Annotated in this window: 47 protein-coding genes, 1 tRNA gene and 1 pseudogene (2 of these 49 cut by a window edge); 21 read left to right on the forward strand and 28 right to left on the reverse strand. The window is 73.2% G+C overall.

Annotated features, from left to right (window positions below):
• On the reverse strand, window positions 1-1,139 hold the 5' portion of the coding sequence (locus HCK00_RS00225) for a Fic family protein (protein WP_168099665.1). 304 nt of this gene lie to the left of the window's left edge; the window shows 1,139 of its 1,443 coding nt (coding positions 1-1,139); it begins with the start codon at window positions 1,137-1,139; its stop codon lies beyond the left edge, outside the window.
• 124 nt (window positions 1,140-1,263) lie between these two features.
• Complete coding sequence (locus HCK00_RS00230; RefSeq protein WP_168099666.1) at window positions 1,264-2,292, reverse strand: LacI family DNA-binding transcriptional regulator; 1,029 nt, start codon at window positions 2,290-2,292, stop codon at window positions 1,264-1,266.
• Window positions 2,293-2,511: 219 nt separating this feature from the next.
• On the opposite strand from HCK00_RS00230, the gene HCK00_RS00235 reads away from it, so the two are divergent.
• The 7 genes from HCK00_RS00235 to HCK00_RS00265 all read left to right on the forward strand — a co-directional run bounded on the left by HCK00_RS00235 (window position 2,512) and on the right by HCK00_RS00265 (window position 8,846).
• Complete coding sequence (locus HCK00_RS00235) at window positions 2,512-3,894, forward strand: ABC transporter substrate-binding protein (RefSeq protein WP_168099667.1); 1,383 nt, start codon at window positions 2,512-2,514, stop codon at window positions 3,892-3,894.
• Between the two features lie 79 nt (window positions 3,895-3,973).
• Window positions 3,974-4,900 (forward strand): carbohydrate ABC transporter permease, encoded by a 927-nt coding sequence (locus tag HCK00_RS00240; protein ID WP_311765084.1) that lies wholly within the window; start codon window positions 3,974-3,976, stop codon window positions 4,898-4,900.
• A complete protein-coding gene (locus HCK00_RS00245) occupies window positions 4,897-5,721 on the forward strand; it encodes a carbohydrate ABC transporter permease (RefSeq protein ID WP_168099668.1) in 825 nt (274 codons plus the stop codon). Before HCK00_RS00240 ends, HCK00_RS00245 begins: the two co-directional genes overlap by 4 nt.
• A 61-nt stretch (window positions 5,722-5,782) precedes the next feature.
• Entirely contained in the window at window positions 5,783-6,757 is a 975-nt protein-coding gene (locus HCK00_RS00250; protein ID WP_168099669.1) for a glycoside hydrolase family 68 protein, read from the forward strand.
• Window positions 6,754-8,049 (forward strand): serine hydrolase domain-containing protein, encoded by a 1,296-nt coding sequence (locus HCK00_RS00255; RefSeq protein ID WP_168099670.1) that lies wholly within the window; start codon window positions 6,754-6,756, stop codon window positions 8,047-8,049. Before HCK00_RS00250 ends, HCK00_RS00255 begins: the two co-directional genes overlap by 4 nt.
• A 146-nt stretch (window positions 8,050-8,195) precedes the next feature.
• The gene (locus HCK00_RS00260) at window positions 8,196-8,429 is read left to right on the forward strand and encodes a type II toxin-antitoxin system VapB family antitoxin (RefSeq protein ID WP_168099671.1); all 234 of its coding nucleotides are present in this window, start codon (window positions 8,196-8,198) and stop codon (window positions 8,427-8,429) included.
• A gap of 30 nt (window positions 8,430-8,459) precedes the next feature.
• Entirely contained in the window at window positions 8,460-8,846 is a 387-nt protein-coding gene (locus tag HCK00_RS00265) for a PIN domain-containing protein (protein WP_168099672.1), read from the forward strand.
• A gap of 129 nt (window positions 8,847-8,975) precedes the next feature.
• Here the strand turns inward: HCK00_RS00265 and HCK00_RS00270 are convergent, their stop codons facing one another.
• The 4 genes from HCK00_RS00270 to HCK00_RS00285 form a co-directional block, all read right to left on the reverse strand.
• The gene (locus tag HCK00_RS00270) at window positions 8,976-9,830 is read right to left on the reverse strand and encodes an alpha/beta fold hydrolase (protein ID WP_168099673.1); all 855 of its coding nucleotides are present in this window, start codon (window positions 9,828-9,830) and stop codon (window positions 8,976-8,978) included.
• Between the two features lie 391 nt (window positions 9,831-10,221).
• Window positions 10,222-10,662 carry a VOC family protein gene (locus HCK00_RS00275; RefSeq protein WP_168099674.1) on the reverse strand — a complete coding sequence of 147 codons (441 nt, stop codon included), beginning with the start codon at window positions 10,660-10,662 and terminating at the stop codon, window positions 10,222-10,224.
• A gap of 285 nt (window positions 10,663-10,947) precedes the next feature.
• A complete protein-coding gene (locus HCK00_RS00280; RefSeq protein ID WP_206319741.1) occupies window positions 10,948-11,340 on the reverse strand; it encodes a type II toxin-antitoxin system VapC family toxin in 393 nt (130 codons plus the stop codon).
• Between the two features lie 14 nt (window positions 11,341-11,354).
• Window positions 11,355-11,585 (reverse strand): type II TA system antitoxin, ParD family, encoded by a 231-nt coding sequence (locus tag HCK00_RS00285; protein ID WP_168099676.1) that lies wholly within the window; start codon window positions 11,583-11,585, stop codon window positions 11,355-11,357.
• A gap of 409 nt (window positions 11,586-11,994) precedes the next feature.
• Here HCK00_RS00285 and HCK00_RS00290 point away from each other — a divergent pair, with 409 nt between their 5' ends.
• Entirely contained in the window at window positions 11,995-13,338 is a 1,344-nt protein-coding gene (locus HCK00_RS00290) for an ApeA N-terminal domain 1-containing protein (RefSeq protein ID WP_168099677.1), read from the forward strand.
• Between the two features lie 58 nt (window positions 13,339-13,396).
• Window positions 13,397-13,897: pseudogene (locus tag HCK00_RS00295) on the forward strand (tyrosine-type recombinase/integrase); the annotation flags it as partial.
• Window positions 13,898-13,945: 48 nt separating this feature from the next.
• Here HCK00_RS00295 and HCK00_RS00300 read toward each other — a convergent pair.
• From HCK00_RS00300 to topA, 5 genes are all read right to left on the reverse strand, one after another.
• Window positions 13,946-14,019 (reverse strand) — tRNA-Thr (locus HCK00_RS00300).
• 226 nt (window positions 14,020-14,245) lie between these two features.
• A complete protein-coding gene (locus HCK00_RS00305) occupies window positions 14,246-15,826 on the reverse strand; it encodes an alpha/beta hydrolase (RefSeq protein WP_168099678.1) in 1,581 nt (526 codons plus the stop codon).
• Between the two features lie 526 nt (window positions 15,827-16,352).
• Window positions 16,353-17,666, reverse strand: coding sequence for a DNA polymerase III subunit delta' (locus HCK00_RS00310; RefSeq protein ID WP_168099679.1), 1,314 nt, complete (start codon window positions 17,664-17,666; stop codon window positions 16,353-16,355).
• 229 nt (window positions 17,667-17,895) lie between these two features.
• Window positions 17,896-21,495: a dTMP kinase gene (gene tmk / locus HCK00_RS00315; protein ID WP_168099680.1), complete on the reverse strand. Its 3,600-nt coding sequence runs from the start codon at window positions 21,493-21,495 to the stop codon at window positions 17,896-17,898.
• A 511-nt stretch (window positions 21,496-22,006) separates the two neighbouring features.
• Window positions 22,007-24,934 carry a type I DNA topoisomerase gene (gene topA, locus HCK00_RS00320; protein WP_168099681.1) on the reverse strand — a complete coding sequence of 976 codons (2,928 nt, stop codon included), beginning with the start codon at window positions 24,932-24,934 and terminating at the stop codon, window positions 22,007-22,009.
• 339 nt (window positions 24,935-25,273) lie between these two features.
• Here topA and HCK00_RS00325 point away from each other — a divergent pair, with 339 nt between their 5' ends.
• The 3 genes from HCK00_RS00325 (at window position 25,274) to HCK00_RS00335 (ending at window position 26,924) form a co-directional block, all read left to right on the forward strand.
• Window positions 25,274-25,726 (forward strand): TM2 domain-containing protein, encoded by a 453-nt coding sequence (locus HCK00_RS00325; protein WP_168099682.1) that lies wholly within the window; start codon window positions 25,274-25,276, stop codon window positions 25,724-25,726.
• 169 nt (window positions 25,727-25,895) lie between these two features.
• Complete coding sequence (locus HCK00_RS00330) at window positions 25,896-26,300, forward strand: DUF2752 domain-containing protein (RefSeq protein ID WP_168099683.1); 405 nt, start codon at window positions 25,896-25,898, stop codon at window positions 26,298-26,300.
• 366 nt (window positions 26,301-26,666) lie between these two features.
• Window positions 26,667-26,924, forward strand: coding sequence for a TM2 domain-containing protein (locus tag HCK00_RS00335; protein ID WP_168099684.1), 258 nt, complete (start codon window positions 26,667-26,669; stop codon window positions 26,922-26,924).
• A 161-nt stretch (window positions 26,925-27,085) separates the two neighbouring features.
• Here HCK00_RS00335 and HCK00_RS00340 read toward each other — a convergent pair whose 3' ends face one another.
• From HCK00_RS00340 to bldG, 6 genes are all read right to left on the reverse strand, one after another.
• The gene (locus HCK00_RS00340; protein ID WP_375781890.1) at window positions 27,086-27,250 is read right to left on the reverse strand and encodes a hypothetical protein; all 165 of its coding nucleotides are present in this window, start codon (window positions 27,248-27,250) and stop codon (window positions 27,086-27,088) included.
• Between the two features lie 509 nt (window positions 27,251-27,759).
• Window positions 27,760-29,304: a DUF7059 domain-containing protein gene (locus HCK00_RS00345; protein WP_168099685.1), complete on the reverse strand. Its 1,545-nt coding sequence runs from the start codon at window positions 29,302-29,304 to the stop codon at window positions 27,760-27,762.
• Between the two features lie 521 nt (window positions 29,305-29,825).
• Window positions 29,826-30,389, reverse strand: a complete 564-nt coding sequence (locus tag HCK00_RS00350) for a small secreted protein (protein WP_311765085.1) — start codon at window positions 30,387-30,389, stop codon at window positions 29,826-29,828.
• Window positions 30,390-30,625: 236 nt separating this feature from the next.
• Complete coding sequence (locus HCK00_RS00355; RefSeq protein ID WP_168099686.1) at window positions 30,626-33,034, reverse strand: sodium-translocating pyrophosphatase; 2,409 nt, start codon at window positions 33,032-33,034, stop codon at window positions 30,626-30,628.
• A gap of 584 nt (window positions 33,035-33,618) precedes the next feature.
• Window positions 33,619-34,065 carry an ATP-binding protein gene (locus HCK00_RS00360; RefSeq protein ID WP_168099687.1) on the reverse strand — a complete coding sequence of 149 codons (447 nt, stop codon included), beginning with the start codon at window positions 34,063-34,065 and terminating at the stop codon, window positions 33,619-33,621.
• Window positions 34,066-34,184: 119 nt separating this feature from the next.
• Entirely contained in the window at window positions 34,185-34,526 is a 342-nt protein-coding gene (gene bldG / locus HCK00_RS00365) for an anti-sigma factor antagonist BldG (RefSeq protein WP_098752640.1), read from the reverse strand.
• Between the two features lie 54 nt (window positions 34,527-34,580).
• Here bldG and HCK00_RS00370 point away from each other — a divergent pair, with 54 nt between their 5' ends.
• Window positions 34,581-37,022 (forward strand): DNA 3'-5' helicase SftH, encoded by a 2,442-nt coding sequence (locus HCK00_RS00370; protein ID WP_168099688.1) that lies wholly within the window; start codon window positions 34,581-34,583, stop codon window positions 37,020-37,022.
• A gap of 104 nt (window positions 37,023-37,126) precedes the next feature.
• Here HCK00_RS00370 and HCK00_RS00375 read toward each other — a convergent pair whose 3' ends face one another.
• The 7 genes from HCK00_RS00375 to ssd all read right to left on the reverse strand — a co-directional run bounded on the left by HCK00_RS00375 (window position 37,127) and on the right by ssd (window position 42,763).
• Window positions 37,127-37,627 (reverse strand): Rv3654c family TadE-like protein, encoded by a 501-nt coding sequence (locus HCK00_RS00375; RefSeq protein WP_168099689.1) that lies wholly within the window; start codon window positions 37,625-37,627, stop codon window positions 37,127-37,129.
• On the reverse strand, window positions 37,624-38,085 hold the full coding sequence (locus HCK00_RS00380; protein WP_240965134.1) for a TadE family type IV pilus minor pilin: 462 nt from the start codon (window positions 38,083-38,085) through the stop codon (window positions 37,624-37,626). Before HCK00_RS00380 ends, HCK00_RS00375 begins: the two co-directional genes overlap by 4 nt.
• Window positions 38,072-38,269: a DUF4244 domain-containing protein gene (locus tag HCK00_RS00385; RefSeq protein WP_168099690.1), complete on the reverse strand. Its 198-nt coding sequence runs from the start codon at window positions 38,267-38,269 to the stop codon at window positions 38,072-38,074. Before HCK00_RS00385 ends, HCK00_RS00380 begins: the two co-directional genes overlap by 14 nt.
• Window positions 38,270-38,497: 228 nt before the next feature.
• Complete coding sequence (locus HCK00_RS00390) at window positions 38,498-39,340, reverse strand: type II secretion system F family protein (protein ID WP_168099691.1); 843 nt, start codon at window positions 39,338-39,340, stop codon at window positions 38,498-38,500.
• A complete protein-coding gene (locus HCK00_RS00395) occupies window positions 39,337-40,155 on the reverse strand; it encodes a type II secretion system F family protein (protein ID WP_375781891.1) in 819 nt (272 codons plus the stop codon). The genes HCK00_RS00390 and HCK00_RS00395 overlap by 4 nt, the downstream gene beginning before the upstream one ends.
• Before the next feature lie 182 nt (window positions 40,156-40,337).
• Window positions 40,338-41,528: a TadA family conjugal transfer-associated ATPase gene (locus HCK00_RS00400; protein ID WP_206319777.1), complete on the reverse strand. Its 1,191-nt coding sequence runs from the start codon at window positions 41,526-41,528 to the stop codon at window positions 40,338-40,340.
• A 128-nt stretch (window positions 41,529-41,656) separates the two neighbouring features.
• The gene (gene ssd / locus HCK00_RS00405) at window positions 41,657-42,763 is read right to left on the reverse strand and encodes a septum site-determining protein Ssd (RefSeq protein ID WP_168099694.1); all 1,107 of its coding nucleotides are present in this window, start codon (window positions 42,761-42,763) and stop codon (window positions 41,657-41,659) included.
• Between the two features lie 503 nt (window positions 42,764-43,266).
• Here ssd and HCK00_RS00410 point away from each other — a divergent pair.
• On the forward strand, window positions 43,267-44,112 hold the full coding sequence (locus tag HCK00_RS00410; RefSeq protein WP_168099989.1) for an HAD family hydrolase: 846 nt from the start codon (window positions 43,267-43,269) through the stop codon (window positions 44,110-44,112).
• Window positions 44,113-44,630: 518 nt separating this feature from the next.
• On the opposite strand, the gene HCK00_RS00415 is transcribed toward HCK00_RS00410, so the two are convergent.
• On the reverse strand, window positions 44,631-45,452 hold the full coding sequence (locus HCK00_RS00415) for a Fic family protein (RefSeq protein WP_168099695.1): 822 nt from the start codon (window positions 45,450-45,452) through the stop codon (window positions 44,631-44,633).
• 101 nt (window positions 45,453-45,553) lie between these two features.
• Between HCK00_RS00415 and HCK00_RS00420 the strand changes: the two genes are divergently transcribed.
• Entirely contained in the window at window positions 45,554-46,540 is a 987-nt protein-coding gene (locus HCK00_RS00420; RefSeq protein WP_168099696.1) for an ATP-binding protein, read from the forward strand.
• 199 nt (window positions 46,541-46,739) lie between these two features.
• Here HCK00_RS00420 and HCK00_RS00425 read toward each other — a convergent pair whose 3' ends face one another.
• Window positions 46,740-47,975 (reverse strand): polysaccharide deacetylase family protein, encoded by a 1,236-nt coding sequence (locus tag HCK00_RS00425; protein ID WP_168099697.1) that lies wholly within the window; start codon window positions 47,973-47,975, stop codon window positions 46,740-46,742.
• 430 nt (window positions 47,976-48,405) lie between these two features.
• Here HCK00_RS00425 and HCK00_RS00430 point away from each other — a divergent pair, with 430 nt between their 5' ends.
• The 6 genes from HCK00_RS00430 to HCK00_RS27135 all read left to right on the forward strand — a co-directional run bounded on the left by HCK00_RS00430 (window position 48,406) and on the right by HCK00_RS27135 (window position 56,220).
• On the forward strand, window positions 48,406-50,598 hold the full coding sequence (locus tag HCK00_RS00430; protein WP_168099990.1) for a SulP family inorganic anion transporter: 2,193 nt from the start codon (window positions 48,406-48,408) through the stop codon (window positions 50,596-50,598).
• A 90-nt stretch (window positions 50,599-50,688) separates the two neighbouring features.
• Window positions 50,689-52,665, forward strand: a complete 1,977-nt coding sequence (gene acs, locus HCK00_RS00435; RefSeq protein WP_168099698.1) for an acetate--CoA ligase — start codon at window positions 50,689-50,691, stop codon at window positions 52,663-52,665.
• Window positions 52,666-52,917: 252 nt separating this feature from the next.
• Window positions 52,918-54,354 (forward strand): Na+/H+ antiporter NhaA, encoded by a 1,437-nt coding sequence (gene nhaA, locus HCK00_RS00440; protein ID WP_206319778.1) that lies wholly within the window; start codon window positions 52,918-52,920, stop codon window positions 54,352-54,354.
• Between the two features lie 66 nt (window positions 54,355-54,420).
• Window positions 54,421-54,861, forward strand: a complete 441-nt coding sequence (locus HCK00_RS00445; protein WP_168099700.1) for a phage holin family protein — start codon at window positions 54,421-54,423, stop codon at window positions 54,859-54,861.
• A 25-nt stretch (window positions 54,862-54,886) separates the two neighbouring features.
• Window positions 54,887-55,813, forward strand: coding sequence for an alpha/beta fold hydrolase (locus HCK00_RS00450; RefSeq protein ID WP_168099701.1), 927 nt, complete (start codon window positions 54,887-54,889; stop codon window positions 55,811-55,813).
• A gap of 191 nt (window positions 55,814-56,004) precedes the next feature.
• The gene (locus HCK00_RS27135; protein WP_168099702.1) at window positions 56,005-56,220 is read left to right on the forward strand and encodes a hypothetical protein; all 216 of its coding nucleotides are present in this window, start codon (window positions 56,005-56,007) and stop codon (window positions 56,218-56,220) included.
• 188 nt (window positions 56,221-56,408) lie between these two features.
• Here the strand turns inward: HCK00_RS27135 and HCK00_RS00460 are convergent, their stop codons facing one another.
• Complete coding sequence (locus HCK00_RS00460; protein ID WP_168099703.1) at window positions 56,409-57,608, reverse strand: MarP family serine protease; 1,200 nt, start codon at window positions 57,606-57,608, stop codon at window positions 56,409-56,411.
• 12 nt (window positions 57,609-57,620) lie between these two features.
• A protein-coding gene (locus tag HCK00_RS00465; RefSeq protein ID WP_168099991.1) for an NUDIX hydrolase crosses the window boundary here: on the reverse strand, window positions 57,621-57,671 show its final stretch. It continues 624 nt past the right edge of the window; the window shows 51 of its 675 coding nt (coding positions 625-675); its start codon lies off the right edge, out of view; the stop codon is at window positions 57,621-57,623.

The following is a 57,671-nucleotide window of genomic DNA, read 5'->3' on the forward strand; positions in this document are numbered from 1 at the left end:
GGCCGGCCGTACGGCTCGCGGTACAGGTCGGCGTGGACCTCCGCGTGCACCTCGCCACGGAGCCCGCGGACCACCGAACCCCCGATGTACCGCTGCGTCCGCGCATGGCCGACGGGCTCGACGAGCCCCAGCCCACGCAGCCTGCGGAGGTCGGCGAGGGCCTGATCCCGGGTGAGCGTCTCCTCGGCCTGGTAGGTGGTCCGCCGCAGGTGCCCCTGCGCGGCGGCGTACAGGGCGGAGACGGTGCGCTCGTCGAGACGGTGCTGCTCGGCGAGGCGCTCCAGGCGGAACCAGAGCCGGGCCGCAGCTTCGAAACGGCGCTGCACCTCCTGGGCCTGGAGGTGATGGGCGGTGAGGCAGAACCTGATCCAGGAGGCGGTGTCCCGCTCGGGCTGCCAGGAGGTACGGACCTCCCGCAGGGCGGCGTAGTACTCGCGGGTGTTGAACTCGTCCGCGCCGAGCCACTCCTCGATGCTGGAGAACTCCGGGGCGAGGACGCCGTCCCGGGCCAGGACGAGCGTGTGCACAGCGCGGGACATCCGGCCGTTGCCGTCACACCAGGGATGGATGGAGACGAGGTTGAAGTGCGCCATGGAGGCCCGTACGAGGGCGGGGGCGTCCAGGTCCCCCTCGGCGAGCCAGTGGATCAGCTCGCCCATGAGCGCGGGGACGTGCTCGGCGTCCGGTGCGGTGTAGACCGGCGGACGATTCGGCCCTCCGGAGATCCGGACGCCGCCGGTGCGGTACTCGCCGGGGCGCACCTCCTTGTCCGCGGCCCTGGTCATCATGAAATGCAGGGCCGAGAAGAGCGTGTGGTCCCAGGCGAAGATCGGGAAGTCCGCGGCGTGCTGGACGTAGGTGAGGGCGTCCCGATAGCCCGTGACCGCGTTGCGGGTGGCTTCGTCGGTCTCGGGCGAGATGTCGCCGCCCGCGATCAGGGTTTCCGCCTCGTCGGCGCTGATGGTGAAGCCCTCGATGTGCGTCGACCCCCGAACGGCGGCTGCGGTGAGCGATCGGCGGAGTTGCCCCTCCCAGCGGCAGGGCCGGGCGAGCCGGCGCCGGAGTTCGGCGCGGACGATCTCGACCTCCTCGATGACACGACGGTCATCCGAGGTCAGGGCGGGGGTGGCGAAGAGCATCTGCCAATGCTGCGGCACCAGTGGGTTCGGCGGGGCGAAATCTCCCCCGCGAGAGGGACCGGCTCCCCGTCACACGGAGCCCCGGACAGCCCTCCCTCCGGCGGGCTCGACACCATGGGCCCGCTCACCGCCCCCGGGGCGGGCCCACCGATTCGCGGGTGATCACCGGCATGGGCAGCAGCACCTCGGCCGGTTCGGCGCGGCCGAGGAGGAGTTCGACGGCACGGCGGCCCATCGCCTCGTGCGGCAGGGCGACGGTGGTGAGGCCGGGGCGGAGGTAGGCGGCGACCTCGTCGTTGTCGAAGGAGACGACGGAGACGTCCCCGGGGATGTCCAGCCGCAGTTCGGCGAGGGCCTGGTAGGCGCCGAAGGCGAGGCGGTCGTTGAGGCAGAGCAGCGCGCGGACGTCCGGGCGGCGGCGGAGCAGCGCGAGGGTGGTCCGGTAGCCGTGCTGCGGCTCCCAGTCCCAGATGGACTCCTCGGCCAGGAACTCCAGGCCGTGCCCGGCCATGGCGCGCCGGATGCCCTCGACCCGGCGGGCGACGGTGCTGGAGCGGAAGAGGCCCCGCTCGGCCTCGTCGCTCTGGCCGATCAGCGCGATGCCCTCCGCGTGGCCGGCCGCGACCAGGAGTTCGACGGCGGCGCGGCCCCCGGTGGCCTCGTCGGGGAGGACGGCCGTGGGGTGGCGGGCGTTGGTGGCGTTGAGCATGACGGCGTCCGTGCCCTCGGGCAGGTCCGGGACGTACAGCTCGCGGGCGCGCACGGTGGCGAAGATGATCCCGTCGACCTGCCGGTCGAGGAGCGCCGCTATCGCCTCGGTCTCGCGGCGGGTGTCGCCGCCGGTCTCCGTCACCAGGACGACGTGCCCTGCCTGCTGGGCGGCGTCCAGCGCGCCCTGGATGAGGCCGCCGGCGAAGCGGGTGGTGGCGACCGCGTCGGAGACGAAGCCTATGGTCAGCGTCTTGTCGGTGCGCAGGCCGCGGGCCGCGACGTTGGGGCGGTACCCCAGCTCGGCCGCCGCCGCGTGGACCCGCTCGTGGGCGTCCTCGGAGAGCCGGGTGTCGGGCCGGCCGTTGAGGATCATCGAAGCCGCGGTGGTGGACAGGCCCGCCCGGCGCGCCACGTCGGCGAGAGTGACCCGTTTCCGCGGCATCGCGCTCCTTCCCGTCCCCACTTCACCCTTTGAGGACGAATACGTCACGACCCTTGACAGGACGACTTGGCGCCGTGAGCCTAACACGCAAGCTAAAACCTTTTAGCAGTGGAGCGACGCAGACTGGAACGAACCGTTCCGCGGTGGGACGCCGCGGGGCGACCGTCTCCCGCCCCGCGCCGGACGACCGGTCCGCGGGCGCTCCCGGAAGGAGCCGACATGGCACACAGGGACGGACGGCAGCCCAGCCGTCGACGCGGCGCGCGGCGCGCCCCGGCAGCGATAGCGGCGGCCGTCACGGCGGGACTGGTCCTCGCGGCCTGCGCCCCGGGCACGGACGGAGGCGGCGGGTCGTCGGACACCCCCGACGCCTCGGACGTCTCCACCGAGCTGACCAAGAAGAAGGTCAAGCTCACCATCGCCGACGAGACGGGGTTCCCGCTCACGGACAAGCTGACCGAGGAGTACACGCGGCAGCACCCGAACGTCACCTTCACCGTCAACCGGGACACGTTCCAGAACCTCACGGCGAACGCCCCCCGGCTGCTGGCCAGCAACAACCCGCCGGACCTGATCCGCCTGCCCACCATGGGCGAGACCGTCAAGGACGGGCTGCTCGCCAACCTCGACCCGTACCACAAGGCCTACGGCTGGGACTCCTGGCCCGAGTCCCAGCTCGAACCGCTGCGGATGGACAAGGACGGCGTCCGCGGTTCCGGCGGCCTCTACCAGCTCGGCCTCGGCTACAGCGTCACCGGCATCTACATGAACACGAAGCTGGCCGAGGAGCTCGGGATCGACGGCCCGCCGGAGACCCTCGGCGAGCTGGAGGAGGACCTGGCGACGGCCAAGGCGAAGGGCGTTCTCCCCATCGTCGCCGGCGACAAGGACGGCGTGGTGAACTTCGTCGTCCAGGCGGCGATGAACCAGTACGCCGACAAGGAGGAGTTCCTCACCTGGATGTACAACAAGCCCGGCGCGAGCTACGACACCCCGGGCAACCGGAAGGGCGCCGAGCTGGTCCGCAAGTGGGCGGACGCGGGGTACTTCCCGAAGGACATCAACTCCCTCGACTACTTCGCCTTCGTCAGCCGCTTCAACGACGGCAAGGGCCTGTTCACCTTCAACGGCAACTGGGAGGCGGCGAACTACCAGAAGGGGCTCGGCGACGACGTGACCTTCTTCCTGGTGCCACCGGCGAAGAAGGGCGAGGGGCACGTGGCCATGGGCGCCGCCAACTCCTTCTCCGTCGCCGCGAAGTCCAAGAACAAGGACGAGATCGTCCACTTCCTCAACTGGGTGCACACCGACGCGAAGGCCCGCCAGATCGTCCTCGACGTCACCGGGGCCTCGGCCGGCGGCGACCCCTCGCTGCCCCAGCCCAAGGCGAAGGCCGGCTCACTCGCCGAGTCGGCGCTGGAGATGTCCACCCAGATCGCCAACGAGGGCGGCCAGGTCGACTTCATGGCCAACACCACCGCCGGTATCTACTCCGGCTCGATCATCCCGGAGTCCCAGCTCCTGGTGACGAGCAAGATCAGCGGCAAGGAGTTCGTCCAGCGCGTGCAGAAGTTCTACGAGAAGGAGGTCGGCAAGCGATGACCACGGGCATCGCGCGCCCCGCACCCCGCCCGGCCGCCGCGCGCGGGCGGGCGGGGCGCCCCCCGCGGGGAGGGCCGCAGTGACCGGCGTCCCCGCCCCCGTGCGCCGCACCGGCCGGGCCGCCCCCCGCAAGGGCCCCCGGCGCGGGGAGGCGCACGGGTGGCTGCTCCTCCTCCCCGCCCTCCTCGCCTACGTCGGGTTCGTGGTCTGGCCCCTGATCGTGGGCGTGCAGTACTCGTTCTACGACTGGAACGGTGTCGGCCTGGCCACCTGGGTCGGGTTCGAGAACTACGCGACCGTCTTCACGGACCCGGAGCTGCTCGGCGCCATCGGCAACGCGCTGACGCTGCTGGTGTTCTTCACCGTGATCCCCGTCGGGGCCGGGCTGGTGCTGGCGACCCTCATCCGGTCGCTGCGCTCCGGCGGCTTCGCGCGGGCGTCCCAGACGATCCTCTTCCTGCCGCAGGTCATCCCGCTGGCGGCGGCCGGTATCGCCTGGTCCTGGATGTACGCGCAGACGGGCGCCGTCAACGAGATCCTGGAGGCGGTGGGGCTGGGATGGCTCGCCCGCCCCTGGCTCGCGGACTACGGCACGGCCCTGCCCGCGGTGGGGCTGATCGGCTCCTGGGTGCTGACCGGCCTGTGCACGGTGCTGCTGCTCACCGGCATCGGGAAGATCGACCCCTCGCTGTACGAGGCCGCGCGCATCGACGGCGCGGGCTGGTGGCGGGAGTTCTTCACCATCACGCTGCCCGGACTGCGCCAGGAGATCGCCGTCCTCGTCACCCTCTCCATGATCGCCGCGCTGAGCAGCTTCGACATCATCTACACGTCGACCCAGGGCGGCCCCGGACGCGAGACGCTCGTCCCTGCCATCTCGATCTACCGGATCGGGTTCACGCAGAGCGACGTGGGGCTCGCCTCGGCCTTCGGAATCGTGCTCATGATCCTTGTGGTGGCGCTCGTGCTGCCGATCCAGCGTCTCGCCCGGGCGGGTGACCGATGAACTCCAGCCGTACCGAGGTCCTCACCGGGCGCGTCCTGCTCGTCCTCGCCCTGGTGCTCACCCTGCTGCCGCTGCTCAACATGGTCTCGGCGGCGCTCCAGCCGGCGGACGTCAACCCGACCGGGCTGGCCTGGCCCACCGATCCGCAGTGGGGCAACTTCGCCGCCGCGTTCGAAACCGGGCACGTCGGCACGCTCATGGGATCGAGCGTGCTGATCGTGGCCGGGGTGGTCCCCGCCGCCCTGCTGGCCGCCACCCTCGCCGGTTACGCCCTCGGCACGCTGCGCGTGCGGGGCGGCGGGGCGGTGCTGATCTTCCTCGTACTGGGGCTGACCATCCCCTTCGAGTCGCTGATCATCCCGCTCTACTACCAGGCGCAGACGCTGGGCACGCTCAACACCCGGTGGGCGGTCATCCTGCCGCTGATCGGCCTGTTCATGCCGTTCGGCGTGTTCTGGATGCGGGCGCATTTCATCAACGTCCCCCGGGAGCTGTCGGAGGCCGCCCGAGTCGACGGCGCGGGGCTGTGGCAGGAGTTCCGCCGGATCCAGCTCCCGCTGGCGATGCCCGCGATCTCCGCGCTGGCGATCCTCTACTTCCTGTGGACGTGGAACCAGTTCCTGCTGCCGGTGGTGCTGATCGACAACCCGCTCGAACGGACCGCGGCGGGAGCGCTGACCTTCTTCCAGGGCCAGTACTCCCTGAGCATCCCGCTGCTCAACGCCGGGGCGCTGATCGTCATCACGCCCGTGATCATCGTGTTCCTGATCTTCCAGCGCCAGTTCGTCAAGGCGCTGCTCTCCGGCGCCGTCAAGAGCTGACCCGTCTCCCGGGGCCCGCCCGCACGGCCCCCACCCCCCGCGAACCCCGAATCGAGCACACGTGACCTTCGCCCTCGACGACCACTGGGTCTGGGACTTCTGGCTCGCCGAATCCGGCGGCCGCCACCATCTCTACTACCTCCACGCGCCGCGCTCCCTCGGCGACCAGAACCTCCGCCACCGCAACGCGACCGTCGGCCACGCCGTCTCCACGGACCTGCGCCACTGGGAGGACCTCGGCCCGGTCCTCACCCCCGGCGGCCCCGGCGACCACGACGAGACGGCCACCTGGACCGGCTCCGTCGTGCCCGGCCCGGACGGCCGCTGGCGGATGTTCTACACCGGCGCCCGCTTCCCGGTCTCCGGCTCCGCGGCCAACATCGAGACCATCGGCGTGGCCGTCTCCACCGACCTCCACACCTGGACCAAGGAGCCCGCGACCGTCCTCGGCGCCGACCCGCGCCACTACGAGACCTACCCGGACGGGACCTGGCGCGAGGAGACCTGGCGCGACCCCTGGGTCTTCGCCGACCCCGCCGGGGACGGCTGGCACATGCTGATCACCGCCCGCGCCACGCACGGCGACCCGCTCGACCGCGGCGTCATCGGGCACGCCACGTCCCCGGACCTGGTGACCTGGACCGTGCGGGAGCCGCTCAGCGCCCCCGGCGCGGGCTTCGCCCACCTGGAGGTCCCGCAACTCGTCACCGTCGACGGGCGGCACGCGGTGCTCTTCTCCTGCGACACCGCGCACGTCGTGGGCGAACGCCGGGACCGCGGCGAGGACGGCGGCATCTGGGCCGTCCCCGTGGACGATCCGACGGGCCCCATACCCGCCGCGGACGCGACCCTGCTCACCGGTGACGACCTCTACAGCGGGCGCGCCGTCCGCGACCACGACGGGCGGTGGGTCCTGCTCGCGTTCGAGAACACCGGCCCGGACACCGACTTCGTCGGCCGGATCTCCGACCCCCTCCCGCTCGGCTGGTCCCCGGACGGACAGCTGACCGTCGCACGTCTGCAGGAGACCCGATGACGGCCACGACGCCCGGCCCCGCCGGGGCCCGGGGGGCCGCGGGTGCCGAGGGTGCCACCGGCGGTCCCGCCGCCCCCGCCGCCCCCGCCGCCCCCGCCGCCCCCGGTGCTGCTTCCGGCGCGCCCGCGATCCACGGCCGGACGGCCCCCGGCTACGAGCCGGTTCGCGACGCCTTCGAGCGGGCCTTCGACGGCAACCCGGACATGGGGGCGGCCCTGGCCGTCCGCCACCGCGGCGCGCTGGTGGTCGACCTCTGGGGAGGCGTCGCGGACCCCCGCACCGGCCGCCCCTGGGAGCGGGACACCGCGAGCGTGATCTTCTCCTGCACCAAGGGGCTGATGTCCGTCCTCGCCGCGCGGCTCGTGGCGGAGGGCCGGCTCGACTACGAGGCGCCGGTCGCCACGTACTGGCCGGAGTTCGCGCAGGCCGGCAAGGGAGGCATCCGGGTGCGGGAGATCCTCGCGCACCGCTCCGGGCTCTCCGCGCCGCGCCGCGCGTTCTCGCCGGCGGAGGTCCTCGACTGGCACACCGTCACCACCGCCCTGGCCGAGCAGGAACCGCTCTGGGAGCCGGGCACCGGGTACGCCTACCACGCCCTCACCCACGGCTGGCTGATCGGCGAGGTCGTGCGGCGGGTCACCGGGCTGCCGGTGCGCGAGGCGTTCGCGCGGTACCTCACCGAACCCCTCGGCGCCGACGCCTGGCTGGGCCTGCCCGCGCACCTGAACGAGCGCGTGGCCCACCTGTGGGCCGGGGCCGGCCTCGCCGCGCTCGTGGCCCGGCAGGCCGCCGCCCGCGTACCGGGCGACCCGGACTGGCCGGGCCGGGCGATGACGCTCGGCGGCGCCTTCCCCGCCGAACTCGTCACCCCGGACGGCGGTTTCAACGACCCCGCCGTCCGCGCCGCCGAGATCCCCGGCGCGGGCGGGGTGGCCACCGCACGGGCGCTGGCCACCCTCTGGTCGGCGACGGTCACCCCCACCGAGGGCGTCCGCCTCCTGGACGACGTGACGCTGCGGAGCGCGCTCGCCGTCCAGACCGAGGGCGCCCCCGTGTTCGACGTGCCGGGCCCGTACTCACGCTGGGCCATGGGCTTCCAGCTCGACTCCGAGGCCCGCCGCTACCTCACCCCGGCCGGTTTCGGCCACGACGGAGCGGGCGGCCAGGTCGCCTTCGCGGACCCCTCGGCGGGTGGCGTCGGCTTCGCCTTCCTCACCAACCAGATGGAGGCCGAGGAGGACCACCGCGCCACCGCGGTGGTGGACGCCCTGCGCGAGACCGTGAACGGCTGAGACCGGCGGTTCACCGGAAACCCCTGCCGCGCCGAGGCGAGCGTGGCAGGGGTTCTCCCGCTGCGCCACCGGGGCAAAAGGACATCGGAAGAGTCAGATCAGTGGCATCGTTTCGCAGTCGGCTACAGCTGCGAAGGGACCACCCCATGGCGAGAACCGTCATTGACCTCGATGAAGCCATGGTTGCCGAGGCCATGCGCATCTTCGGGACCAGAACGAAGGCCAAAGCCGTCCGGCTGGCCATGGAGGACGCGGTCAAGCGCCATCTGCGCCAGGAGTTCTTCGACGCCATGGAGGCCGGTGAACTCGACTTCAGCGAGATCGTCGAGAGCACCGGTCCCCGCAACGCGGACGGCTCCCTCAAGCACCGACGGCCGTGACGGGGGCCGTGACGGCGTCCGGGCCGCCTGATGCAGGACCGCTACCTGATCGACAAGTCCGCCCTCGCCCGCTGGACGAAGCCGAGCGTCAAGGAGGTGCTCAAGCCGCTGCACGAGCGTGATCTCCTCGCCGTCTGCCGGCCCACCGAGTACGAGATGATCCACTCTGCCCGCGACAGCTCAGAGGCGACCCGGATCAGCACGTGGCTCCACGCCTTCGACTACCTCCCCTGCGACGACGACAGCTTCACCCGCGCCCTCGCGATCCAGCGCCATGCCCTCAACTCGGGCTTCCACCGCGCCTTGTCCCTTCCCGGCCTGCTGATCGCCGCCACGGCGGAACGGCACCGGCGAACGGTGCTCCCCTACGACGGTCGTGCCGCGTGGCAGCGCCGACCGCTGACCGCTGACCGCTGACCGCTGACCGCTGACCGGAGAACGGCACCGCGGCGCCTCCGCCCGGACACCGCCCGGCGCGTCCCGCGTACCGTCGACCCGCCGCGGCCGTGTTCACCCTTGAGCCGGGCACCCGACTCGTGGAGGAGATCACTCTCCGGGAATCTGTGGCCGCGCACCCGTCTCGGTGAGGAAAGCGGTGATCTCCTGAGCGAGTCGCCCGGGCTGGTCCTCGGGGATGAGCGTGGAGGCGTCCGCGATCTCCACCAGCCTTCCCCGCGGGTACAGTTCCGCCAGCCGTGGCCCGTGTTCCCGCGGCATCAACCGGTCCTCCGTCGCCCACACCACGAGTACCGGCCCGTCGAATTCCCGCAGCCTCTCACTCCAGTCGAGCAACGTCCCGCGACCGGGCGCCGAGGTGGCGAATTTGGCGAAATCCCTGCGAATGGCACGGCTCGTCCTGGCCGGGGTGAACCACTCGTCCATGAGCTCATCCGGAATCCCCCGGACACTCATACCGCCGTACCCCCGGCGAGCCTTCCGCAATGCGGGGATCTCCATCAGGCGGGCGGTGAGCAGGACCCCACCGGGGACTCGGCACACGGCAGCCGCCGCCTTCGCCGGCCCCGGCGGGAAGTTGTCGAACGCCTCGCAGGCCACGAGCACCATGCGCGCGACGCGGTGCCGCTCCTCCAGGACCAGGAACTGTCCTCCGCCCCAGTCGTTCAGGACGAGCGTGCAGTCCCGCAGGTCCAGACGCTCCATGAACTCGCCGAGGAGCCGCGCCACTCCGCGGTGGCTGAGATCGGCGTCGGGCCGCATCGGTTCAAGGTGCCCACCGAGCGGCAGGGTGGGCAGGAGGCACCGGTATCCCGGCAGCAGGGGCACGACCTTGCGCCACTGCTTCCCGTTCATCGGCATACCGTGCCCGAAGACCAGGACGGGCCCGTCACCACCGGTGTCCTGATAGTCGATCACGCCGGCCGAGAGACTGACCTGTGGCACGAAAACACCTCACGCGGTTGTGGTGGGTTGTTTGCTCCGAGCCGCTCCGAGCCGCTCCGAGCCACTGCGGGGCTTCCCGCCATGAGGCGCCGGGCGGAGACCCGGGTGGTGCTGACAGGACGGTCCGTGTGGCCCCGGTCGGTCACGTCACACTCCACTGTCGGTCTTCCACACCACCCGCCGCCAGGACACGGATACGGAACGGCCGAGTCGACACCCGTATCCCACGTGATCGAATTTCCTCGCCGGCCGGGGCCCCAGCCATCTGTCGCGACAGTCCGCCCGGGGACGGCGAGATCTTCAGCACGGCGTCGACGCAGGTGCTCGCGTAGGGGTCGACGAGGCCGGCGCGCTCCGGGCGGCAAGGGATGGCCCTGAGGGGCGCCGGCCCTCATCCGCCGAAACCGGTCAGCGCGCCGCGGTCGTCGAACCGTGCACCGGGGGCCCAGGCGATCTCCCAGCGATTGCCTTCCGGGTCGGCGATGTACGCCGACCGGCCACCCCACGGCCGGTCCACCGGATCGGCGACCGCGGTGGCACCCGCCGCCACCGCGGCGGCGAAGGCGGCATCCACGTGCCGGGCGCTGTCCACATTGCAGGCGAGCGTGATCCCCGACCACTGAGCGGGGGGCGGGGCCGCGGTCGCCGCCTCGGCGGCGAGTTCATCCACGGAGTACAGCGCCAGCAGCACGCCACCGAGCAGGAATCCCGCCCAGTCGTCACCGCCGGCGGGCATCTCCCGCCACCCCAGATCGTTGTAGAACCGGCGCAGCCTCGGCAGATCACGGGCGCCGAGGGTCACCACGGAGAGACGAGCGGGCAGATCGGACATGGCCGGGATCATGCCGCTCGCACTCTCCCACCGCAAGCAGCCCATCTCCAGCGACGGGCTCCGGACGCGATGCCGTACTGCTCCCCTCCGAAGGGGCCGAACAAGATACTGAGGTGAGCAGGGACATCGGCCGCGCGCGTGCGGAGGTCCGCGGCATCGCGAACGACGACCGCGAGCTTGGGACGCAGCGGATCGCCCGGCGTGCCGAACGGCTCCGCGGCAGCGCCCGCGGTGCCGCGCTTCCTGGGCCCGCCGGCCGAAGGCACTCCACCCGCGGTGATTCGGTCAGTTCGAGGCGAAGACCTCGATCTCGCATTTCGCGGCACCGCCCCGGTCGATCCTGGCATCACTGGTGATCAGCGTTGCGGCGAGAGCCTCGGCCAGGGCGACGTACTGGGCATCGTAGGCGCTCAGGTTTCCGTGGAGAGCCTGAACCCGGTCCCACAGAAAGAGCGTCTCGTGCCGGACGAGTTGGAGCTGCTGGTAGGCATCGACAGCCTTGGCCACTTCCCGCGCCGTGAGCTTGCCCCCTCTCCTCATGCCGAGGAGTGCGGACTGGATCTGGTAGTCGATGAGCGTGGGCACAGCGACGGCATCGGCGGCACCCACCCGGGTACGAACGGCAAGACCGGGCGGATCGTGGTTGGTGAGGAAGTGCACAAGGGCGGAGCAGTCCATGACGACCGTCCCGCTCACCCCCCGGCCCTGCCCGCGTCGATCGCGGCCAGCACGTCCTCCGTGCTGACGCCGGCCGTGGTCTCCCGATTCAAGCGCGCCACCATCTCCGCCATGGTGGGCTTGGACGCCTCTCGCGCGATGAGATCGAGAACGTAGGCCTGGAGGGACTTTCCGGCCTGGGCGGCACGTACCTTCAAGGTCTGGACCTGGTCATCCGGGACGTCCCGAATCGTCAGAGCAGCCATGCTGACAGAGCAGCATCAATGCATGCAAAATGCAGACAGCGCGCCCCTCAGGCCACCGAAGAGCGCCCCCGCCCTCTCCACACGAAACAAGAAACCCCAGGTCAGATTCCCGACCTGGGGTTCACCACGGAGCCGCCTTCGGGATTCGAACCCGAGACCTACGCATTACGAGTTGTCCAATCTTGCTCCAGGAACGTCCATGCCTGTGCGCCATCGCAGTTCAGCGGTGGCATCGGCTCGGGACGGATAGATGTGGACGGCTGCGGGTGACGCGGCAACCGAGACCACAAGTGAGACCAGGCAATCTGGGGACCGGGTGGCACGCACGCTCCGAGGGCCGTCACCCGAAAGGCCCTGCGCTTCCGGCCTCACGCTGCGACAATGATCAGACAGCAGGAAGGGGCAGGGCGTGGACATCGACGATATTTCAGGTGGAAGCGTTGGCTATTTCTGGGCCTCCCACTCAAAAAGGATCAACTTTCGACGCCGCTCAGAGAGCGGATACCTGAAGGTCAACCCAACAGGACAGGTTGAAGTTCAAACCCTCGAAGAGTCGCCCTTCGATAGTTTCGGCAGCGCCGATTCACCCGGAATTCCCAAATCGATTTTCGCTAGCACTCCGGCAGGCGGCGCGCTCGTAGTCGACATCTTCCGGCAGACATCGAACATTAGGTGGGGCGGCGCCAAAGCGTCAACTCACTCCTTCTTCGCACACGCATTGATCATGGGCGTAGATGACAACGCACAAGACCCGCGCTTCTCATATTTCAGCACCTTCGTACCTGGAATCCAGGACTGGGCGGGCGTGAGAACCATCGACGAGGAACGTAAAAACGATGACGCCCAGCGCATTCAGTCTGTGAGTCTCCAGGTACGAAGTGGCGCTCCTCAAGAGGTTCGACTAAACGCCTCAACTAAATTCGAACTGTCTTGGCACTGGCAGGTTTCCGGCTCGGCCGACAACAGAAGCATCTACGCTCCGGTAAGCCTGGCCGTCAGGTCAATGCGACCGAAGAGCTATAGAGAGCTGCTATCGCCGCTTCATCGAATTCAGGATCTGGTGTGTCTTGCCCTCGACGGCTTCGTTGCCGCAGACGGCGGCCGAGCACATCTGATCTTGGACCCGGACCCCCGGACTTCGCCGACACTTTGGGATGGACGCCTAATGGCCGCCCCACCTGGAACTACGACACCTAAGTCAATGACAGAAATCCCGCTGTTCTCCTTGGGCGACCTCGGTGGAGTTGATGCACTCAGGCGCTGGATCAAAATATACGAGAGTCACCCACGCGCGGTACGGCCGTTCGTGAGTCGCTACCGCCTGGGGGCGACATCACCCGAGGTGCAGTTGATGGAAGTAGCCGCAGGAATGGAGTACTGGGTTGCCTCTCATCGCCGCACTACTAGCTGGGCTAAGAACAAGAGAATACCTCTCGCGATCGCCGAGAGAGTCGGCTCGCCATTCGGCGACTGGATCGGGGATCTTGAGAAATGGGATACCGCATTTTGGGAGACTTACAACGCCATCAAACACGAGGCGAACTATAAGCCCGATAGATACATGGTGAGCGTCATGGCCCAGAGTGGCTCCCTCCTGCTGACGGCAGCGATATTGAATCGCGTCGCAGGAAACAAGGGGGTCAGTAAACGGATCTTCCGAAGCCATCGCACTAGGGCACTGGGCGAAGAAGCGAGCGGTTACGTTGCAAACTTCTCTCCGAATCCTGGACGCAAGAAGAAAAAAGGCCGATGACGCCGGCAGAAGCAGCGCTGAACGTACCCAGGATCGTGCAAAATTCCTGTTGACCCTTAAGAAGAGCCGGAATGCCGTCCCGATCCCGCCCGTCTTCATCCCGTTCCTCCGCGCTCACAAGGCACAGCAGGAGGAGATGCGAGCCGCCGCTGGAGAGCTGTGGGGGGAACACCACGTGGTCTTCTCACGGCCGGATGGTCGCCCACTCGACCCCCGGCAGGACTACGAGGAGTTCAAGGAACTCCTCGGCGAAGCCGGAATCGACGACCGCCGCCTGTACGACGGGAGCCGTCACACGGCCGACACAATCCTGAACGAGTTGGGCGTCGACATGCCCACCATCATGGAGATCCTGCGGCACACCCAGATCAGCCAGACACGCCGCTACGTGAAGGGGCGCTCTCACCTGTCGAAGGACGCGATGCGGCGCATGGGCGAGTTCTTCGTACCCGCTCCCCCGGCCCCCGATCCGGGCCCGGACTCCGGCCCGACTGAGACCAGAAGTGAGACCCCCGACAGCCGCGCGGCCCGCGCTCGCCGACGTCGCCGCATTCGCTGAACGAAAGAACCCCAGGTCGGAGTACACCCGACCTGGGGTTCCAGAGTGAGCCGCCTTCGGGATTCGAACCCGAGACCTACGCATTACGAGTGCGTTGCTCTGGCCATCTGAGCTAAGGCGGCGAGCTGCCGTGACGCTCCGGACACCATGGTCGCGAAGGGCATCGGCAACAGCGGCAAGTCTACACAGTGGGAGGGGGTGCCCCGTACCGGGTTGGGGGACGGCCCGGGGTGAGGGCCCGGCGTGAGGCCCGGGGTGAGGGCCAGGGTGTGGCCCGGCGTGAGGCCCGGGGTGTGGCCTGGGTGGCGGTGGTGATCGCCTCGGGTGGGAGCGCCGCAGCCCCGGCCGTCACGTGCACCGGGTGCCGTTCGCCGGGGCCTCGCCCTTCAGCAGGTAGGTGTTGATCGCCCGGTCCACGCAGGCGCTGCCGCGTCCGTACGCGGTGTGGCCGTCGCCGTCGTAGGTGAGCAGGGTGCCGGAGTCGAGCTGGGCCGCGAGGGCGCGGGACCACACGTACGGGGTCGCCGGGTCGCGGGTGGTGCCGACGACCAGGATCGGCGCGGCGCCCCGGGCCTCGATCCGGTGCGGTTTCCCGGTCGCCTTCACCGGCCAGTAGCCGCAGTTCAGCGCCGACCAGGCCAGCCCCTCGCCGAAGACCGGGGACGCCTCCCGGAAGGAGGCGAGCTGCTTCCGGACCTCGGCCGGGCTGCGGAAGGAGGCCGGCAGGTCCAGGCAGTTCACGGCCGGGTTGGCGTACATCAGATTCTGGTAGGAGCCGTTCGGGTCGCGTTCGTGGTAGAGGTCCGCGAGCGCGATGAGGTCGTGGCCCCGGCCGTCCATCGCCGCCTTCAGCGCCCCCCGCAGGCGCGGCCACGCCCCCTCGTCGTACATCGCGGCGATCACCCCGGTCGTGGCCAGCGACTCGCCGAGTTCCCGGCCGTTCCCGGCGGGCACGGGCCGGCGGTCCAGCCGCCGGAAGAAGGCGCTCATCCGCCGGCGGGCGTCGGCGACGCTCTCGTTCCCGAGCGGGCAGTCCTCGCCGCGCACGCAGTCCTCGGCGAAGGCGGTGAAGGCGGTGGAGAAGCCGGCCGTCTGGTCCCGGTTGAGCTGCCGGGAGGACAGGGACGGGTCCATCGCCCCGTCGAAGACGAGCCGGCCGACGCGCGACGGGAAGAGGCCCGCGTAGGTCGCCCCGAGGAAGGTGCCGTAGGACGCGCCGACGTAGGTCAGCTTCTCGTCGCCGAGCGCGGCCCGGAGCAGGTCCATGTCGCGGGCCGACTCCACGGTGGAGACATGGCCGAGCACCTCGCCGCTGCGCCGCTCGCAGCCCTGCCCGAACCGGCGGTACGCGGCGACCAGTGCCTCGGTCTCGCCTTCGGAGTCAGGGGTGACGTCGACCTGGGTGTAGGCGTCCATCTCCGCGTCGGACAGGCAGGTGACCGGCTCGCTCGCGGCCACCCCGCGCGGGTCGACGGCGACCATGTCGTAGCGCTCGCGGACGGGGGCCGGGTAACCGGCCGCCGCGTAGTTCTGCAGGTAACCGATCGCGGAGCCGCCCGGGCCGCCGGGGTTGACCAGCAGGGACCCGAGGGGATCGCCCGGCCCGGTGGCCTTCCGGCGCGACACGGCGAGACGGACGTCCCGGCCGTCGCCCGGGCGCGCGTAGTCCAGCGGGGCCTTGAGCGTGGCGCACTCGAAACCGGCGGTGTCGCAACCCCGCCAGCGGAGCTTCTGGGCGTAGTAGGGCCTGAGGGCGGACGGGACGGTGGTGGCCAACGGCTCCAGGACGTCCGGGGCGCCGGTGGGGCGGGGGCCCGCAGGGCGGTCGGCGGAGGGGTCCGCGGCGCCGGACGAGCAGCCGGCGAGCACGAGGGCGGCGGCCAGGAGGGCCACCCCGGCGGTGTGGAACGGTCGGCTGCGGACGTGCATGGAGACCCCTCGGTTCGGCCCGGGCGGCGAGGAACGGACGGCTCGGCGGAGACCGCGGGGCGGCTGTCCGGATGGGCGGTTCGCGGTGATGTGCGGCTTCCGTTCGGAGCGTAGCGGTCCGCGATTCCGCGGTGGCCGTTCACCACCCGCCGTACGGGTGAGCTGCCGGCTCGGCGGTTGACCGGGCGGCCGGCAGTGGACGGTGGGCGGTGAGCCAGGGGCCACTCGTCCGGCACCCCGCCGGTCGGGGTGCGCTCCGGCGCGCGCTCCCTCGCCGGACCCCGGTTCCTCTGCCGAGCCGCGGCCCTCGCCGGCGATCCCGGCGCCGGCTGCTCTCCGCGCGGGGTGTGAGGGTGTACAGGCGGTGCGCCCCCGCCCTCCAGGCTGCGGGACGCCGGACCCTCGGAGGCCGTGCGCCCCTCGGAGACCGCGCGTCCCCGGGCCCTCGGAAGCCGTGCGCCCCCGGGCCTCGAAGACTGGCGGCCCCGGGCCCCCGGGGGCCGCGCAACGCGAGGCAGACCGAGGCTCAGCCCGCGCGCAGGCTCAGCATCATGGCCTCCACCGCCAGCAGCGGGGCGACGTTGGCGTCCAGGGCACGGCGGCAGGCGAGGATCGCCTCCATCCGGCGCAGGGTGCTCTCCGGGGTGGATCCCCGGGCGACCCGCTCCAGGGCCTGCCGCTCCTCGATGTTGGCGACCGCCGCGGGCGAGCCGAACTGCACGGCGAGAACGTCGCGGTAGAAGGCGGTGAGGTCCGTGAGGGCCAGGTCCAGGGAGTCGCGCTGGGTGCGGGTGGAGCGGGTCTTCTGCCGCTTCTCCAGATCCTTCATCACCCCGGCCGTGCCGCGCGGCAGCCGGCCGCCCGGTCCGGCGGCGGCACCGAGCGCGGCGCGCAGTTCCTCGGTCTCCTTGACGTCGACCTCCTCCGCCATCTGCCGGGCGTCCTCGGCGGCGGCGTCCACCAGTTCCTGAGCCGCCTTGAGGCAGCCGCCGACCTGGTCGATCCGGAGCGGCAGCTTCAGCACGGCGGCCCGGCGGGCCCGCGCCCGCTCGTCGGTGGCCAGCCGGCGGGCCCGGCCGATGTGGCCCTGCGTGGCGCGGGCCGCCGCCTCGGCCGCGCCCGGCTCGATGCCGTCCCGCCGCATCAGCAGCTCCGCCACGGCCTCCACCGGCGGTGTCCGCAGGACAAGCTGGCGGCAGCGGGAACGGATCGTGGGCAGGACGTCCTCCACGGAAGGCGCGCACAGCAGCCACACCGTCCGTGGCGCGGGCTCCTCGACGGCCTTCAGCAGGACGTTGCCCGAGCCCTCGGTGAGCCGGTCGGCGTCCTCCAGCACGATCACCTGCCACCGGCCGCCGGACGGGGCGAGCTGCGCGCGGCGGACGAGTTCGCGGGTCTCCTTGACGCCGATGGAGAGCAGATCCGTACGGACGATCTCGACATCGGCGTGGGTGCCGATGAGCGCCGTGTGGCAGCCGTCGCAGAAACCGCAGCCCGGGGCGGCACCCAGCGCCCGGTCCGGGCTGACGCACTGGAGAGCCGCCGCGAAGGCCCGGGCCGCGGTGGCGCGGCCGGAACCCGGCGGGCCGGTGAAGAGCCAGGCGTGCGTCATCGACGAGGCGCCCCCCTCCGGGACGGGCGCAGCCCCGTCCCCCTCCCCGACGGCCGAATACGGGGCGGGGGAGAGGCTCTCGGCCTCCCCGGCGCGCCCGGAGTCCCCCGCGGCCCCGGCGGTGCTCGCCCGCCCGGCCTCGGTGACCAGGGCGTCGGCGGCCCGGGCGGCCGCGGTGAGCGTCTCCGTCACCCGGCCCTGGCCGACCAGGTCGTCCCACACCGCCATGCCCGGCGCTCCTCTTTTGGTCTTCCGGCTCGTCGGCCTTGTTCCCACTATCCGGTCGTCCGGCGTCCTCCGGGCCGGTCGTCCGGTGTCCTCCGGGCCGGTCGTCCGGTGTCCTCCGGGGTCCGGGGCAGCCGGCCGCCGGGCTTCCCGGCTCCGGTCTTCCCGGCTCCGGTCTCCCCGGCCTCCCGGCTTTCCCCGCTTCCGCCGGCCGGACCCCGTCTCCAGGGTCTCAGCCCCGGCGGCCCCGGCCGCCGCGCCCGTCGTCACCCTCGCCCCACGCACCCTCACGCGGGTCCTCCCGCGGGCCGAGCAGCTCGTCGGCGAGGGTCGGCAGGTCGTCGAGCGGAGTCTCCTCCGCCCAGTCCGGGCGGCGCCGGCCACCGCGGCCGTACCGCTGCGCTCCGGGGCCCTGGTGCTCCTCCGGGCCGCCACCGGGCTCCCCGGCCCGGCCGGCCTGCGGCAGCTCCCGGGTGCGTTCGCCGTCCCCGTCCCCGGCGGCGCCCCGCGCCTCGTCCTCCCGGGCGAGCCACGGCGGCACTCCCTCCCCCGCGCCGCCCGCGCGGGGAGGCGGGCCCTGGCGCGAGCCGGCGGAGGGCTGCCCGCCACGCGGCGGCTCGTCCGGCCGGACCGGGGGGAGTACGGCGGTCTCGTCCGCCGCGCGCCCGGCGGCGCGTTCGGCGTCCGGCCACTCCCGGTCGCCGGCCTCCGGGACCTGGGGCAGCACCGCCGTCTCATCGGCCTCGGAGACACGCGGGAGGGGTGCGGTCCCGTCGGGCCCGTCGGCCCCGCTGCCGCGGTCCGTCCGGTCGCCGCCGCCCGGACCGGCGTCGCCGGGGACCTGCGGCAGCAGGGCCGTCTCGCCGGCCTCCGGCGCCGGGCGGCCGGTACGCGGTGTGGGGACCGGCTGGGTCGTCTCGCCGTCCGGTCCGGCGCCCCCGGGGCCGCCGTCCGTCCCGCGCCCACCGGCGGCGGGCGCCACGCCCGGTGCGGGCGTCTGCACCGTCGGTGCCTCGTCCACGGCCGCGCCGTCCGGCCGGCCCTGCTCGCCGCCGGGCGTCGCCGCGGCCCGCTCGGCGGCCTGCCGCTCCCGCTCGGCGCGGAGCAGCGCCTCCTCGGCCTTCCGCTGGCGTTCCTGGCGGCGCTCGTCGGCCTCCCGGCGCAGCCGCTCCTCCTCCGCCTGCTGCCGGCGGACCTGCTCCTCCTCGGCGCGCCGCCGGGTCTCCTCGGCCTCCCGCCTGCGGCGCTCCTCCTCCGCCCGGGCCTGCGCCTCCTCGGCGCGCCGGCGCGCCTCCTCGGCCTGGCGGCGGGCCTCCGCGACCCGGGCCTGCTCGGCCTCGCGCCGCTTGCGCTCCTCCTCCTCGGCGCGCAGCCGGGCGAGCTGCTCCTGCCGTTCGCGCTCCTGCCGTTCCTCCTCGGCCTTGCGCGCCGCCTCTTCCTCGGCGCGGCGGCGGGCCTCCTCCTCGGCCGCGCGGCGCGCCTCCTCGCGGGCCCGGATCTCCGCCTCGGAGAGCGGCAGCACCTGGTCGAGCCGGTGCCGGGCGACGGTGGTGACGGCCTGCGGCTCCTGTCCGGCGTCGACGACGAGGTAGCGCGCCGGGTCGGCGGCGGCCAGCGCCAGGAAACCGGCGCGGACCCGCTGGTGGAACTCGGGCGGCTCGGACTCCAGCCGGTCCGGCGCCTCGGTGAACCGCTCGCGGGCCGTCTCCGGCGCGATGTCGAGGAGCACGGTCAGATGGGGGACGAGCCCGTCGGTCGCCCAGCGGCTGATGCGGGCGATCTCGGTCGGCGACAGGTCACGGCCGGCGCCCTGGTAGGCGACGGACGAGTCGATGTAGCGGTCGCTGATGACGACGGCACCGCGCTCCAGGGCGGGCCGGACGACACTGTCGACATGCTCGGCGCGGTCCGCCGCGTACAGCAGCGCCTCCGCGCGGGGCGAGATCCCGGACGAGGCGACGTCGAGCAGGATGGAGCGGAGCCGCTTGCCGATGGCCGTCGCCCCGGGCTCACGGGTGACCACGACCTCGTGCCCCTTGGAGCGGATCCACTCGGCGAGCGTCTCGACCTGGGTGGACTTGCCGGCGCCGTCGCCGCCTTCCACGGCGATGAAGAAGCCGTTGCCGGCCGGGGAGCGCCGGTCGGGGTCACCACCGCGCAGCGCGTCGCGCAGATCGCGGCGGAGCGGGACGCCGGACCGGTCGTCGGTGCGGATCAGCACCAGCGCGGCGACGGGCAGCAGCAGCGCGCCGGTCAGCATCAGCGTGAAGCCGGCGCCGCCGTGGGCGAAGACGAAACGGCCGCCGGCCAGCCGGTGCGGGCCGATCCCGGCGGCGAGCAGGGGCGCGGCCACGGCGGCCAGCGCGGTGGCCACCCGGACGACGGCGTGCAGATGGTCGGTGACGCGGCCCCGGCGGAGCTCCTCGGTCTCCTGGTCGAGCAGGGTGTGCCCGGTGCTGGCGGCGATGCCGGCCGCCGCGCCGGCGACGACGGCCAGGAAGAGGACCGTGGCCGGGTCGGGCGTCAGGCCTACGGCGAGCAGCGCCAGCCCGGCCAGGGCCGTGGACAGGGCGAGCATCCGGCGCCGGGAGAGCGCCGGCAGCACCTTGGGCGCGCTGCGGATGCCGAGGACGGTGCCCCCGGTGAGCGCGAGGACGAGCAGCGCGAAGCCGACCGGCCCGCCGCCCAGGTCGTCGATGTGGAGCACGGCCACGCCGACCGCCGAGGCGATCGCCCCCGCGACCGCGGCACACGCCGCCACCAGCAGCGGGACGGCGCCGGTGCGCCCCTTGTCGGCACGGCCGCCGCCGCGGGGGCGGCGCAGCCCCGCCAGCGGGGAAGGGACCCGGGGCGTGCGCCCGCCGGGCAGCTCGACGAAGTAGAGGATGGAGACGCACGCGGCGAAGAGCCCCGCCGCCACGTACGAGCCGAGCGCCACCTGGTGCAGGTGGAACCACTCGACGACCGCCCCGAGCAGGTTGCTGAACAGGGTGACGACGACGAGGACCGCGGCGGCCAGCGGCAGCGCGACGAATCCGGTGCGCTGCGAGAGCCGGCGCAGCGCGTCGAGGTTGTCCGGCAGCGGGCGGACGGCGTCGTCACCGGCCGGGACGGAGGGCAGCAGCGCGGGGGCCGCGCTCTCCCGGCAGATCGTCCACAGCCGCTCGGCGACCCCGGTGAGGAAGACGGTGACCAGGAGGACGGCGGTGGCCGTGTCGGGCGTCCAGTCGATCCACAGCGGGGCGACGACCAGCAGGGCCACCCGGAGCGCGTCGGCGCCGATCATCGTCCAGCGGCGGTCGAGCAGCGCGCCCGTGCCGCCCTTGCGGGAGGAGCCCTTACCGGGGGTGCCCTTGCCGGGGGCGCCCGCGTCCGCGGGCTTCTCCCCGGGCACGGCACCGGCCTTCCCCGGCTCCGCCGGGGACACCGCGCCGCCGCCCGCCGGCTCCGCCCCGTCCGCCGCGGCCGGCCGCGCCGGGTCCGGGGAGGGGTCCGGCCTCCGGCCGTCGCCGATGAGCGAGGTGAGGGGGGTCAGGAGCACCGCCCCGAAGAGGAAGGAGGTGAGGATCCGCACGGCGAGGACGGCGGCCACCGCGAAGGCCGCGCCCCGGTACCCGGGGCCGAAGGTCTCCGCACCCACGGCGGCCTGCAAGGTCAGCACCACGAGGACCAGCAGGGCGAGGCAGTCGCCCACGCCGCCGACGAGCTGGGCGCTCCACAACCGCCTCAGTGGGGGGAATCGCAGCAGTGCTCGCACGGCGCGTTCGCGGGAGTCTGCGGCAAGGTGGTCCGTGGGGGAACTCACGACCGTGGGCTGCTCGGCACGCGTCATCCGGCCAGCCTATCCGGACTGGCCGAATACATGCCGAGCGGTCCCGCCAAGCTGTGGACAACGCCCGGCCGGCTGCCCGCCCGGCACCACGGACGGCCGAACGGGCCCGTCCGTGCGGCCCGCCTCCGCGGCCCGCACCGGGGGCGGTCCGGCACGGACGGAGAGGCCGCCCGCCCCTTCTGACGAACCGTCCGCCCGCGCCCACGGCCCGCCGGGCACGCCGGGACAGGCCCGGCGGGGGTCCGCGACCGGCTGCCACGGGCCGTGGCGGATGGTCGCCGACGAGGAGATGGTCTCCGGGACCGTCCCTCCGCGCTCTCGCGTGCCGCCGACCCGCGCGGCACGGCCGACCGCGCGGCACGGCCAGCCGACGCGACCGGAGTCCGGAAGCGGTGGCGCGGAACCCGGTCCGGCCCCGGTCCCGCGGACGGGTGGACCCCGGCGGAGTGCCACCGGGAGGCCACCGTCCCGTCCGCGTCCCGTCCGTCGGGCGGGCAGGCGGGCGGCTCGCCTACTCGCCCGTTTCCGCCCCCGAAGCGCTGCGCGCCGGGGTCTTCCCGGCCGCCTTCGCCGCCGTCCCGGCCGTGGTCTTCTTGGCGGCGGCCGTGGCCGCCGCCTTCTTGGCCGGCGCGGAGGCCTTCTTGGCGGCCGTGGCCGTCTTCTTGGCCGCCGTCTTCTTCGTGGCGGTCTTCTTCGCCGTCTTCGTGGCGGTCTTCTTGGTGGCGGCCTTCTTCGCCGTCTTCTTCACCGGGCCCTTGGCCCGCTTCTCGGCGAGGAGTTCGTAGCCCCGCTCCGGCGTGATCGTCTCGGGGTCGTCGTCCCGGCGCAGGGTCGCGTTGGTCTCGCCGTCCGTGACGTACGGGCCGAAGCGGCCGTCCTTGACGACCACCGGCCGCTCGCTCACCGGGTCGGTGCCCAGCTCCTTCAGCGGCGGCTTGGCGGCGCCCCGGCCACGCTGCTTGGGCTTGGAGTAGATCTCCAGCGCCTGCTCCAGCGTGAGCGTGAACAGCTGCTCCTCGCTCTCCAGGGAGCGCGAGTCGGTGCCCTTCTTCAGGTAGGGGCCGTACCGGCCGTTCTGCGCGGTGATCTCCTCGCCCGACGCGGGATCGGTGCCGACCACCCGGGGCAGCGACATCAGCTTCAGGGCGTCCGCCAGCGTCACGGTGTCCAGCGACATCGACGCGAAGAGCGAGGCCGTGCGCGGCTTGACGGCGTTCTTGCCGGTCTTCGGCGTGTCCTCGGGCAGCACCTCGGTGACGTACGGGCCGTAGCGGCCGTCCTTGGCGACGATCTTCCGGCCGGTCTCCGGGTCGGTGCCCAGCTCGAAGTCGCCGCTCGGCCTGGCCAGCAGCTCCTCCGCGTACTCGACGGTCAGCTCGTCGGGCGGCAGGTCCTCGGGCACGTCGGCGCGTTGGCCGACCTCGCCCACCGCCCCCTCCGGCGGCGGGGCCGTGCGCTCGACGTACGGCCCGTAGCGGCCGACGCGCAGCACGATGCCGTCGCTGACGGGGAAGGAGGAGACCTCGCGGGCGTCGATCGCGCCCAGGTCGGTGACCAGTTCCTTGAGGCCGCCGAGGTGGTCGCCGTCACCGTTGCCCGCCTCCGCGGCGGCGCCCGCGCCGGCCGGGGCGCCGCCCTCGGAACCGAAGTAGAAGCGGCGCAGCCACGGCACCGACTGGGCCTCGCCCGCGGCGATGCGGTCGAGGTCGTCCTCCATGCGGGCGGTGAAGTCGTAGTCGACGAGCCGGCCGAAGTGCTTCTCCAGCAGGCCGACGACGGCGAAGGAGAGGAAGGACGGCACGAGGGCCGTGCCCTTCTTGAAGACGTAACCGCGGTCGAGGATGGTGCCGATGATGGAGGCGTAGGTCGACGGCCGGCCGATCTCCCGCTCCTCCAGCTCCTTGACGAGGGACGCCTCGGTGTAGCGGGCGGGCGGCTTGGTGGCGTGGCCCTCGGCGGCGAGTTCCTCGGCGGTGAGCGGGTCCCCCTCGGTGACCTGCGGCAGCCGGCGCTCGCGGTCGTCCAGCTCGGCGTTCGGGTCGTCCGCGCCCTCGACGTACGCCTTGAGGAAGCCGTGGAAGTTGATGATCTTGCCGGAGGCGGAGAACTCGGCGTCCCGGCCGTCGCGGGCCCGGCCGGCCACCTTCACCGTCACGGACTGGCCGGTGGCGTCCTTCATCTGGGAGGCGACCGTCCGCTTCCAGATCAGCTCGTAGAGGCGGAACTGGTCGCCGGTCAGGCCCGTCTCGGCCGGGGTGCGGAAGCGGTCGCCGGAGGGGCGGATCGCCTCGTGCGCCTCCTGCGCGTTCTTGACCTTGCCCGTGTACAGCCGCGGCTTGTCCGGCAGGTAGTCGGCGCCGTAGAGCTGGGTGACCTGGGCGCGGGCGGCGGCCACGGCGGTCTCGGAGAGCGTCGTGGAGTCCGTCCGCATGTAGGTGATGAAGCCGTTCTCGTACAGCTTCTGCGCGATCTGCATCGTCGCCTTGGCGCCGAAGCCCAGCTTGCGCGAGGCCTCCTGTTGCAGGGTGGTGGTACGGAACGGGGCGTACGGCGAGCGCCGGTACGGCTTGGACTCCACCGAGCGGACGGAGAAGTCGGCGCTCTCCAGGGCGGCGGCCAGCTCGCGCGCCGCGGCCTCGTCGAGGTGGAGGACGCGCGCGCCCTCCTTGAGCCGCCCCGTGGCGCCGAAGTCCCGGCCGGTGGCGACCCGGCGGCCGTCGACGGCCGTGAGACGGGCCCCGAAGGACCCGGGCTCGCCGCCGCCACCGCTTCCGGCCGCGGCGAAGGTGCCGGTCAGGTCCCAGTACTCGGCGGAGCGGAACGCCATCCGCTCGCGCTCCCGCTCGACGACCAGCCGGGTCGCGACGGACTGCACGCGGCCGGCCGACAGCCGGGGCATGACCTTCTTCCACAGCACCGGGGAGACCTCGTAGCCGAACAGGCGGTCGAGGATCCGGCGGGTCTCCTGGGCGTCGACGAGGCGCTTGTTCAGCTCCCGCGGGCTGCGGACGGCGGCCTGGATGGCGTCCTTGGTGATCTCGTGGAAGACCATCCGGCGGACCGGGACCTTGGGCTTCAGGACCTCCTGGAGATGCCAGGCGATCGCCTCGCCCTCGCGGTCCTCATCGGTGGCGAGCAGCAGCTCGTCGGACTCCGCCAGCAGCTCCTTGAGCTTGCTGACCTGGCTCTTCTTATCCGCGTTGACGACATAGATGGGCTGGAAGTCCTGGTCGACGTTGACGCCGAGCCGGGCCCAGGGCTCACCCTTGTACTTCGCGGGGATCTCTGCGGCGACTTTGGGCAGATCGCGGATGTGCCCGACGCTCGCCTCGACGACATACCCCGGGCCGAGATAGCCCTTGATCGTCTTCGCCTTGGCAGGCGACTCGACGATGACGAGTCGGCGGCCGCCCTTCGCGGTCTCGCTGGTCGGGGACAACTTCGCTCTTCTCTCCGTGGACGCTCGGTGAATATCACTGCCAGTTCTGTGGCGGCGGTGTCGTGGCGTTGCGGAGTGTGACGGTACCTCCCGCCCCGTTGTCAAGCGGGGAAAGCCCGCAACGCCACTCGAACGGTAACCCGACAAGGGGGGTGTATGCCGCCGTACCGCCGGGACCCCGCCAACCTCACATCGAACGTCCCCGCCGCACGCGTCGTTTCCCGGGTGCTTGCCAGGGCCCCGAGTCCGGCTGGCAGGATGGCGGTGCCGGGACCGGCCCGGCCCTGTCCACCGCGTCCGGCGATCGCACACCTGTCGCACATCAATCGGGGGAAGCCCATGTCCAACCCTTACGGCCCGCCGCCCCAGGACCCCAACAGCGGTTACGGCTACCCGCAGCAGGCCGGCCAGCAGCCCTACGGCCAGCAGCAGCCCTCCTACGGCTATCCCGACCAGGGCGCGCAGCAGCAGCCCTACGGCCAGCCGGCCGCCGGCTACGGCTACCCCCAGCAGCCGCCCGCGCCGGCGGGGCAGTACACGGGCGACCCGAACGCCCCCTACGGCTACGACCCCTACGGCCGCCCCTACTCGGACAAGTCGAAGATCGTCGCGGGCGTTCTCCAGTTGTTCATCGGCACCCTGGGCATCGGCCGCTTCTACACCGGGCACACCGGCATGGCGCTCGGCCAGCTCTTCACCCTCGGCGGCTGCGGCATCTGGTCCCTGATCGACGGCATCATGCTGCTCACCGGCCAGCCCACCGACGCGCAGGGCCGCCCGCTGCGTGGCTGACCCGGCAGGCCACCCGGGTGGCGCGGAGGGCGGCGAGGACGCAGCGGGCGACGAGGACGCGGCGGGCGCCGCCGGCCCCGCAGGGGCCCCGTGGCCCGGGGACGCCGCGGCCTCCGGCGCCCCGGGCGCCGGATCCGCCGGGGGCACGCACTCCGGATCCGCCGGGGGCGTGCGCGCCCGACTCCGTCGCGCCCGCGCGCACCCGGCCGCCCCGCCCCTCGGAGCACTGGCGGCCGGGGCGGCCGCGGCGGCGTACCTCTACCGCACCGATCCGCACCGCCCCGGGCAGTGGCTGCTGTACTGCCCCTTCAGGTGGCTGACCGGGCTGGACTGCCCCACCTGCGGCGCCACCCGCATGGTGTACGACCTGATGCACGGCGACCTCGCCGCCGCCTTCCACGACAACGCCGCCCTGCTGCTGCTCGGCGTCCCCGCCGGCCTCTGGCTCGGCTGGCGCTGGCTCCGTGAGGGCCTGCGCGGACGGCGCTACCGCCCCTCACCCCGCCGGGCGACGCTGGTGACGGCGCTGACGCTGACGGTCCTGTGGGGGATCGGGCGGAACGTGGTCGGCTGAGCCCCATCCCACCGTGGTCCCACCGTGGTCCCACCGTCCTCCCCGGCGCCTTCCGTGCTCCCCCACGCCCCCAGAGCGCCGCGGTCTCCCCCGGCGCCTCGGCCGTCCCCGTGCGGGGCGCCGGATGCGGCGCGCCGCACGGCGAAGAGGGGCCTCGTCTCCCTGGCGTACCGGACGTTCCGGCAGCGTGATGGGGGAAAGACCGGTGCCGGTCCGAAGGCCGTACGCATCGATCACCGATCGATCACAATCCGCCCGCAGGTGCAACTGGCCGGTTCCCTCAGGGGTCAGTTTGATCACCGCGACGACGTCCCCAGGTCCCGCGGGTGTCAGCCACCGTGAGATACCCGAGAGAGAGTCCCGCTCATGTCCTACCCCGCTCAGCCTCCGGCCGTCGCTCCCAACGGGCAGCCCTACTCGGAGAAGTCGAAGATCGTCGCCGGCATCCTCCAGCTGTTCATCGGCACCCTCGGCATCGGCCGCTTCTACACCGGGCACACCGGCATGGCGCTCGGCCAGCTCTTCACCCTCGGCGGCTGCGGCATCTGGGCCCTGATCGACGGCATCCTCTTCCTGACCAGCAACGACCGCACGGACAGCGAGGGCCGCGTCCTCCGCGGCTGACGAGCCGCCGGACCTCCGGCTCGCCCGGTACGGCCCGCCTCCCGGTACTCCGGGGCGCGGGCCGTACCGCGTCCGGGGCCGCCCGGCGGCCGAGGCGGCGGCGTGCCGTCAGGCACCCCCGGCCGTCTCCGGCGCCCGGGCGGTCAGGCGGGTCAGGCGGGTCAGGCCGACAGCAGCAACCACGCACCGGTGATCAGGGCAGCCGGGCCGAAGACCAGCACCAGCGGAACCGCCAGCGGCGATTCCACGCCCTCCACCAGCGGCGCACGACCGCGCAACCGCATCCCCGCCCACGCCAGCAGAGCCGTTCCGAACAGTACGAACACCGTCCCGGCGAATATCGCCGGCCCGCTCTCCATCACTGCGCACCCCCTCAGGACTGTCCCGTCATCCGCGGTGGGCCGGCGCGCGGCGCCGGATGCGGTGCGTCGCGGGGTGGTGGAACGTTCGCCTACCGGATGTACGCGGACGGTCCGGCGGCGCGGCGCGGACCCCCCGGCCGGAGGCCGGCGGAACGCCGTAACCGTCGCCCCGCGCCGCCGGGATGCGGACGGCTCCCGGCACCGGGCCCGGTCCCGCGCCGGAGCGTGCCACAGCGGAAGGACACCGGAGCGAACGCGCGATGAACAGCGGCCCGTGGGCGGCGTCCGCCACGCGGCCTCGGCGGAGCCGCTGCGAGCCACCGGGCGGCAGGCAGACGGCGGAGGGCGGACCGCAGCAGGCAGTCGGCAGGCGCCAACCAGCAGACGGCAGGCGGCAGGCGGCAGGCGGCAGGCGGCAGACCGACGATCGCCGCGGCCGGCCGGGACGCCGCCCGCCGGGGACGCCCGCGGTCTCACTCCACCGGGATCAGAAAGCCCTGTTCGACGAGGAGCCGCACCGCCTCAGGTGTCCGGTCGCGCAACAGCACCGGGTCCTCTCCCAGCAGCTGCCCGATGGCGTCCAGGATCCGGCCCGCGGGGAGCGTGCCGTCGCAGGCGCCGGCGAAGCCCGCGCCGACGGTGTCCACGGTGGTCGCCCGTCGCATCCCGCGGTGCCGGCGCAGCACCACGTGCTCCGGGTCCTCGGCCCCGGGCGGCCCGATCTGCTCCTGCACCACGTCGTCGGCCAGCCGGAAGCGCGCGGCGAGCAGCGCGGCGTCGTCGGTGCGGCGCAGGAAGTCCTGGCGGGCGAAGTGGTCCCGCACGGACCGGCCCAGCGGCTGCTCCACCGGGTGCGGCCACTCCTCCACGACGACGGAGGGCCGGGCCGCCCCGGACCGCCGTACGGTGATCCAGCCGAAGCCGACCGCCGCCGTCCCGCGTGCCTCGAAGGCGTCCAGCCAGGCCTCGTAACGCGCGGCGTACGCCGCGGCGCCCGCACGGTGGTCCCCGGCGTCCCGCAGCCACAGTTCCGCGTACTCCGCGACGTCCTGCACCTCGCGCTGCACGATCCAGGCGTCACAGCCCGGGGGCACCCAGGAGCGGACCCGCTCGCGCCAGTCCTCGCCGCGCACCTGTTCCCAGTTGGCGAGGAGCTGGCAGTGACCGCCGTCGGCGAGGTGATCGGCGGACCGCCGGACCAGGGTGCGGCACAGGTCGTCGCCCGCCATGCCGCCGTCCCGGTAGGTGAGGCGGGCACCGGGGGAGATGACGAACGGGGGGTTGGAGACGATGAGGTCGTAGGGGGCGTCCGCGGCGACCGGCTCGTAGAGCGAGCCCTGGCGGAGATCGGCCCCGGGCGCGCCGGAGAGCGCCAGCGTGAGCCGGGTGAAGGCCAGCGCGCGCGGGTTGACGTCCGTGGCGGTGACGTGGGCCGCGTGCCGGGTGGCGTGGAGGGCCTGGACACCCGAGCCGGTGCCGAGGTCCAAGGCGCGCGCCACGGGCTCGCGGACGGTGAGGCCGGCGAGCGTGGTGGACGCCCCGCCGACCCCGAGGACGAGCCCGGAGCGATCCTCCCCGGCGCCCTGCCCCGCGCCGCCCGCGCCACCGACGGCGCAGCCGGGGTCGGAGACGATCCACCAGTCCTCGTCCGCCGGGCCGCCGTAGGGGCGGATGTCGACACTCGCCCGCACGCCGTCCTCGTGGGTCCCGCCGTCGCGCAGCAACCAGCCCTCGGCGAGGCACAGGTCCACGGGCAGCACCTCCGAAGCCCGGGCGCGGGGCACGACGGCGCGCAGCAGGAACAGCCGTACGAGCGTCTCCAGCGGCGAGCCGCCCCGGGTGGCGCGCAGGGCGGGCACGGTCTCGCCCCGGGCGAGCGCGGCGTAGGCCGGGGCGCCGAGGAGGTCCGGCAGTCCGCCGGCGGTGAAGGCCGTGGAGAGGAAGACCTCACGGAGGCGGGCGGGGAGACCGGTGGCGGCTCCCGGCGGGTCGGGCAGCGGCTGATCGTGCGTCGTCACCGCCCCATTGTCACCGTGGCGGCCGGCGGCCGTGCGCGCCGGTGGTGGCCGCGGCCCGATCACGGCCCGGAAGCCGTGCCGGGGCACCGGGTGGCGGGACGGGACGCGGGGAGCGGGGAACGGCGAGCGGGAACGAGGAGCGGAACGCGGCAACGGGGAGCGGGGAACGAGCACCGGCGGCCTCGCCGGGCGCACACCGGGCACGCCAGGACGCCGCGGGGCGGCGGAGGGGAGGGCACGGAATCCGGCTCACGGGACCCGCAGGGCCGTCCTGTCCATGGCCGCCAGGCCCCCGGGCTTCCCGCGCGTCCTGTCATCTGGACGTCAGGTCGTATGAAGTTCGGATCGCGTGGGCCAGGCCACCGCCCGGTGGGCACGCCTCGCCCACGCGGCGCACCCGGCCGCCGGGCGCGGGAACGTCGGCGCGGGGCGGCACGGTGGCACGACCTGCGGCCCGCGGCAACGCGGCCCGCGGCCCGCGTTGCCGAACGGCCACGGGGGCACCGGCGCCCCGGCGGCGATCAGGTGCCGGCGCTGGGGGTGCCCGCGCCGCGCCGGCAGCCGGGCTGCTCGCTCATCGCGGCCCCGATGTCGCCGGACTGCAGCTTCTTGATGGCGTCGTTGCCCACCTTGTTGACCTTGTCCAGGTCCTGCGCGACGCCCTTGAGCCCTTCGGCGAACTTCGCCTGGTCCTTGGTGTCGAGCTTGTCGACCGACGTCTTGAGGTCCGCGTACGCCTCGGAGGTGGCGTCGAGTTCCCGGACGGCCTGCTTCTGGGTCTTCTCGCCGTCCTCGACCGGCGGGGCGCCCGCCTTGCCGACCGCGTCGGACATCGCGGCGTAGGCATCGGAGATCTGCTGGAAGGCGGCCGAGTCAGCCTTCTTGATCTCCTCGGGTCTGCCGTCCGCCGCCGTGGAGGTGATCGACTGATTCGCCTGCGTGATCTTCTCCAGCTGGGGCTGGACCTGGTCGCACACCTTCTTCGCGTAGGCGTCGACCTTCTCACCGTTGTCGTCGCCACAGCCCGACAGCGCGAGTACGAGGGCCGCACCACCGGACAGCGCGGCCGCGAGCTTCTTCTTCACCGGATCTGCCCCTTCCATGACTCTCGGCCCCGGAACTTACACGTCCGAGCGGGTGGGGCAGTTCACCTGGTGGCCGTTACGTGGCTTTCGCGGCCCACCGGACCAGCCCGGCACGGGGGACGGCAGGCTCGCCGGCCCCGCCCCGAGGGCCGGCACGGCCGTCGGGCGGTGTGCCCCAGCACACCGCCCGATTACCGTCTGACCTGGGGCGGAGCCGATCGTGGCCGCCTCCCGGCTCAGGACACCACCGCCGCCCCGGAGGACGGTCCGGACCGCTCCGGCGCCGGCGCGACGTTGTCTTCGTCACCCACGGCGATTCCCCGCCGCTTGGACAGATAGACGGCGCCGATGATGACGGCGCCGGCCAGCAGCGCCACCACCGCCCGGATGCCCGGACTGGCGTCGGTCCCGTAGCTGAACTGCACCACGGCCGGTGCGATCAGCAGCGCCACCAGGTTCATGACCTTCAGCAGCGGGTTGATGGCCGGGCCGGCCGTGTCCTTGAACGGGTCGCCGACCGTGTCGCCGATGACCGTCGCGGCATGCGCCTCGCTGCCCTTGCCGCCGTGGTGACCGTCCTCGACGAGCTTCTTGGCGTTGTCCCAGGCTCCACCGGAGTTGGCGAGGAACACCGCCATGAGCGTGCCGGTGCCGATGGCACCCGCCAGGAACGAACCCAGCGCGCCGACGCCCAGACTGAAGCCGACGACGATCGGCGCCATCACGGCGAGCAGGCCGGGTGTGGCGAGCTCACGGAGGGCGTCCTTGGTGCAGATGTCGACCACCCGGCCGTACTCCGGCTGCTCCGTGTAGTCCATGATCCCCGGCTTCTCACGGAACTGCCGGCGGACTTCGAAGACCACCGCGCCGGCCGATCGCGACACCGCGTTGATGGCCAGCCCCGAGAAGAGGAAGACCACGGAGGCGCCGAGCACCAGCCCCACCAGGTTGTTCGGCTGCGAGATGTCCAGACTGAGGTTCATCTCTCCGGCCCGCGCGCCCACCTCGGCCACGGCCGTGGCGATCGCGTCCCGGTACGAGCCGAACAGCGCGGCCGCGGCGAGTACGGCCGTGGCGATCGCGATGCCCTTGGTGATCGCCTTGGTGGTGTTGCCCACCGCGTCGAGGTCGGTGAGCACCTGGGCGCCCGCGCCCTCCACGTCGCCGGACATCTCCGCGATGCCCTGGGCGTTGTCGGAGACCGGGCCGAAGGTGTCCATGGCCACGATGACACCGACCGTGGTGAGCAGGCCCGTACCGGCCAGAGCGACCGCGAACAGCGCCAGCAGGATCGAGGTGCCGCCCAGCAGGAACGCCCCGTAGACCCCGAGGCCGATCAGCAGCGCCGCGTAGACGGCGGACTCCAGGCCGAGGGAGATGCCGGAGAGCACCACCGTCGCGGGACCGGTCAGCGAGGTCTTCCCGATATCCCGCACCGGGCGCCGGCTGGTCTCGGTGAAGTAACCGGTGAGCTGCTGGATCAGCGCGGCCAGCACGATTCCGATGGCGACCGCGACGAGCGCGAGGACCCGGGGGTCGCCCTCGTGACCGGCGACGGCGACGTCCACGCCCGCCAGCTCCGTGTAGGAGCCCGGCAGGTAGGCATAGGCGGCCACGGCCACCAGAGCCAGCGAGACCGCCGCGGAGATGAAGAAGCCGCGGTTGATGGCCGTCATCCCGCTGCGGTCGGACCGGCGCGGCGCCACCGCGAAGATTCCGATCATCGCCGTGATCACGCCGATCGCCGGAACGATCAGGGGAAAGGCGAGCCCGGCGTCGCCGAAGGCGACCTTGCCGAGGATGAGCGCCGCGACCAGGGTCACCGCGTAGGACTCGAAGAGGTCCGCGGCCATGCCGGCGCAGTCCCCGACGTTGTCGCCCACGTTGTCCGCGATGGTCGCGGCGTTGCGCGGGTCGTCCTCCGGGATGCCCTGCTCGACCTTGCCGACGAGGTCCGCGCCGACATCCGCGGCCTTGGTGAAGATGCCGCCGCCGACCCGCATGAACATGGCGATCAGCGCCGCGCCGAGACCGAACCCTTCGAGCACCTTCGGCGCGTCGGCCGCGTAGACCAGCACGACACAGCAGGCACCGAAGAGACCGAGGCCGACGGTGAACATGCCCACGACGCCGCCCGTGCGGAATGCGATCTTCATGGCCCGGTGGGAAACCTCGGTGAGGTCTTTGACCGGCCCTCCTTCCGACGGTGTGGCCGCGCGGGCCGCGGCGGCCACCCGCACATTGCTCCGCACCGCCAGCCACATTCCGATATAGCCGGTCGCCGCCGAGAACAAGGCGCCGATCAAGAAGAACACCGATCGCCCGGTCCGCTGCGACCAGTTGTCGGCCGGCAACAGCATGAGCAGGAAGAAGACCACGACCGCGAATACGCCGAGGGTCCGCAGCTGCCGTGCCAGATAGGCATTCGCCCCTTCCTGCACGGCGGCCGCGATCTTCTTCATCGCGTCGGTCCCCTCACCGGCCGCCAGCACCTGGCGCACCAGCACCACGGCGACGGCCAGCGCCGCCAGGGAGATCACCGCGATGACCAGGACGATCATTCTGTTGTCGTCGGTCAGCTCGGCGGCCGCGAGATTCAGGGACGGAAAAAGATCTTGCTGAAGAGGGGTGGAAAGCCCCGCCATTCGTCCTCCTTGACGTTTGGCACATGGGCGCGCAGCACGAACCGCCGCGACACTCAGGCGTCCTGAGCAAAGATGGTGACGGGATTCTAGGGATCAGAACAGGGATCAAGACAGGGGCCGATCAGAGCCAATTGTGTCCCACCGGCCGAGATGCGCCGGGGGGAGCCGATTAATTCGCTCGGACGACTGAAATTGATCCATTCGCTGACGGTCGAATAGCACCCTCGAAAGGATCTTTAAGTGTGATGAAAAGCCAGCTCAAAGGAAGGGTCGGGGAATTCGATCATTCGGGAGCGGGCCACCGGCTGCCGGAGCCTGATGATCCGCTCCGCCCGGCACCCCGGCACCCCGGCACCCCGTCGACGGGAGCGGCGGCCGACCGCGAGGAAGTAACGGGGCGGGGTCTCACGGGGGTCGTCGGCGTTGCCCCGGCCGGTGCGGGCCGAGAGGCGCCGGAGCGGCGGCAGGGCGGGACACGGGCCGGACGCGCGCCCGGCGCGAGCGGCACGGGCGCGACGGCGGGAGAGGGAGGCGCCGGGGACGCCCCGGGCGGAGAGGAGACAGCCGGGGCGCGGGAAGCCGGGCTACGGCAGGAGGGCGTCCGGAGCCGTGGGCCAGCTCATCCGGATCCGGCCGCCGGTCCCGTCCGCGGTGACCTCGACCTCGTCGACGAGACCGCTGATGACGGCCAGCCCCATCTCGTCGTCCTCCTCGGCGACGGCCTCCCCGAGGGCCATGGCGTCGGCGTCGCCGTCACTGCGCTGAAGATGCGTGGGGCGGTGCGGAACCTCGTCCGCGACCTCGATGGAGAACTTCTTCTCGTCCTCCGTCAGGGAGACGCGCACCGGTGCGGAAACGTTGTTGCTGAGATGCAGGCCGACGGCGCGGCTGCACGCCTCACCGACGGCGAGGCGCACCTCGTCCATCACGGCCTCGTCGACCCCGGCCCGGCGCGCAACCGCCGCCGCCACCAGCCGCGCGGTGCGGACGTGATTGGGCAGAGGACTGAACAGGAGTTCGACGGTGGCCATGCCATCCCCCTCGGTCTGCGGACGAACGTCGTGGGGAGCGGACGGGAGCGGTTCCCCCACGCTCCCCACTCCCACTCCCCCGGGACGCGCGAGCGGCACGCGGCCCGGGGCCCGAGCTGTCAGTCGGTGGCCGAGACGGCGTCGTCGACCGAGGTGTGGATGGGAAACACCTTGGTCAGGCCGGTGATGCGGAAAATCTTGAGGATGCGCTCCTGGTTACAGACCAGGCGGAGCGAACCCTCGTGCGCGCGCACGCGCTTCAGACCGCCGACGAGCACACCGAGGCCGGTGGAGTCGAGGAAGTCCACGCCCTCCATGTCGACCACCAGGTGGTAGCTGCCGTCATTGACAAGCTCGACCAGCTGCTCACGCAGCTTGGGCGCGGTGTATACATCGATCTCGCCACCGACCTCGACGACCGTGCGGTCGCCAACGGTACGGGTCGACAGAGACAGGTCCACGGATCCTCCAGCACCTTGCAACGAGCGGTCGCCCCCCATGGATCGGCAGCCGCGATGGCATTCAATCACTTACCGGTAGGCGTACACGACGCCTTGAGTCCATTCTTCATCAGGCCGGTGACACACTCGGTGCCGATGGCCGACAACCAACTCCCGCAGTCTGCGGGCACGCGCCCCGCCCCACGGGCGGTACTCGGCCTGCTCGCCGGCACGGCGGACCGGGCTACACGCGTCACTCATACGGAGCACTTGCCCCCGCGTATGGGCCGCCATGCCGACTGGCCACGGCAGATCCGGGAAGACGTGGTGGCGGCCATACGCCAGGTCGGGGTGGACCGGCCGTGGGAACACCAGGCCCGCGCCGCGGCTCACGCGCTGCGCGGCGAGTCGGTGGTCGTGGCCACGGGCACGGCGTCGGGGAAGTCCCTCGCCTACCTCGCGCCCGTCCTCAGCTCGGTCGTGGACGGCGCCGGGGAACCGGGCGGCCGGGGGGCCACGGCCCTGTACCTGTCGCCGACGAAGGCCCTCGCCGCCGACCAGCGGCGCGCCGTGAGCTCCCTGGCCGGACCGCTGGGGCGGGCCGTACGCCCCGCCGTGTACGACGGCGACACCCCCGTGGAAGAGCGCGAATGGGTCCGCCGCTACGCCAACTACGTGCTCACCAACCCCGACATGCTGCACCTGGGCATCCTCCCGGGCCACCCCCGCTGGGCCTCCTTCCTGCGGGCGCTGCGGTATGTAGTCGTCGACGAGTGTCACAGCTACCGCGGCGTCTTCGGCTCCCACGTGGCCCAGGTGGTGCGCAGGCTCCGCCGGATCTGTGCCCGCTACGGCTCCGACCCCGTCTTCCTGCTGGCCTCCGCCACCTCCGCCGAACCGGCGGCCGCCGCGGAACGCCTGACCGGTTTGCCCGTGACGCAGATCACGGAAGACACCTCGCCCCGGGGCGAACTCGTCTTCGCGCTCTGGGAACCCCCGCTGACCGAACTCCACGGCGAGCGGGGCGCGCCGGTGCGGCGGACCGCCACCGCGGAGACGGCCGAGCTGCTGACCGACCTGGTCGCCGAGGGCGTGCGGACCGTGGCCTTCGTCCGCTCCCGGCGGGGCGCCGAGCTGATCTCCGTGATCGCCCAGGAGCGGCTTGCGGCCGTGGACCGGTCGCTCGCCGGGCGTGTCGCGGCCTACCGCGGCGGCTATCTGCCGCAGGAGCGGCGCTCGCTGGAGAGCGCCCTGCACTCGGGGGAACTGCTGGGGCTGTCGGCGACCACGGCCCTGGAACTGGGCGTGGACGTGGCGGGCCTCGACGCCGTCGTGATCGCCGGCTATCCGGGGACGCGCGCCTCCCTGTGGCAGCAGGCCGGCCGGGCGGGCCGGGCGGGGCAGGGGGCGCTCGCGATCCTGGTGGCCCGCGACGATCCGCTGGACACCTTTCTGGTCCACCATCCGGAGGCGCTGTTCCGGCAGCCCGTGGAGTCCACCGTGCTGGACCCGGACAACCCGTATGTCCTCGCCCCCCATCTGTGCGCGGCCGCCGCCGAACTCCCACTGACCGACACGGACCTGGACCTGTTCGGCCCCGCCGCCCGTGACGTGCTGCCGCAGCTCCAGGGGCGCGGGCTGCTGCGGCGCCGGGCCACCGCCTGGCACTGGACCCGCCGCGAGCGGGCGGCCGATCTCGCGGACATCCGCGGCGAGGGCGGCCCCCCGGTCCAGGTGGTGGAGACCGGCAGCGGCCGGCTGCTGGGGACCGTCGACGCCTCCTCCGCGCACACCTCCGTCCACGACGGCGCCGTCCACCTCCACCAGGGGCGCACCTATCTCGTCGAACGCCTGGACCTGGCGGACTCCGTGGCCCTGGTCAAGGAGGCCGACCCGCCGTACTCGACCACCGCCCGCGACACCACGGCGGTGACCGTGCTCGACACCACCACGGAGGTGCCCTGGGGCGACTCCCGGCTCTGCTTCGGTTCCGTCGAGGTGACCCACCAGGTCGTCTCCTATCTGCGTCGCAGGCTCATCACCGGTGAAGTGCTCGGCGAGTCCCGGCTCGACCTGCCGCCCCGGACCCTGCGGACCCGCGCCGTGTGGTGGACCGTCACCGAGGACCAGCTCGACACGGCCGGGGTCACCCCCGAGGCGCTGCCCGGCGCGCTGCACGCGGCCGAGCACGCCTCCATCGGCATGCTGCCGCTCTTCGCCACCTGCGACCGCTGGGACATCGGCGGGGTCTCCCTGCCCCTGCATCCCGACACCCTGCTGCCCACCGTCTTTGTCTACGACGGGCACCACGGGGGCGCGGGCTTCGCCGAGCGGGCCTTCCACACGGCACGCCGCTGGCTGGAGGCGACCCGTGAGGCGATCGCCGCCTGCGAGTGCGAGGCGGGCTGCCCCTCCTGTGTGCAGTCGCCCAAGTGCGGCAACGGGAACGACCCCTTGGACAAGCACGCCGCCGTCCGCCTGCTGACCACCCTGCTGGCCGGTGCCCCGGCGGAGTGAGCCGAAGCACCGGCCGGGAAGTGACGGAGTGGCGTCGCCGGCACCGGCGCCGTCCCCCGGCACACGAGGGCGCCGCGGGGAACCGGGGCCCCGGGCCGGAACGCTCAGGGCCCGGGGCCCGGACCAGGCCCAGGCTCCGCCACCGGCCCCACTCCCGGACCAGGCGCAGGCTCCTGCTCCGGCCCAGCCCCGGCCCCAGACCTGGCCCCGGGCTCCGGCTCCGGCTCCGGCTCCGGCTCCGGCTCCGGCGGCAGGGTCGCGCCGCCGACAGGGCCGGCGCGGGCCCTGACCCGGGCCACGAACGGGCCGGCGGCCGCCTCGGCGGTCAGATCGGCCTCCTCTCCCCGGACGGCACAGCGCACCAGCCGGGTGCCCTGCGCCGCGGCGACCTGACGCGCCCTCCGGCACGCCGCTTCCCGTCCCGCCAGGGCGTGATCAGCCGCGGCGAGCGCGGCGAGATCCGCTCCACCGCCCGCCCGGTGCCGGGCGACCACCGCCTGCCCCAGGGCGAGTACGGCCGCGAAGACGGCGCACAGGGCGGTGGCCGCCACCGCCGCCCAGACCGAGGCCGACCCCCGGTCTCCCGGGCCTCCACCGGTTCTCATGACGCCGTCCCCGCCGGGCCGGGCGTGGGCGGCACGGCCTCCCGCGGGGCGCCGCCGGTCCGCTCCGGCCCCGGCCCGGAACCGGGCCGGGTGGCGCCCGGCGCCGGGGCCCACCCGGCGCCGAACGCCTCGTCCGAGGCGACGGCCTCGGACCGCAGCCGGACCCCCAGGGGCCCGGGTCCGGGTGCGCGGACCGTCACCGTGACCTGTACCAGGCCGTCCGTTCGCCGCAGGGAGACCTCGGCGCCGCGCGGTGCCGCCGAACGCGCCGCCGCCAGCGCCACTTCCCGGGGTTCGGCGCGGGCCGCCGCCCTCGCGCCGGCCCGCGCCGCGTCCACGCATTGGATCTGCGCGGCCGCGGCGGTCAGGCCCCAGAGGAGGGTCACGGTGAAGAGCGCCAGCACCGGCAGCGCCACCGCCGCCTCCGCCGTCACATATCCCCGGTCAGAACTGCACATCGAGGGCCTTGGCGATCACCGATTGCAAGGCGCCGCTGACCGCGTCACTGGTCACCACCTTGTAGAGCACGGCCCCGAACCCCGCCGCCGCGAGGGTGCCGAGGGCGTACTCGGCGGTGGTCATACCGGCCTGGGTGTCGCTGACGGACAGTCCGCGCCGTCGCGCGCGCATCCACTGGCGCATGGTTGTCGTTTCCTCTCGGTTGTTCTGCTGTCAGGTCGTCGTGCCATCTGCCGGATCCCTGAGGTCCGCCGCCCACCGATCGATCCGGTGCGGCCGTGGCGGACCACCAGGTGACGCCTTGCCACGGCGGTGCCCGGGCCCGCTTCGGGAGCCCGGCGGCCGGGCCCGAGATGCCCGGCGCCGGCGGGGAACGACGGCTGTCCCGCGCGGCGCCGGGGACCCGGGACCTCATGGCACGCCGTCCAGCAGGCGGCTCGCGAGCCCGATCAGCACCGGTGCCACACCGACCGTCAGAAAGGCGGGCAGGAAGCAGAGTCCCAGCGGGGCCGTCGCCAGCACGGCGGCCCGCCGCGCGGCGGCCGCGCCCGCCCGCGTCCGGTCGGCCCGGCACTCCGCCGCCACCCGGGCCACGGGTACGGCAGCGGAGACCCCGGTGGCCTGCGCGCGGGCCAGACAGCGGGCGAGCACCGCCGCGCCCCGGACCTCGGCCAGGCGGTTCCACACGTGCTCCGGGTCGCCACCGAGCCGCAATTCCGCGGCCACCCGCGTCAGTCGCTCCCCGATCGGACCGCCGAGCGACTCCCCCACCGCCGAGGCCGCCTCCCGCGGGCCGGCCCCCGCCGCCAGGCAGGCGGCCAGCAGATCAGCCGCCAGGGAGAGCCCCACCGGATCGGCGTCCGGCCTCGTGGCACGGTCCGGTCTGCGCCGCATCCATCTCCGTACGGCGAGAGCGGCGAGGAGGCCCACCACCCACCCGGTGAGTCCCCCGACAACGGTCGCGGTGACCAGTCCGGCGCCCGCCGGCGGGCACCAGTCCCGGAACAGCCGGGACCATCGCGACGGGGTCCGGGGTCCGGCGCGCCCACCGTCCGGCGATGCCCCGCGGCGGCTGACGGCGTGGCCGAGGATGGTGCGGCCCGGACCGTTGACGGCGCCGTCGCCGCCCAGCAGCAGGGACAGCCGTCGGCGGGCGGCCCGGGCGCGCCGCGCCCCGTGCAGCGCCGGCCAGGCGATGATCACTCCGGCCGCCGGCACCACTGTCCACAGGCTGTGGACGAAGACCGCGCTCACCCGGGCCTCCCGTGTGCCACCGGACCGCCCACGGCGCCGCGGGACAGGGCCGGAGCGCGTCCCGCACCCGACCCGACGACTCCTCCGCCGCCGTCCCGCCCCAGCCCCGCATCCTCCTCGGCCGCCCGCACGATCCGGCCGGTCCAGGCCAGGCCGGCGGCTTCGAGTGCCGCCCCCGTGAGCAGACAGGCCAGCCCGGGCGGAGTGTGCAGCAGCACACGAAGTGGTCCTGCGCCCAGGGCACCGCCCATCAGCAGGCCGAAGACGGGGAGCAGGGCCAGCAGCGCGGCCGTGGACCGGGTGCCGGCGAGCTGACTCCGCAGGTCCTCTCGCTGATCGCGTTCGGCCCGCAGGGCGACGGCCACCCGTTCGAGCCCGGAGGCGAGGCCGGCACCGGCGCCGGCGGCCGCCTGCCAGCACGCCGCCGCACCGCCCAGCCCTGCCGCGCCCGGCCGGCGGGCGGCCCGCCGCAAGGCTTCCGCCACATCACCGCCGTACCGGGCGGCGGCCCGGACCGCTGCCTCCCCGCCTCCCGGGGGCGGAAAGCCGAGCAGCGCCTGCCCCGGCTGCCGGCCCGCCCGCAGTTCGGCGGCGACGACGGCGCACCACTCGATGACCTCCGCCGCCAGCCGTTCACGGTCCCGGGCTCTCTGCCGGCGCCGCAGCAGCCGCCGGACCACGGGCACGCCCGCGGCCGCCGCCACCACCGGCAGCGGTGACGCTCCGACCAAGCCGACCAGGCCCCCCGCGGGCAGACACCACCAGGCCGGTCCGCCCCAGGCCCGCGCGCGCTCCCACCACTCCGGCACACGCACGAACCACCCGGCGGGTCCCGTGCGGCCCGCCCTGGAGCCGGCCGCCCACGGGCCCGGAAAAAGCCGCGCCGCTCTCCGGCGCCGCTCCCGCCGGCGGAACCCGGTGAGCCCCGCCCACAGGCAGAGCGCCACGCCGAGCCCTCCACCGGTCACCGCCCCGACGACGGCGCCCACGCCCCCGGTCACCACGCGCCTCCCGGCACATCGGCTCCGTCCGGGCCGGCGATCCCCAGCAGGCGGCTCAACCGCGGCCATCCGGGCCCGAGACCGGGTCCGCGGGCCCCGGGCCCCCACACCGCGGCCGGGACCGTGGCGACCAGCCCGGCGTCGTTCCGTTCCAGGACGTGCATCTCGGCGATCCGGCGCAGGCCGCTGCGCCGGTCCCGCACCAGGTGGACGACGACGGACACCGCCGCGGCCAGCTGGCTGTGGAGCGCGGCCCGGTCGAGACCCGCGGTGGAGCCGAGCGCCTCCAGCCGGGCGGGAACGTCCGCGGCCGCGTTGGCATGGACGGTTCCACACCCGTCGTGCCCGGTGTTGAGGGCCGAGAGGAGCTCGGTCACCTCCGGCCCGCGGACCTCCCCGACCACCAGCCGGTCCGGCCGCATGCGCAGCGCCTGGCGCACCAGGTCCCGCAAGGTGACGTGGCCGGCGCCCTCCTGGTTCGGCGGGCGGCTCTCCAGCCGCACCACGTGTGGATGCTCGGGACGCAACTCCGCCGAGTCCTCGGCCAGCACGATGCGCTCGGCCGGGCCCACGAGTCCCAGCAGACTGGCGAGCAGGGTGGTCTTGCCGACCCCGGCGCCGCCGCTGACCAGGAAGGAGAGCCGGGCCGCCAGCAGTGCCCGCAGCAGTGGTTCGCCACCGGGCGGCACGGTGCCCGCCGCGACCAGCTGGGCCAGGCCGAACGCCTTCGGCCGGACCACCCGCAGCGACAGACAGGTACAGCCGACCGCCACCGGGGGGAGCACCGCGTGCAGCCGTGTGCCGTCGGGGAGACGGGCGTCCACCCAGGGACGCGCGTCGTCCAGGCGGCGGCCGGCCACGGCGGCGAGGCGCTGGGCCAGCCCGCGCACTGCCCCGGCGTCGGCGAATCCGGCGTCGGCGGGCTCCAGTCCCCGGCCCCGGTCGACCCATACCCGGTCGGGGGCCGTGACCAGCACATCCGTGACGGCCGGATCCGCCAGCAGGGGCTCGAGAGGCCCGGCCCCCACCAGCTCCGAGCGCAGCGCGGTCACCACGGCGAGCACCTCGGCGTCACCGAGGAGCCTCCCCTGGGTCCGGAGGGCGGCGGCCACCCGCGCCGGGGTGGGCTCCGCGCCCGTCTCGGCGAGCCGCAGCCGGACCGCGTCGACCAGCGACGGTGGCACCAGGGCGTTGCCGCCCCGGCCCGTTCCGGTGCCGTCCCGCGGGGAAGCGCCGGCCGGAGGCGCCGGCCAGGCCGCGGGGAGGCTCCCCGCCGGGCGGCGCGCCGGCCGCGGGCTTCTCGTCTCCGCTCCGTTCACGGGGTGACACCCCCGTCCACGGCCGAGGCGTGTGCCCAGAAGGCAGAACTGAACCGGGCCAGCGGACCCCGCGCGTCATCACCCGGCACGAACTCCGCAGGTGCCTCGGCGGGGAGGCCGGGCTCCGGTGGGATCTCCCCGGCGAGGGGGAGACCGAGTACCGCCGCGATCTCCTCGTCGCCCAGCCCGGCCTCGCAGGGCCCGCGCACCACCACCCGGAGGTCCGGGAGCACGGGGCGCACCGCGGAGACCACCCGCCGGGCCGCGGCGACGGACCTCAGCCCGGCCGATACGACCAGCAGCCCCAGATCGAGCTGGCTCAGGGCCTCCGCGACCGTCTCGTCCACCCGGCGGGGAAGGTCCACGACCACGGCGCCACCCCGCCGCCGTGCCGCGGAGAGCACCGCGCGCATGGCCTGCGGATCCACGGTCACCGCGTCTCCCCGGTCCCAGCTCAGCAACCGCAGCGAACGCAGGCTCGGGAGCGACTCCTCCAGCGCGGCGGCGGCCACCCGGCCGCGTGAGTGGGCGAAGGCCGGCCAGCGCAGCCCTCGCGCGCCCTCTCCGGCGAGCAGGACGTCCAGCCCGCCGCCGAGAGGGTCGCCGTCGACCAGCATGGTGCGCCGGCCCTCACGGGCCGCGGTGACCGCGAGGGCGCAGGCGAGGGTGGACGCCCCGGCCCCGCCACGGCCGCCGATGACGCCCACGGACAGGGCGGGGGAGGCCGTCCCCTCCACCGCGTCCGCGATCCGGTCCACCAGCCAGGCCTCACAGCCGGGAAGCGGCACGACATGATCGGCACCGATGCCCACCGCCCGCCGCCAGATGTCCTGGCCGCGGGGGTGCCGTCCGACCAGCAGCACCCCCGGTCTCCGGACGGTGGCACGCAACCGGGGAACGGCGTCGTCCCCGACGAGCACCAAGGGCGGCCGCTCCCAGCCACTCGGCTCCGGAGGACCGTGGCAGACCTCCGGCTCCGTGCCCGCGGCGGCACACAACCGCAGCAGGTCGTCCAGGAGTTGATCGTCCTCGGTGACCACCAGGGGTGGTCCCGGCTCCGGTAAGGCGTTTTCCCACCGACCGGAAGTACTCGGTCCGTTCATGGCGTCTCCCCTCTCGCTTCACACAACTCACTCGGCGGGCCCTCGCGGGGGCCGGTGAGAACGGCGGGGAACGCCGGGCACACCGGGAACGCGGGGAACACGCGGAATCAGCGTGAGGCGAACGGGGAAATCTCGTGGATCTTGGTTCTAATCTGTGGACAACTCAGCGGTTGTGAATATCCACACCACCTAAACAGGTGACTTCCGTTCCGCAGCGAATCCATTACGCTGGGTAGCGGGGTAGACCTGGGTGACAGGACCCCGGCACACGCCGGGGCCGCACGCGCCTGAGCGGCGGCAGAAGCGGAAAACCCACCCGGACATGCGACGACCCCCGCCGGGGGGGAGAGCGGGGGTCGTCCCCACGGCCGACTCGGGGGGGGAGGAGTCGGACCGGGTTAGCACGGTCGCGAACGATCCGTGACTTCCATGGTGTACCCGAGGCCCTTCTCAGGCAAACCCACACGCCTCAGCTTACGCCGAATGGAGGGCCTTATGCTCACCTGGTGGAAAACCACTCCGTGCCCCGCACCGCAGCCTTCTTCGACCTGGACAAGACGGTCATTGCCAAGTCGAGCGCACTGGCCTTCAGCACGTCCTTCTACCGGGGCGGCCTCATCAACCGCAGGACGGTCCTGCGCACGGCCTACGCCCAGTTCGTCTTTCTGCTCGGAAGCGCCGACCACGACCAGACGGAGCGCATGCGGCAGTACCTCTCCGCACTCTGCCGCGGCTGGAACGTCCAGCAGGTACGGGAGATCGTCGCCGAGACGCTCCACGACCTGATCGACCCGATCATCTACGAGGAGGCCGCCTCGCTCATCGAGCGGCACCGCGCCGCCGGGCACGATGTCGTGATCGTCAGCTCCTCGGGCGCCGAGGTGGTCGAGCCCATCAGCCGGCTGCTCGGGGCGGACCGGGCGGTCGCCACCCGGATGGCCGTCGCGGACGGCTGTTACACCGGCGAGGTGGAGTACTACGCCTACGGCCCGGCCAAGGCCGAGGCGGTCGCCGCACTGGCCGAGAGCGAGGGGTACGACCTCGACCGCTGCTACGCCTACAGCGACTCCGTCACGGACCTGCCCATGCTGGAGGCCGTCGGCCATCCGCACGCCGTGAACCCCGGCCGCGGTCTGCGCCGTGAGGCGGTGGCACGCGGCTGGCCCGTCCTCTCCTTCGACCGGCCGGTCCGGCTGAAGGGGCGGATGCCCTCCCTCTCGCTCCCCGGATGGCCCCCGGAACGCCCGCGCCCCGTGGTCGTCGCCGCCGCGGCGGTGGCCACCGCCGTGGCCACCGCGGGGCTGGTCTGGTACGTCGGGCGCCGCCGGAGCGCGTACGCCCGGATCTGAGCGGGCGGGGGCGGCACGGACAGCGCCCCCGGGGGTTCCGCTTACGGGGCCGGAGGAGTACAAAGAAGGGACCGGCCCGCGAGACCGGGAGAACGCCGAAGGCGGCTGCATGCCCCCGGGCCCCTGGCCCCTGAAGCGTCTCCGGCATCTGCCGACGGCCCCACGGACCGCGCACGGAAACTGGGCACCCACGCGACGCCGACCCGTCGAATACGGGCCAGACGCACCAGGTGACGGACGCCGTACCGCCCTGACGCGCAGACCGGACGCACGCACTGGTAACCCGGCGGACGTGCCGGCGGCGGTACCGCGAGGTACCGCCGCATCATCGTCCGCGCGTTCGAGCCCGGAGAGCCGCAGAGGGCGCCCACCCGCACCGCTCCACCGGGCTCGCGCCACCACCCCGGCCGCATTCCGCTTCGCCCTCCCCGCGAGCCCCCGCGCCGGTGACGGCGAGCGCCCCTCCCGCTCCGGCGGCCCGGCCGGTCCGCGGCTCCCCGCCCCGGCCTCCCGGGCGGTCAGGCGGCTCCCCGTTGCAGCGCCTCGCAGACGGCGGCGCTCTCCCGCGCCCCGAGTTCGGCCGCCCGGCCGCAGTGGGCGATCCAGGCCGCCAGGCCGTCGGGCGACCCGGTCGAGTAGGCCCCGAGCGCCTCCGCGTAGGCCTGCGGCCCCAGTTCGGCGTGGCCCACCTCGGCCGGGCACACCGCCTTGGGGTCCAGCCCGCCGCCGATCAGCACGATGCGCTCGGCGGCCCGGGCCACCAGGCCGTTGTGCGAGCCGAACGGCCGCAGGGCCAGCAGTTCCCCGTGCACCACGGCCGCCGTGACCAGCGACGGTGCCGCACTGCCCGCAACCAGCAGGCCGGCCAGCCCGTCCAGCCGGCCCGCGACCTCGGCCGCGTCCGGGAGGTCCAGCTCCACCTGTGGCTCGTCCACCGGTTCACCCGCCCGCCGCGGGCGGCCCACCCTGTCCTCGGGCGCCGCGCCGGAGGCGGCCACCAGATGCAGCCGGGCCAGCACCCGCAGCGGTGACTGCCGCCACACGCCGAGCAGTTGTCCCGACTCCGCCGTCAGCCTCAGGGCCGCACCCACGGTCCGGGGCTCGTCCCCGGAGCCGAAGTCGGTGCGCCGGCGCACCTCCTCCAGCGCCCAGTCGGCCCCGGCGAGCGCGGCGGAGGCGCGCGCGCCGCGCAGCGCCGCCTCGGAGGTGATCTCGTTGCTCCGGCGGCGCATGACCCGGTGGCCGTAGACCCGGTCCACGGCCTTCCGTACGGATTCCACGGAGTCGGCCACGCCCGGGAGGGCGCCGAGGGCGGCGAGCGGATCGGCATTCGTACGCATGGCGAAGACCCTACGCACTCCGCCGCCGAACCCCCCGAAGGAGTGGTCTCACCCGCCACCGTTCGACACCCAGGGCACCCGTTCCACTACCCTAGGTGAACATGAAGATCGCTTTCGTGGGAAAGGGTGGCAGCGGCAAGACCACGCTGTCCTCGCTGTTCATCCGCCATCTCGCCGCCGCCCGGGTTCCGGTGCTGGCCGTCGACGCCGACATCAACCAGCACCTGGGCCCGGCCCTCGGCCTCGGCGAGGAGGAGGCCGCCGCCCTCCCGGCGATGGGCGGCCATCTGCCGCTGATCAAGGACTGGCTGCGCGGCACCAACCCCCGCATCACCTCGGCCGAGACCATGATCAAGACAACGCCGCCGGGCGAGGGGTCGCGGCTGCTCAGCCTGACCGGGGACAACCCGGTCTTCGCGGCCTGCGCCCGCACCGTCCCGCTCGACGACGGAGAGGCGCGGCTGATGGTCACCGGGCCGTTCACCGAGGCGGATCTCGGCGTGGCCTGCTACCACTCCAAGACCGGGGCCGTCGAGCTCTGCCTCAACCACCTCGTGGACGGCCGGGAGGAGTACGTCGTCGTCGACATGACAGCCGGCTCCGACTCCTTCGCCTCAGGGATGTTCACCCGCTTCGACCTGACCTTCCTGGTGGCCGAGCCGACCCGCAAGGGCGTCGCCGTCCACCGCCAGTACCGGGAGTACGCCCGGGACTTCGGCGTCGCGCTGCGGGTGGTCGGCAACAAGGTGCAGAGCCCGGACGACCTCGCCTTCCTGCGCGAGGAGACGGGGGACGACCTCATCGCGGCCTTCGGCCACTCCGACTGGGTCCGGTCCATGGAGAAGGGCCGGCCACCGCGGTTCGGCCAGCTGGAGGAGGCGAACCGGGAGGTTCTGCGTACGCTGCACGAGGCCGCCGACGCCCGCTACGGCCGGCGGGACCGGCACCGGTACACACGCCAGATGGTCCACTTCCACCTGCGGAACGCGGCGAGCTGGGGCAACGCGCGGACCGGCACGGATCTCGCCGCCCAGGTCGACCCGGACTTCGTCCTCGACGAGCGGAACGCCTCCCCGCAGCCCGCGTGACGGCCGGCACGACAGCCGGCGGAACGACCGGTGCAAGGCCGGAGGAACACCGGGCGTACGGAGCAGCCGGCGCGCCCCGCGCTGCCGGCCACCGGCTGCCGGGCCACCGGGCCACCGGGCCACCGGGCCACCGGGCCACCGGGCCACCGGGCCACCGGGCCACCGGGCCACCGGGCTACCGGGCTACCGGGCTACCGGGCTACCGGAGAAGGCTTTCCCAGCCCGCCGCGGGCCGCTGCCCGACGCCCAGGGTGCGCAGTGCGGCGAGCACCCGCGGATCCTGGGCGTCCAGCCAGTCGGCCAGCTGCTTGAAGGTCACGCAGCGCACGTCGGCCAGCGGGCAGATCTCCTTGATGACCTCTTCGACGGCGCGCATGTAGACGCCACCGTTCCAGGACTCGAAGTGGTTGCCGACGAAGAAGGGTGCCCGGTTGCCGTCGTGGGCCCGCCGGAATCCCTCCAGGAGCCCGTCCCGCATCTGCCGTCCCCATTCCTCGTGCCGGGCGGGATCGCCCCGTGAGGTGCCCGACTGATTGGCGAGGAAGTTGTAGTCCATCGAGAGCGTCTCGAACCGGCGCCCCGGGAAGGGGATCTGCTGCAGCGGGAAGTCCCAGATCCCTCCCCGCTTCGACGGCCACACCTGCAGGCCCCCCGGTGAGCTGGCGTCGTAGCGGAAACCCTGCTCGGCCGCGGCGGGCAGCAGCCGGTCCCGGCCCTGGAGACACGGGGTGCGGCCGCCGACGAGTTCCCGGGCGTAGTCGAAGGGCAGGGGAGGCATGGCGCCGAGCCCGGCATGGGTCTTCCACGTCCTGACGAAGTCCTCGGCCTGCCGGAGTTCGCTGCGCCACTCGTCGGTCGTCCATGTTCCGACGCCCCGGTCCGCACCGCAGAAGTGGCCGTTGAAGTGGGTGCCGATCTCATTGCCCTCCAGCCAGGCGGCACGGAGCTGTTCCGCGGTGGCCCGGACACCACCGGGGTCGTTGAAGCCGATGTCCGAGGAGCCGGGTGCGTGCCGCGGCGGCTTGTACACCTCGCGCCGGGTGTGCGGCAGGAGGTACACGCCGCTGAGGAAGTAGGTCATCTTCGCGTCGTACTCCCGGCCGATCCGGCGGAAGTGGGAGAAGAGGCGCTGGCCGTCCTCACCCGCCCCGTCCCAGGAGAAGACCACGAACTGCGGGGGCGGGCTCCCCGGGGCCAGCCGCTCGGGCAGGGGCTGGTGGGGCTGGCTGCCGGTGTGGGCGGTGGACCCGTCGCCGATGAGCCGGACGGCGCCCGGCATCTCCCTCTTCCCGGCCGGGCCCTGCTGTCCCTGATCGCTGTCCCCGCCGTCCCGGGAACAGGCGGCGGTGAGGGTCAGCGCCGCGAGTGCCGGCAGAGCAAACAGAGCGAGGAGGGTACGGGCCGCCCCGGTGGCCGCTCTCCGTGCGGTGGCCATCGGATCCGCCTCTCTTCCGGTCTTCCGGTCTTCCCGCGGATCCGGGTCCCTCCGGTTCCGCGGCCCGTCCCCGGTCCCGTCCCCCGGCTCCCCGAGCGGCGCCCGCCGGGCCGTCTCTGTTCCGGTGACCCCGCCGCCGCGTTTTCACCCCGCACGGTGGGGCTCCGGCGGCCCACTCACGGTCACACGGGCAGGAATCTACACAGAACACAACAAGCCGATAAACATACGTATTCACCCGATTGAGTCAATCGATAGACGGTTCGCCCCGTGATGACCTCAGGACTCTTTACTCTGCATTACGAGTCGTTTACCACCCGTTGGCAAACCCAGCTCCGCAGAGCCAGGAGGCAGTCCTGTGTCCCCCTGCACCCCGCCCCGAGCCGGCGATCTCGCCGCCTCCGTGACCGTCTTCCTGATCGCCATCCCGATGTCCCTCGGGCTCGCCGTCGCCATCGGTGCCCCACTCCAGGCCGGCCTGGTCGCCACCGCCGTCGGCGGCATCCTCGGCGGGCTGCTCGGCGGCTCCCGGCTCCAGGTCACCGGCGCCTCGACCGGACTCACCGTCGTCACCGCCGAGTTGATCGTGGTTCACGGCTGGCCGGCGACCTGCGCCGTCACCATTCTCGCCGGGCTGCTGCAGTTCGGGCTGGGCTGGCTGAAGGTGGCGCGCGCGGCGCTCGCCGTGAGCCCCGCCATCGTCCACGGCACCCTCGCCGGGATCGGGGTCACCATCGCCCTCGGCCAGCTGCACGTGGTCATCGGCAGCGAGCCGCACAACACGGTGCTCGGCAATCTGCGCGCCCTCCCCGCCGAACTGGCGGCGGCGTCTCCCGCGGCGCTCGCCGTCGGCGCCCTCACCGTGGCCGTCCTGATCTGCTGGCCCCGCCTGCCCGGACGCGCCGGGCGAGCCCTCCGGCTCCTGCCCGCCGCCCTCGCCTCGGTGGCCGTCGCCACGGCGGTCACGGTGGTCGCGGCGCCGGGGCTGGACCGCGTCGACCTGCCGTCATGGCGGGCGCACGTGCTGCCCGAGGCACCCGACGGCCCCCTGCTCGCCCTGTGCGCCGCGGTGCTCACCGTGGCGCTCGTGGGCGCGCTGGAGTCCCTGCTGTCGGCGGTGGCGGTCGACCGGCTGGCCCGGGAGCGCCCGGGAGGCCGCGCCCCGCACACCGACCTCGACCGGGAGCTGCGCGGGCAGGGCGCCGTCAACGCCGTATCGGGCCTGCTCGGCGGGCTCCCGGTCTCGGGGGGCGCGATGCGCGGCTCGGCCAACGTCCGGGCCGGCGCCCGGAGCCGCTGGTCGACGGTGCTGCACGGCGTCTGGGTCCTGCTGGCCGCCGGGCTGCTGGCGTCCGTGCTGGAGCTGATCCCGCTGGCGGCGCTCGGGGCCCTGGTGGCCATGGTCGGCGTCCAGATGGTGAACTTCGCCCACATCCGCAACGTTCACCGGCACCGCGAGTTCCCGGTCTACGCGGTGACGGTCGCCGGTGTGGTGCTGGCCGGGGTGCTGGAGGGGGCGGCCCTCGGCATCGCGGTCGCCGTGGCGGTCTCGCTGCACCGGCTGACCCGCACCCGCATCTCGGTCAGCGAAGCGGGCGGTGCCCACCGGGTGCGGGTCAACGGCCAGTTGACGTTCCTGGCGGTGCCCCGGCTGAGCCGCGCACTGGGCCAGCTGCCGCCCGGCTCGTCCGTGACGGTGGAACTCGACGGCTCCTTCATGGACCACGCCGCCTACGAGACGCTCCACCACTGGCGCGAGGAGTACGGCGCGCGCGGCGGCCGGGCCTCGGTCACCGGGCTCGGCGGGCCGGGCCACCGCGAACCCGCCGCCGGGCACGGCTGCCGGCCGTGGCTCCCGTGGCACAACCACCGGTGCGTGCAGGGCCAGGCCGCCGAGCCCGCACGGGGCGCGCCCCCGGCCGCAGCGAGCGGCGCACAGCTCGCGGGCGGCCTGCGCGCCTTCCAGCGGGACACCGCTCCGCTGGTCCGGGAGGAACTGGCCCGGCTGGCCCGCGAAGGACAGCGGCCGTCCCAGCTCTTCCTCACCTGCGCCGACTCCCGGCTGGTCACCAGCATGATCACGTCGAGTGGCCCGGGTGACCTGTTCACGGTGCGCAACGTCGGCAACTTCGCACCGCCCCCCGGGGCGGACCCGGCCGACGAGTCGGTGGCCGCCGCCATCGAATACGCGGTGGACGTCCTGGAAGTGACCAGCATCACGGTCTGCGGGCACTCCGGCTGTGGCGCGGTGCAGGCGCTGCTGGACGCACCGCCCGACGACTCCGGTACCCCCCTCGGCCGGTGGCTGCGCTACGGCCGCCCCAGTCTGGAGCGACTGCGCACCGGCGCGGTCCCGGAGCTCGCGGGCCGGCCGGCCATCTGCACAGCTGAGCGGCTGTGCATCACCAATGTCGTACAGCAGCTGGCGCATCTGTCGGCCCACCCCTCGGTGGCCCGGCGCGTGGCCGAGGGCTCCCTCACCCTGCACGGAATGTACTTCCATGTCGCCGAGGCGCAGGCGTACCTCCTCAGTGACCAGGGCAGAAGCTTCATTCCGGTGCACCCGGAGGTCCGGCCCCACCAGCCGGGCCAAAAAGCGGAATCCCCGTCGCTACAGGTCTAGACCTCTTGGCGGGAACCCTTGTCAGGGCGCGCGATGGCCTGATGTGCTATCACCGGGACCACAGCGGACACCCAGGGAATGGGAGTAGTCGTGAGCAACGAAAGCCTGGCCAACCTGCTGAAAGAGGAGCGGCGTTTCGAGCCGCCCGCCGACCTGGCAGCAGCCGCCAACGTCACCGCCGAGGCGTACGAACAGGCCAAGGCCGACCGGCTGGGCTTCTGGGCCGAACAGGCCCGTCAGCTGACCTGGGCCACCGAACCGACCCAGACCCTCGACTGGAGCAACCCCCCGTTCGCGAAGTGGTTCGCCGACGGCAAGCTCAACGTCGCCTACAACTGCGTGGACCGGCACGTCGAGGCGGGCCACGGCGACCGGGTCGCCATCCACTTCGAGGGCGAGCCGGCCGACGACACCCGCACCATCACCTACGCCGAACTCCAGCGCGAGGTCTCCAAGGCGGCCAACGCGCTGACCGAGCTGGGGGTCCGCGCCGGCGACCGGGTCGCCATCTACCTCCCGATGATCCCCGAAGCGGTCTTCGCGATGCTCGCCTGCGCCCGCATCGGCGCCCCGCACTCCGTGGTCTTCGGCGGCTTCTCCGCCGACGCGCTGGCCGCCCGGATCGAGGACGCCGACGCCCGCGTCGTGATCACCTCCGACGGCGGCTACCGCCGCGGCAAGCCCTCGGCCCTCAAGCCGGCCGTCGACGAGGCCCTCACCCGCCCCGGCACCGAGAACGTCCGCAACGTCCTGGTCGTCCGCCGCACCGGCGAGGACACCGCCTGGACGGAGGGCCGCGACGTCTGGTGGCACGAGCTGGTGGACGGCCAGTCCGACCGGCACACCCCCGAGGCCTTCGACGCCGAGCACCCGCTGTTCATCCTCTACACCTCCGGCACCACGGGTAAGCCGAAGGGCATCCTCCACACCACCGGCGGCTATCTGACCCAGACCGCCTACACCCACCGGGCGGTCTTCGACCTCAAGCCCGAGACGGACGTCTACTGGTGCACCGCCGACGTCGGCTGGGTGACGGGCCACTCCTACATCGTCTACGGCCCGCTGGCCAACGGCGCCACGGAGGTCCTCTACGAGGGCACCCCGGACACCCCGCACCAGGGCCGCTGGTGGGAGATCGTCCAGAAGTACGGCGTCACGCTCCTCTACACCGCGCCGACCGCGATCCGCGCGTGCATGAAGTGGGGTGACGACATCCCGGCCAAGTTCGACCTGTCCTCGCTCCGCGTCCTCGGCTCGGTCGGCGAGCCGATCAACCCCGAGGCCTGGATCTGGTACCGCAAGAACATCGGCGGCGACCGCACCCCGATCGTGGACACCTGGTGGCAGACGGAGACCGGCGCCATCATGGTCAGCCCGCTCCCCGGTGTCACCGCCACCAAGCCGGGCTCGGCGCAGATCCCGCTGCCGGGCATCTCCGCGACGGTCGTGGACGACGAGGCCAAGGAGGTCGGCAACGGCGGCGGCGGATACCTCGTCGTCACCGAGCCGTGGCCGTCGATGCTCCGCACGATCTGGGGTGACGACCAGCGCTATCTCGACACCTACTGGTCCCGGTTCGAGAATCGTTACTTCGCGGGTGACGGCGCCAAGAAGGACACGGACGGCGACATCTGGCTGCTGGGCCGGGTCGATGACGTCATGCTGGTCTCCGGCCACAACATCTCCACCACGGAGGTGGAGTCCGCGCTGGTCTCGCACCCCAAGGTCGCCGAGGCGGCGGTCGTCGGCGCGACCGACCCGCAGACCACCCAGTCGATCGTCGCCTTCGTCATACTGCGCGGCAACGTGGACGCCGAGGCCGAGGGCGAGGCCCTGGTCACGGAGCTCCGCAACCACGTGGCCAAGCACCTCGGCCCGATCGCCAAGCCGAAGCGCATCCTGCCGGTGGCCGAACTCCCCAAGACCCGCTCCGGCAAGATCATGCGCCGGCTGCTGCGGGACGTGGCGGAGAACCGCGCCCTCGGGGACGTCACCACGCTCACCGATTCCTCGGTGATGGAACTGATCCAGTCCAAGCTGCCGGGCGCCTCCTCCGGCGAGGACTGACCCCGGAGGGACCCCCGGCCGCCCACCGCGCCCACCGGCCGGGAGGCGCCGTCATCACCGACGGTTTCTCCCGGTCGTTGTGGGTAGGGTGGAGGCCACAGAGCAAAACCGATAGTCAACAGGGTGCGCCGGGAAGTCTGGTCGGCAGTCGCTGTGCCGTGCCCGAACGCGCGGTCACAGAGAGTACTTGAACGACCGACCGGAGGGTCCTTTCCTGTGGCCACGCCCCACCGCCCCAAGCTTCTCGGCCGTATGTCGCTCCCCGAGCGGAACCGCGTCGCCGACATCCTGCGCACCGAGACGGTGGGCGGCGTTCTGCTGCTCATCGCCGCCGTCATCGCGCTCGTCATGTCGAACACCCCGCTCAGCGGAGTCTACGAGGGCGTCCGCGACTTCACCTTCGGCCCCGAGTCCCTCCACCTCGATCTGTCGGTGGGCAGCTGGGCCAAGGACGGCCTGCTGACCATCTTCTTCTTCGTCGCGGGCATCGAGCTCAAGCGCGAACTGGTCGCCGGGGAGCTCCGCGACCCCCGGGCCGCCGCGCTCCCCATCGTCGCCGCCCTCTGCGGCATGGCCGTTCCCGCGCTGGTCTACGTGGTCACCGCGTCCACCATGGGGGGCAGCCTCTCCGGCTGGGCGGTGCCGACGGCGACCGACATCGCCTTCGCCCTCGCCGTCCTCGCCGTGATCGGCACCGCGCTGCCCTCGGCGCTCCGGGCCTTTCTGCTCACCCTGGCGATCGTCGACGACCTGGGCGCGATCCTGATCATCGCGGTCTTCTTCACCACCGATCTCGACTTCCTCGCGCTCGGGCTCTCCCTCGCCGGCCTGGCCCTCTTCTGGTTCCTGCACCACAAGCGCGTCCACGGCTGGTACATCTACGTTCCGCTGGCCCTGGTCATCTGGGCGCTGATGCACGCCAGCGGGGTGCACGCCACGGTGGCGGGCGTCGCGATGGGCATGCTGCTGCGCTGCACCCTCCGCGACGGGGAGAGCCAGTCCCCCGCGGAGCGGATCGAGCACCAGGTGCGCCCGCTCTCCGCGGGTCTCGCCGTACCCCTGTTCGCCCTGTTCGCCGCGGGTGTGTCCGTCTCCGGCGGCGCTCTCGCGGATGTCTTCACCCGGCCCGAGCCGCTGGGCGTCGTCCTCGGTCTCTTCCTCGGCAAGGTCCTCGGCGTCTTCGGCGGCTCCTGGCTGGCGGTCCGCTTCACCAAGGCGGAGCTCAACGAGGAACTCGCCTGGCCGGATCTGTTCGCCCTGTCCTCCTTGGCCGGTATCGGCTTCACGGTCTCCCTGCTCATCGGCGAACTGGCCTTCCCCGAGGACCCGGCGCTCGCCGACGAGGTCAAGGCCGCCGTGCTCATGGGCTCCCTCATCTCCGCCCTCGTGGCCGGCACGCTGCTGAAGATCCGCAACGCGAAGTACCGCCGGCTCTACGAGGAGGAGAACCTCGACGAGGACGACTCCGGCATCCCGGACATCTACGAGAAGGACGACCCCGCCTACCACCTCCGGATGGCGGAGAAGCTAGAGCGGAAGGCCGCCGAGCACCGCAGGCTCGCCGAACACGCCGCGCGCCCCGGGGCCACGGGGACCGCCGAGTCCACCGGAACCGCCGGGCACACGGAGCCCGCCGGCTCCGCCGAAGACGCCCCGCGGGACCGCGCGTCCGGTGATGATCCGGCATGATCGGGGGCAGCCGGTCGGGACCGGCCCCGCGAGGAGCCCCCGCAGACCCGAATTGAGGATGGAGCCATGAGCCCAGTCGAACAGGACGGCAACCGCAGCCTCGGGCAGCTGGTGGCCACGGCCACCACCGAGCTGTCCGCACTCGTCCACGACGAGATCGCACTGGCCAAGGCGGAGCTGCGGCAGGACGTGAAGCGGGCAGGCATCAGCGGTACCGCCTTCACGGCCGCCGGGGTCCTCGTCCTCTTCTCCCTGCCGGTGCTGAGCTTCGCCGCCGCGTACGGCATCCACAACCTGGGACTCGGGCTGGCCTGGTCGTTCCTGATCGTGGGGGGCATCCACCTGGTGCTGGCGGCGCTGCTCGGGGCCTTCGCCGCCGCCAAGGTGAAGAAGGTCAAGAAGCCCGAGCGGAGCATGGCCTCGGCCCGGCGGTCGGCCGCCGTCCTCGGCAACGCGAAGCCCCACCCGCGGCGCCGGGTCGCCGTCCCGGCCGAGCCCGCCCCGTGACGGCGGGTGTGGCACGCTCTTGGGCATGACCGCGCCCGAATCCGCCGCAACAGCCGTCCGCGTCGACGGCCCCTGGACCCACCGGGACGTCGCCGCCAACGGCGCTCGCTTCCACATCGCCGAGGCCGGTGAGGGCCCGCTGGTCCTCCTGCTCCACGGCTTCCCGGAGTTCTGGTGGGCGTGGCGGCACCAGCTCACGGCGCTCGCCGAGGCGGGGTTCCGCGCGGTGGCGATGGATCTGCGGGGCGTCGGCGGCAGCGACCGCACCCCTCGCGGCTACGATCCGGCCAATCTGGCGCTGGACGTCACGGGCGTGATCCGTTCCCTCGGCGAGCCGGACGCGGCGCTCGTCGGCCACGGCCTCGGCGGCTATCTGGCGTGGACCGCGGCGGTGATGCGGCCCAAGCTGGTCCGCCGGCTCGTGGTCACCTCGATGCCGCACCCCCGCCGCTGGCGCTCCGCGATGCTGACGGACGTCCGGCAGACCCGGGCCGGTGCGTACGTCTGGGGCTTTCAGCGCCCCTGGCTGCCGGAGCGCCACCTCGTGGCGGACGACGCGGCCCTGGTGGGGCGGCTGATAAGCGAGTGGTCCGGGCCGCGTCCCCCGGAGGAGGAGACGCTGGCGGTCTACCGCCGGGCGATGACGATTCCGTCGACCGCGCACTGCGCGATCGAGCCGTACCGGTGGATGGTGCGCTCCATGGCCCGGCCGGACGGCATCCAGTTCAACCGCCGGATGAAGCGCCCGGTGCGGGTGCCGACCCTCCATCTGCACGGGTCGCTCGACCCGGTGATGCGGACGCGGAGCGCCGCCGGCTCCGGCGAGTACGTGGAGGCCCCCTACCGCTGGCGGCTCTTCGACGGCCTCGGGCACTTCCCGCACGAGGAGGACCCGGAATCCTTCTCCGGCGAGCTGGTCAACTGGCTCCACGATCCGGAGCCCGACCGCTGAACGCCCGGCCCCGTCCGGCTCCCCACCCGCTCTCCCCCGGCCCTCCGGCCGGCTCCCCCACAGCCGCCGCCCGGCCCCCGGCGGCGCGGCCCGGCACCGGTTCCGGCGGGCCCGGCCATGTGCCCGCCGCATAGGACAAATGGCCGGCGGAGGGGCGGTTACCGACCACGGGTCCCGGGAAGGCCCTCGGTATGGGTTGGACGCACGACTACCGTGACGTGTCTCGTGATCACCGCACCCCCGCAGCGCGGAACGCTCCGCCAGGGGTGGCCTCCCCCGGATCCCCCGGACGGGCCGAGCGCCCTTCGGCGACGTCCGTCATGGAGCCTCCGGGGCTCGGCATTCCGCACATCCTCCGCCGCCGGGCCCGCTGGGTCTCGGCGCGCCTGCGCCATCCGCGCGACTGACCGCCGCCCCGGCCGGCCACCGCTCCATGCGGAGCGGGGCTCTCCCGGTGACGGCAGCGGGGCCCGGCACCTGGCCGCTCCCCGCACTCCTCAGGCCTCCGTGCCTGCGGCTTCCGGGGGTTCTCCCGCCGTACGACCCGACATCCGACACACCGCCCCGGCCCCGCTCAGGGCCGGGGCGGTCCGCGTCACAGCGCGCAGCCCTGGCTGTCCACCGGCGACCGGGCGGCGCGGCCCAGCCGGACGTCCTCGCTCACCTCGTCCGCGGTGAGGGCGTAACCGGTGTCCGCGTTCTCCAGCGATTTGGCGAAGATGACCCCGTAGACCCGGCCGTCCTCGGTCAGCAGCGGGCCCCCGGAATTGCCCTGGCGGACGGTGGCGAAGAGGGAGTAGACGTCCCGGCTGACGGTGGACCGGTGGTAGATGTCGGGCCCCTTGGCCTGGATGCGGCCGCGGACCCGGGCCGCCCGGACGTCGAAACCGCCGTTCTCGGGGAAGCCCGCCACGATCGCGCCGTCGCCCCGCTCCGCGTCCTGCCCGGCGAACCGCAGCGCGGGCGCGTCGAGGCCGGGGACGTCCAGCACGGCGATGTCGCGCTCCCAGTCGTAGAGCACCACCGTGGCGTCGTACAGCCGGCCCTCACCGCCGATCTGCACGGTCGGCTCGGACACGCCACCCACGACGTGCGCGTTGGTCATGACGCGGTTCTGCGCGAAGACGAAGCCGGTACCCTCCAGGACCTTGCTGCAACTCGTCGCGGTCCCGAGCACCTTGACGATGCTCCGCTTGGCGCGGGCGGCGACGGGGCTGTTCGCCAGCTCGGGGTCCGGCGGTTCCACGGACGTGATCGGCTCGTTGGCGAACGGGCTGAAGACCTGCGGGAAGCCGTTCCGCGCCAGGATGGAGCCGAACTCCGAGAACCAGCCGTTGGCCTGTTCGGGCATCACCCGGCTCACGCCCCGGAGCACCGTGGAGTCGCGGACCTCCTTGCTCAGCGTGGGCAGCGTCGTTCCGGCCAGGGCCGCGCCGATCAGCCAGGCGACCAGCAGCATGGCCGCCACGTTGACCAGCGCGCCGCCGGTCGCGTCCAGCGCCCGAGCGGGGGACCAGGTGATGTGGCCGCGCAGCTTGTTGCCGAGGTGCGTGGTGAACGCCTGCCCCGCCGAGGCGCAGACGATGACGACGACCACCGCCACGACCACGGCCGCGGTGCTCGGCTGCGCCTGGTCGGTGACCCGGTTCCAGATCACCGGCAGCAGATAGACGGCGACGAGCCCGCCGCCCAGGAAGCCCACGACGGAGAGGATGCCGACCACGAAGCCTTGTCGGTACCCCACGACGGCGAACCACACGGCGGCGAGCAGCAGCAGGATGTCCAGCACGTTCACCCTGACACCGTCTCATGCGCGCCAGTCGAGGGGGACCTGCTTCGAGCGGTCCCAGGGCCGTTC

This window comes from Streptomyces zingiberis (assembly GCF_012034935.1).
GTDB classification, from domain to species: domain Bacteria; phylum Actinomycetota; class Actinomycetes; order Streptomycetales; family Streptomycetaceae; genus Streptomyces; species Streptomyces zingiberis.

What these genes read in the sequence shown, in the direction of transcription:
- HCK00_RS00230 (WP_168099666.1), bottom strand. Translation starts at nt 2,292, where the DNA reads ATGCCGCGGAAACGGGTCACTCTCGCCGACGTGGCGCGCCGGGCGGGC.
- HCK00_RS00235 (WP_168099667.1), top strand. Translation starts at nt 2,512, where the DNA reads ATGGCACACAGGGACGGACGGCAGCCCAGCCGTCGACGCGGCGCGCGG.
- HCK00_RS00245 (WP_168099668.1), top strand. Translation starts at nt 4,897, where the DNA reads ATGAACTCCAGCCGTACCGAGGTCCTCACCGGGCGCGTCCTGCTCGTC.
- HCK00_RS00255 (WP_168099670.1), top strand. Translation starts at nt 6,754, where the DNA reads ATGACGGCCACGACGCCCGGCCCCGCCGGGGCCCGGGGGGCCGCGGGT.
- HCK00_RS00260 (WP_168099671.1), top strand. Translation starts at nt 8,196, where the DNA reads ATGGCGAGAACCGTCATTGACCTCGATGAAGCCATGGTTGCCGAGGCC.
- HCK00_RS00265 (WP_168099672.1), top strand. Translation starts at nt 8,460, where the DNA reads ATGCAGGACCGCTACCTGATCGACAAGTCCGCCCTCGCCCGCTGGACG.
- HCK00_RS00275 (WP_168099674.1), bottom strand. Translation starts at nt 10,662, where the DNA reads ATGTCCGATCTGCCCGCTCGTCTCTCCGTGGTGACCCTCGGCGCCCGT.
- HCK00_RS00280 (WP_206319741.1), bottom strand. Translation starts at nt 11,340, where the DNA reads ATGGACTGCTCCGCCCTTGTGCACTTCCTCACCAACCACGATCCGCCC.
- HCK00_RS00285 (WP_168099676.1), bottom strand. Translation starts at nt 11,585, where the DNA reads ATGGCTGCTCTGACGATTCGGGACGTCCCGGATGACCAGGTCCAGACC.
- HCK00_RS00305 (WP_168099678.1), bottom strand. Translation starts at nt 15,826, where the DNA reads ATGCACGTCCGCAGCCGACCGTTCCACACCGCCGGGGTGGCCCTCCTG.
- HCK00_RS00310 (WP_168099679.1), bottom strand. Translation starts at nt 17,666, where the DNA reads ATGGCGGTGTGGGACGACCTGGTCGGCCAGGGCCGGGTGACGGAGACG.
- tmk (WP_168099680.1), bottom strand. Translation starts at nt 21,495, where the DNA reads ATGACGCGTGCCGAGCAGCCCACGGTCGTGAGTTCCCCCACGGACCAC.
- HCK00_RS00325 (WP_168099682.1), top strand. Translation starts at nt 25,274, where the DNA reads ATGTCCAACCCTTACGGCCCGCCGCCCCAGGACCCCAACAGCGGTTAC.
- HCK00_RS00335 (WP_168099684.1), top strand. Translation starts at nt 26,667, where the DNA reads ATGTCCTACCCCGCTCAGCCTCCGGCCGTCGCTCCCAACGGGCAGCCC.
- HCK00_RS00355 (WP_168099686.1), bottom strand. Translation starts at nt 33,034, where the DNA reads ATGGCGGGGCTTTCCACCCCTCTTCAGCAAGATCTTTTTCCGTCCCTG.
- HCK00_RS00360 (WP_168099687.1), bottom strand. Translation starts at nt 34,065, where the DNA reads ATGGCCACCGTCGAACTCCTGTTCAGTCCTCTGCCCAATCACGTCCGC.
- HCK00_RS00370 (WP_168099688.1), top strand. Translation starts at nt 34,581, where the DNA reads ATGGCATTCAATCACTTACCGGTAGGCGTACACGACGCCTTGAGTCCA.
- HCK00_RS00375 (WP_168099689.1), bottom strand. Translation starts at nt 37,627, where the DNA reads ATGAGAACCGGTGGAGGCCCGGGAGACCGGGGGTCGGCCTCGGTCTGG.
- HCK00_RS00380 (WP_240965134.1), bottom strand. Translation starts at nt 38,085, where the DNA reads ATGTGCAGTTCTGACCGGGGATATGTGACGGCGGAGGCGGCGGTGGCG.
- HCK00_RS00385 (WP_168099690.1), bottom strand. Translation starts at nt 38,269, where the DNA reads ATGCGCCAGTGGATGCGCGCGCGACGGCGCGGACTGTCCGTCAGCGAC.
- ssd (WP_168099694.1), bottom strand. Translation starts at nt 42,763, where the DNA reads ATGAACGGACCGAGTACTTCCGGTCGGTGGGAAAACGCCTTACCGGAG.
- HCK00_RS00415 (WP_168099695.1), bottom strand. Translation starts at nt 45,452, where the DNA reads ATGCGTACGAATGCCGATCCGCTCGCCGCCCTCGGCGCCCTCCCGGGC.
- HCK00_RS00420 (WP_168099696.1), top strand. Translation starts at nt 45,554, where the DNA reads ATGAAGATCGCTTTCGTGGGAAAGGGTGGCAGCGGCAAGACCACGCTG.
- HCK00_RS00425 (WP_168099697.1), bottom strand. Translation starts at nt 47,975, where the DNA reads ATGGCCACCGCACGGAGAGCGGCCACCGGGGCGGCCCGTACCCTCCTC.
- HCK00_RS00430 (WP_168099990.1), top strand. Translation starts at nt 48,406, where the DNA reads ATGTCCCTCGGGCTCGCCGTCGCCATCGGTGCCCCACTCCAGGCCGGC.
- nhaA (WP_206319778.1), top strand. Translation starts at nt 52,918, where the DNA reads ATGTCGCTCCCCGAGCGGAACCGCGTCGCCGACATCCTGCGCACCGAG.
- HCK00_RS00445 (WP_168099700.1), top strand. Translation starts at nt 54,421, where the DNA reads ATGAGCCCAGTCGAACAGGACGGCAACCGCAGCCTCGGGCAGCTGGTG.
- HCK00_RS00450 (WP_168099701.1), top strand. Translation starts at nt 54,887, where the DNA reads ATGACCGCGCCCGAATCCGCCGCAACAGCCGTCCGCGTCGACGGCCCC.
- HCK00_RS27135 (WP_168099702.1), top strand. Translation starts at nt 56,005, where the DNA reads ATGGGTTGGACGCACGACTACCGTGACGTGTCTCGTGATCACCGCACC.